Annotated in this window: 51 protein-coding genes, 1 pseudogene and 1 riboswitch (2 of these 53 only partly in view); of the genes and pseudogenes, 40 read left to right on the top strand and 12 right to left on the bottom strand. The window is 72.9% G+C overall.

Features of this window, described 5'->3' with window-relative positions:
* From VM636_RS09115 to gcvT, 4 genes are all read right to left on the bottom strand, one after another.
* Positions 1–591, bottom strand: the 5' end (the start) of a protein-coding gene (locus tag VM636_RS09115; RefSeq protein WP_030421628.1) for an L-serine ammonia-lyase. Its footprint begins 777 nt before the window's first position; only the first 591 of its 1,368 coding nucleotides appear in the window; the start codon lies at positions 589–591; its stop codon lies beyond the left edge, outside the window.
* 86 nt (positions 592–677) lie between these two features.
* Entirely contained in the window at positions 678–1,940 is a 1,263-nt protein-coding gene (gene glyA, locus VM636_RS09110) for a serine hydroxymethyltransferase (RefSeq protein WP_030421629.1), read from the bottom strand.
* Positions 1,941–1,955: 15 nt separating this feature from the next.
* On the bottom strand, positions 1,956–2,333 hold the full coding sequence (gene gcvH / locus VM636_RS09105) for a glycine cleavage system protein GcvH (protein WP_030421630.1): 378 nt from the start codon (positions 2,331–2,333) through the stop codon (positions 1,956–1,958).
* A gap of 122 nt (positions 2,334–2,455) precedes the next feature.
* Positions 2,456–3,574, bottom strand: coding sequence for a glycine cleavage system aminomethyltransferase GcvT (gene gcvT, locus VM636_RS09100; protein ID WP_030421631.1), 1,119 nt, complete (start codon positions 3,572–3,574; stop codon positions 2,456–2,458).
* A gap of 191 nt (positions 3,575–3,765) precedes the next feature.
* Positions 3,766–3,859, bottom strand: a riboswitch (glycine riboswitch).
* A gap of 177 nt (positions 3,860–4,036) precedes the next feature.
* Here gcvT and VM636_RS09095 point away from each other — a divergent pair.
* From VM636_RS09095 to VM636_RS09050, 10 genes are all read left to right on the top strand, one after another.
* Positions 4,037–4,720 (top strand): AAA family ATPase, encoded by a 684-nt coding sequence (locus VM636_RS09095; RefSeq protein ID WP_030421632.1) that lies wholly within the window; start codon positions 4,037–4,039, stop codon positions 4,718–4,720.
* 76 nt (positions 4,721–4,796) lie between these two features.
* Complete coding sequence (locus VM636_RS09090; protein WP_030421633.1) at positions 4,797–5,588, top strand: enhanced serine sensitivity protein SseB C-terminal domain-containing protein; 792 nt, start codon at positions 4,797–4,799, stop codon at positions 5,586–5,588.
* Between the two features lie 122 nt (positions 5,589–5,710).
* Positions 5,711–6,508, top strand: a complete 798-nt coding sequence (locus VM636_RS09085; protein WP_030421634.1) for an enhanced serine sensitivity protein SseB C-terminal domain-containing protein — start codon at positions 5,711–5,713, stop codon at positions 6,506–6,508.
* 327 nt (positions 6,509–6,835) lie between these two features.
* On the top strand, positions 6,836–7,843 hold the full coding sequence (locus VM636_RS09080; RefSeq protein WP_030421635.1) for an ABC transporter permease: 1,008 nt from the start codon (positions 6,836–6,838) through the stop codon (positions 7,841–7,843).
* 70 nt (positions 7,844–7,913) lie between these two features.
* Positions 7,914–9,716 carry an ABC transporter substrate-binding protein gene (locus VM636_RS09075; RefSeq protein WP_030421636.1) on the top strand — a complete coding sequence of 601 codons (1,803 nt, stop codon included), beginning with the start codon at positions 7,914–7,916 and terminating at the stop codon, positions 9,714–9,716.
* 147 nt (positions 9,717–9,863) lie between these two features.
* On the top strand, positions 9,864–10,862 hold the full coding sequence (locus VM636_RS09070) for an ABC transporter permease (protein ID WP_030421637.1): 999 nt from the start codon (positions 9,864–9,866) through the stop codon (positions 10,860–10,862).
* Complete coding sequence (locus VM636_RS09065; RefSeq protein ID WP_030421638.1) at positions 10,859–11,956, top strand: ABC transporter ATP-binding protein; 1,098 nt, start codon at positions 10,859–10,861, stop codon at positions 11,954–11,956. Before VM636_RS09070 ends, VM636_RS09065 begins: the two co-directional genes overlap by 4 nt.
* The gene (locus tag VM636_RS09060) at positions 11,953–13,233 is read left to right on the top strand and encodes a dipeptide ABC transporter ATP-binding protein (protein WP_338484257.1); all 1,281 of its coding nucleotides are present in this window, start codon (positions 11,953–11,955) and stop codon (positions 13,231–13,233) included. Before VM636_RS09065 ends, VM636_RS09060 begins: the two co-directional genes overlap by 4 nt.
* Positions 13,234–13,306: 73 nt before the next feature.
* Positions 13,307–13,972: a trimeric intracellular cation channel family protein gene (locus VM636_RS09055; protein WP_030421640.1), complete on the top strand. Its 666-nt coding sequence runs from the start codon at positions 13,307–13,309 to the stop codon at positions 13,970–13,972.
* A 132-nt stretch (positions 13,973–14,104) separates the two neighbouring features.
* Positions 14,105–14,965, top strand: a complete 861-nt coding sequence (locus VM636_RS09050; RefSeq protein WP_030421641.1) for a thioesterase family protein — start codon at positions 14,105–14,107, stop codon at positions 14,963–14,965.
* Positions 14,966–15,003: 38 nt separating this feature from the next.
* Here the strand turns inward: VM636_RS09050 and VM636_RS09045 are convergent, their stop codons facing one another.
* Entirely contained in the window at positions 15,004–15,684 is a 681-nt protein-coding gene (locus VM636_RS09045) for a TetR family transcriptional regulator (protein ID WP_030421642.1), read from the bottom strand.
* A gap of 112 nt (positions 15,685–15,796) precedes the next feature.
* On the opposite strand from VM636_RS09045, the gene VM636_RS09040 reads away from it, so the two are divergent.
* The 3 genes from VM636_RS09040 (at position 15,797) to VM636_RS09030 (ending at position 17,523) form a co-directional block, all read left to right on the top strand.
* Complete coding sequence (locus tag VM636_RS09040) at positions 15,797–15,958, top strand: hypothetical protein (RefSeq protein ID WP_030421643.1); 162 nt, start codon at positions 15,797–15,799, stop codon at positions 15,956–15,958.
* 61 nt (positions 15,959–16,019) lie between these two features.
* The gene (locus tag VM636_RS09035) at positions 16,020–16,286 is read left to right on the top strand and encodes a hypothetical protein (protein WP_030421644.1); all 267 of its coding nucleotides are present in this window, start codon (positions 16,020–16,022) and stop codon (positions 16,284–16,286) included.
* Between the two features lie 67 nt (positions 16,287–16,353).
* Positions 16,354–17,523: a cysteine desulfurase family protein gene (locus tag VM636_RS09030; protein ID WP_030421645.1), complete on the top strand. Its 1,170-nt coding sequence runs from the start codon at positions 16,354–16,356 to the stop codon at positions 17,521–17,523.
* A gap of 38 nt (positions 17,524–17,561) precedes the next feature.
* Here the strand turns inward: VM636_RS09030 and VM636_RS09025 are convergent, their stop codons facing one another.
* Positions 17,562–18,281, bottom strand: coding sequence for an N-acetylmuramoyl-L-alanine amidase (locus VM636_RS09025; RefSeq protein ID WP_338484256.1), 720 nt, complete (start codon positions 18,279–18,281; stop codon positions 17,562–17,564).
* A gap of 59 nt (positions 18,282–18,340) precedes the next feature.
* Between VM636_RS09025 and mnmA the strand changes: the two genes are divergently transcribed.
* Complete coding sequence (mnmA, locus tag VM636_RS09020; RefSeq protein WP_030421647.1) at positions 18,341–19,471, top strand: tRNA 2-thiouridine(34) synthase MnmA; 1,131 nt, start codon at positions 18,341–18,343, stop codon at positions 19,469–19,471.
* A 54-nt stretch (positions 19,472–19,525) separates the two neighbouring features.
* Here the strand turns inward: mnmA and VM636_RS09015 are convergent, their stop codons facing one another.
* Positions 19,526–20,308, bottom strand: coding sequence for an alpha/beta hydrolase (locus VM636_RS09015; RefSeq protein WP_053913617.1), 783 nt, complete (start codon positions 20,306–20,308; stop codon positions 19,526–19,528).
* A gap of 38 nt (positions 20,309–20,346) precedes the next feature.
* Positions 20,347–20,670 (bottom strand): DUF427 domain-containing protein, encoded by a 324-nt coding sequence (locus tag VM636_RS09010; protein ID WP_030421649.1) that lies wholly within the window; start codon positions 20,668–20,670, stop codon positions 20,347–20,349.
* A 104-nt stretch (positions 20,671–20,774) separates the two neighbouring features.
* On the opposite strand from VM636_RS09010, the gene VM636_RS09005 reads away from it, so the two are divergent.
* From VM636_RS09005 to VM636_RS08940, 14 genes and pseudogenes are all read left to right on the top strand, one after another.
* Positions 20,775–21,314: a TIGR00730 family Rossman fold protein gene (locus VM636_RS09005; RefSeq protein WP_030421650.1), complete on the top strand. Its 540-nt coding sequence runs from the start codon at positions 20,775–20,777 to the stop codon at positions 21,312–21,314.
* Between the two features lie 27 nt (positions 21,315–21,341).
* Entirely contained in the window at positions 21,342–22,031 is a 690-nt protein-coding gene (locus VM636_RS09000; protein ID WP_030421651.1) for an SDR family oxidoreductase, read from the top strand.
* 495 nt (positions 22,032–22,526) lie between these two features.
* Positions 22,527–23,528 (top strand): methionine synthase, encoded by a 1,002-nt coding sequence (locus tag VM636_RS08995; protein WP_338484255.1) that lies wholly within the window; start codon positions 22,527–22,529, stop codon positions 23,526–23,528.
* Positions 23,529–23,543: 15 nt separating this feature from the next.
* Complete coding sequence (gene ligA / locus VM636_RS08990; RefSeq protein ID WP_030421653.1) at positions 23,544–25,739, top strand: NAD-dependent DNA ligase LigA; 2,196 nt, start codon at positions 23,544–23,546, stop codon at positions 25,737–25,739.
* Positions 25,740–25,999: 260 nt separating this feature from the next.
* The gene (locus VM636_RS08985) at positions 26,000–28,261 is read left to right on the top strand and encodes a bifunctional diguanylate cyclase/phosphodiesterase (RefSeq protein ID WP_030421654.1); all 2,262 of its coding nucleotides are present in this window, start codon (positions 26,000–26,002) and stop codon (positions 28,259–28,261) included.
* A 432-nt stretch (positions 28,262–28,693) separates the two neighbouring features.
* Positions 28,694–28,990, top strand: a complete 297-nt coding sequence (gatC, locus tag VM636_RS08980; RefSeq protein WP_030421655.1) for an Asp-tRNA(Asn)/Glu-tRNA(Gln) amidotransferase subunit GatC — start codon at positions 28,694–28,696, stop codon at positions 28,988–28,990.
* A 5-nt stretch (positions 28,991–28,995) separates the two neighbouring features.
* Complete coding sequence (gene gatA, locus VM636_RS08975) at positions 28,996–30,492, top strand: Asp-tRNA(Asn)/Glu-tRNA(Gln) amidotransferase subunit GatA (RefSeq protein WP_338484254.1); 1,497 nt, start codon at positions 28,996–28,998, stop codon at positions 30,490–30,492.
* Positions 30,489–30,728, top strand: coding sequence for a hypothetical protein (locus VM636_RS08970; RefSeq protein ID WP_030421657.1), 240 nt, complete (start codon positions 30,489–30,491; stop codon positions 30,726–30,728). Before gatA ends, VM636_RS08970 begins: the two co-directional genes overlap by 4 nt.
* A 16-nt stretch (positions 30,729–30,744) precedes the next feature.
* Entirely contained in the window at positions 30,745–32,256 is a 1,512-nt protein-coding gene (gene gatB, locus VM636_RS08965; RefSeq protein ID WP_053913621.1) for an Asp-tRNA(Asn)/Glu-tRNA(Gln) amidotransferase subunit GatB, read from the top strand.
* Positions 32,257–32,496: 240 nt separating this feature from the next.
* A complete protein-coding gene (locus VM636_RS08960) occupies positions 32,497–34,743 on the top strand; it encodes an MMPL family transporter (protein ID WP_338484253.1) in 2,247 nt (748 codons plus the stop codon).
* Positions 34,721–35,287, top strand: a complete 567-nt coding sequence (locus VM636_RS08955) for a GNAT family protein (protein ID WP_030421660.1) — start codon at positions 34,721–34,723, stop codon at positions 35,285–35,287. Before VM636_RS08960 ends, VM636_RS08955 begins: the two co-directional genes overlap by 23 nt.
* Before the next feature lie 35 nt (positions 35,288–35,322).
* Positions 35,323–35,970, top strand: coding sequence for a hypothetical protein (locus VM636_RS08950; protein WP_030421661.1), 648 nt, complete (start codon positions 35,323–35,325; stop codon positions 35,968–35,970).
* A 274-nt stretch (positions 35,971–36,244) separates the two neighbouring features.
* Positions 36,245–36,463, top strand: a pseudogene (locus tag VM636_RS08945) (integrase core domain-containing protein); the annotation flags it as partial.
* A gap of 76 nt (positions 36,464–36,539) precedes the next feature.
* The gene (locus VM636_RS08940; protein WP_338484252.1) at positions 36,540–36,950 is read left to right on the top strand and encodes a VOC family protein; all 411 of its coding nucleotides are present in this window, start codon (positions 36,540–36,542) and stop codon (positions 36,948–36,950) included.
* Here VM636_RS08940 and VM636_RS08935 read toward each other — a convergent pair.
* The 3 genes from VM636_RS08935 to VM636_RS08925 form a co-directional block, all read right to left on the bottom strand.
* Entirely contained in the window at positions 36,947–38,068 is a 1,122-nt protein-coding gene (locus VM636_RS08935) for an IS630 family transposase (RefSeq protein ID WP_338484251.1), read from the bottom strand. The genes VM636_RS08940 and VM636_RS08935 overlap by 4 nt on opposite strands.
* Before the next feature lie 83 nt (positions 38,069–38,151).
* Entirely contained in the window at positions 38,152–39,321 is a 1,170-nt protein-coding gene (locus VM636_RS08930; RefSeq protein WP_053913623.1) for a PQQ-dependent sugar dehydrogenase, read from the bottom strand.
* A gap of 97 nt (positions 39,322–39,418) precedes the next feature.
* Positions 39,419–40,417 (bottom strand): aldo/keto reductase, encoded by a 999-nt coding sequence (locus VM636_RS08925; RefSeq protein WP_030421663.1) that lies wholly within the window; start codon positions 40,415–40,417, stop codon positions 39,419–39,421.
* 75 nt (positions 40,418–40,492) lie between these two features.
* Here VM636_RS08925 and VM636_RS08920 point away from each other — a divergent pair, with 75 nt between their 5' ends.
* The 6 genes from VM636_RS08920 to serA all read left to right on the top strand — a co-directional run bounded on the left by VM636_RS08920 (position 40,493) and on the right by serA (position 50,506).
* On the top strand, positions 40,493–41,434 hold the full coding sequence (locus tag VM636_RS08920) for a 2-hydroxyacid dehydrogenase (RefSeq protein WP_030421664.1): 942 nt from the start codon (positions 40,493–40,495) through the stop codon (positions 41,432–41,434).
* Positions 41,435–41,849: 415 nt separating this feature from the next.
* Positions 41,850–44,825 (top strand): EAL domain-containing protein, encoded by a 2,976-nt coding sequence (locus VM636_RS08915; protein ID WP_338486339.1) that lies wholly within the window; start codon positions 41,850–41,852, stop codon positions 44,823–44,825.
* A 244-nt stretch (positions 44,826–45,069) separates the two neighbouring features.
* Positions 45,070–46,917 (top strand): acetolactate synthase large subunit, encoded by a 1,848-nt coding sequence (locus VM636_RS08910; protein ID WP_030421666.1) that lies wholly within the window; start codon positions 45,070–45,072, stop codon positions 46,915–46,917.
* Between the two features lie 21 nt (positions 46,918–46,938).
* Positions 46,939–47,463, top strand: coding sequence for an acetolactate synthase small subunit (gene ilvN / locus VM636_RS08905; protein WP_030421667.1), 525 nt, complete (start codon positions 46,939–46,941; stop codon positions 47,461–47,463).
* Between the two features lie 115 nt (positions 47,464–47,578).
* Positions 47,579–48,577 carry a ketol-acid reductoisomerase gene (gene ilvC / locus VM636_RS08900; protein WP_030421668.1) on the top strand — a complete coding sequence of 333 codons (999 nt, stop codon included), beginning with the start codon at positions 47,579–47,581 and terminating at the stop codon, positions 48,575–48,577.
* Positions 48,578–48,916: 339 nt separating this feature from the next.
* Positions 48,917–50,506 (top strand): phosphoglycerate dehydrogenase, encoded by a 1,590-nt coding sequence (gene serA / locus VM636_RS08895; RefSeq protein ID WP_030421669.1) that lies wholly within the window; start codon positions 48,917–48,919, stop codon positions 50,504–50,506.
* Positions 50,507–50,861: 355 nt separating this feature from the next.
* On the opposite strand, the gene VM636_RS08890 is transcribed toward serA, so the two are convergent.
* Positions 50,862–52,055 (bottom strand): helix-turn-helix domain-containing protein, encoded by a 1,194-nt coding sequence (locus tag VM636_RS08890; RefSeq protein ID WP_037858791.1) that lies wholly within the window; start codon positions 52,053–52,055, stop codon positions 50,862–50,864.
* 183 nt (positions 52,056–52,238) lie between these two features.
* Here VM636_RS08890 and VM636_RS08885 point away from each other — a divergent pair, with 183 nt between their 5' ends.
* From VM636_RS08885 to VM636_RS08860, 6 genes are all read left to right on the top strand, one after another.
* A complete protein-coding gene (locus tag VM636_RS08885) occupies positions 52,239–53,165 on the top strand; it encodes a proline dehydrogenase family protein (protein WP_030421671.1) in 927 nt (308 codons plus the stop codon).
* A gap of 49 nt (positions 53,166–53,214) precedes the next feature.
* A complete protein-coding gene (pruA, locus tag VM636_RS08880; protein WP_030421672.1) occupies positions 53,215–54,846 on the top strand; it encodes an L-glutamate gamma-semialdehyde dehydrogenase in 1,632 nt (543 codons plus the stop codon).
* Positions 54,847–54,925: 79 nt separating this feature from the next.
* The gene (locus VM636_RS08875) at positions 54,926–55,477 is read left to right on the top strand and encodes a GNAT family N-acetyltransferase (protein ID WP_030421673.1); all 552 of its coding nucleotides are present in this window, start codon (positions 54,926–54,928) and stop codon (positions 55,475–55,477) included.
* A gap of 258 nt (positions 55,478–55,735) precedes the next feature.
* The gene (locus tag VM636_RS08870; protein ID WP_078856089.1) at positions 55,736–55,867 is read left to right on the top strand and encodes a hypothetical protein; all 132 of its coding nucleotides are present in this window, start codon (positions 55,736–55,738) and stop codon (positions 55,865–55,867) included.
* Between the two features lie 86 nt (positions 55,868–55,953).
* A complete protein-coding gene (locus VM636_RS08865; protein ID WP_030421674.1) occupies positions 55,954–57,006 on the top strand; it encodes a 3-isopropylmalate dehydrogenase in 1,053 nt (350 codons plus the stop codon).
* 250 nt (positions 57,007–57,256) lie between these two features.
* Positions 57,257–57,671, top strand: partial view of a branched-chain amino acid aminotransferase gene (locus VM636_RS08860; RefSeq protein ID WP_030421675.1) — the 5' portion only. The gene runs 674 nt beyond the window's last position; only the first 415 of its 1,089 coding nucleotides appear in the window; its start codon is at positions 57,257–57,259; its stop codon lies beyond the right edge, outside the window.

The following is a 57,671-nucleotide window of genomic DNA, read 5'->3' as shown; positions in this document are numbered from 1 at the left end:
CATCATCAGCGCGGAGATCGACAGGCCGGTCTCCTCGGTCAGCCGCAGCAGCTCGTCCCCGGTGCGGAAGGGGTGCTTCAGCACCGTGTCGTCCAGCTTGATGCGGTCCGCGCCCACCGCCTCCTCGTCGACGACGAAACCGCCGCCCACCGAGTAGTACGTCTTCGCCAGCAGTTCCGCGCCCGCCGCGTCCCGGGCCACCAGGGTCATGCCGTTGGCGTGGTAGGGGAGCGCCTCGCGGCGGTGCAGGACCATGTCGTCGTCGAAGGAGAAGGCGATCTCGTGCTCGCCGAGCAGCCGGAGCCGCCCCGAGGAGCGGATCTCCCCGACCCGCTCGTCCGCCTTCTCCACGTCCACCGTGCGCGGCGAGTCGCCCTCCAGGCCGAGCAGCACCGCCTTCGGCGTGCCGTGACCGTGGCCGGTCGCACCGAGCGAGCCGTACAACTCGGCGCGGACCGAGGCGGCGCGCGTCAACAGCCCCTCGTGGCCGAGGCGCCGGGCGAACATGCGGGCCGCCCGCATCGGGCCGACCGTGTGGGAGCTCGACGGGCCGATGCCGATCGAGAACAGGTCGAAGACCGAGATGGCCACGGAGACTCCTCAGAACGGGGGGTGGTGCGGAGGGACGGGCACCGTGCCCGTTCGTGGCGGGCACGGTGCCGTGGGGGTACCGCGGGTTACTTGGTCAGACCCGGGTACAGGGGGTGCTTGTCGGCCAGGGCCTTCACCCGGGCCTTGAGCGCCTCTGCGTCGTACGACGGCTTCAGCGCCTCGGCGATCACGTCGGCGACCTCGGCGAAGTCCTCCGCCGTGAAGCCGCGGGTGGCCAGCGCCGGGGTGCCGATGCGCAGACCGGAGGTCACCATCGGCGGGCGCGGGTCGTCCGGCACGGCGTTGCGGTTCACCGTGATGCCGATCTCGTGCAGGCGGTCCTCGGCCTGCTGCCCGTCCAGCTCGGACTCGCGCAGGTCGACCAGGACGAGGTGCACGTCCGTGCCGCCGGACAGCACGGACACGCCCGCCGCCTTGGCGTCGTCCCGCACCAGCCGCTCGGCCAGGGCGCGGGCGCCCTCCAGCGTACGGCGCTGGCGCTCCTTGAAGTCCTCGGAGGCGGCGACCTTGAAGGCGACGGCCTTGGCGGCCACCACGTGCTCCAGCGGACCGCCCTGCTGACCGGGGAAGACCGCCGAGTTGATCTTCTTGGCGAGGTCGGCCGTGGAGAGGATCACACCGCCGCGCGGGCCGCCGAGCGTCTTGTGCGTGGTGGTCGTCACCACGTGCGCGTGCGGCACCGGGTTGGGGTGCAGTCCCGCGGCGACGAGCCCGGCGAAGTGCGCCATGTCGACCATGAGGTAGGCGCCGACCTCGTCGGCGATCCTGCGGAACGCGGCGAAGTCGAGCTGCCGCGGGTAGGCCGACCAGCCCGCCACGATCAGCTTGGGCCGGCTCTCCCGGGCCAGCCGCTCCACCTCGGCCATGTCGACCCGGCCGTCGTCGCCCACGTGGTAGGCGACCACGTCGTAGAGCTTGCCGGAGAAGTTGATCTTCATGCCGTGGGTCAGGTGCCCGCCGTGGGCGAGGTTGAGACCCATGATGGTGTCGCCGGGCTTGAGCAGCGCGAACATCGCGGCGGCGTTGGCCTGGGCGCCCGAGTGCGGCTGCACGTTGGCGTGCTCGGCGCCGAAGAGCGCCTTGACCCGGTCGATGGCGATCTGCTCGACCACGTCGACGTGCTCGCAGCCGCCGTAGTAGCGGCGGCCGGGGTAGCCCTCGGCGTACTTGTTGGTCAGGACCGAGCCCTGGGCCTCCATGACCGCGACCGGGGCGAAGTTCTCCGAGGCGATCATCTCGAGGGTGGACTGCTGGCGGTCCAGCTCGGCGTCGAGCGCGGCGGCCACGTCCGGGTCGAGCGCGTGCAGGGGCGTGTTCAGAAGCGACATGCGGTCGGTCCCTCCTCAGCCGGCGATGAACTGGGCGTACTCGTCGGCGGAGAGCAGGTCGTCCGGCTCGCCGGTGACGCGCACCTTGAAGAGCCAGCCGCCCTCGAAGGGGGCCGAGTTCACCAGCGAGGGGTCGCTGACGACGTCCTCGTTGACCTCGGTGACCTCGCCGGTGACGGGGCAGTAGAGGTCGGAGACGGACTTGGTCGACTCCAGCTCACCGCAGGTCTCGCCCGCCGTGACGGTGGAACCGGTCTCCGGGAGCTGCACGAAGACGACGTCGCCGAGCGCGTTGGCCGCGTGCTCGGTGATGCCGATCACCGACACGCCGTCCTCGGCGGCCGACAGCCACTCGTGCTCCTTGCTGTAACGCAGGTTCTGGGGGTTGCTCATGGCCTGAATTCTCCTGTATGCGGGGGAGTGCTGACGAAGGGGAGCGCCGCCGCACCGCCGGCCGGCGGCGGGGCGGGACGCGGGGACCGCGCCGCTGCTCGCGCGGGCGGCCGGGGCGGCCGCTACTTGGCGCGCGTGTAGAACGGCAGCGCCACGACCTCGTACGGCTCGTGGGAGCCCCGGATGTCGACGCCGACCCCGGGCGTGCCCGGTGCCGCGACCGCGGGGTCCACGTAGGCCATGGCGATCGGCTTGCCCAGGGTCGGGGAGGGGGCCCCGGAGGTGACCTCGCCGACCACCTCGCCGTCGCGGACCACGGCGTACCCGGCGCGCGGGACGCGGCGGCCCTCGGCGACCAGGCCGACCAGGACCCGCGGCGGGGTGCTCTCGGTGCGGGAGGCGGCCTCGGCCAGCGCCTCGCGGCCGACGAAGTCGCCCTCCTTCTCGAACTTCACCACCCGGCCGAAGCCGGCGTCGAAGGGCGTCAGGGCGGCCGACAGCTCGTGGCCGTAGAGCGGCATGCCCGCCTCCAGGCGGAGCGTGTCCCGGCAGGACAGGCCGCACGGGACCAGCCCGGCGCCCTCGCCCGCCGCGAGCAGCGCCCGCCACAGCCCCACCGCGTGCTCCGGCCGCACGAACAGCTCGAAGCCGTCCTCGCCGGTGTACCCGGTGCGCGCGATCAGCGCCGGCGCCCCGGCCACCGTGCCGGTCAGACCGGCGTAGTAGCGCAGCCCGTCCAGGTCGGCGTCGGTGAGCGGGGCGAGGACGGCCACCGCCTCGGGGCCCTGCACGGCGAGCAGCGCGTAGGCGTCCCGGTCGTCGCGGACCTCGGCGTCGAAGCCGGCCGCGCGCTCCACCAGCGCGTCCAGGACGGCCTGGGCGTTGGAGGCGTTGGCGACGACCAGGTACTCCCGCTCGCCGAGCCGGTAGACGATCAGGTCGTCCAGGATGCCGCCGTCGGGCCGGCAGATCATGGTGTAGCGGGCGCGGCCCTCCTTGACCGTGGAGATGTTGCCCACCACGGCGTGGTCGAGGAGGCGCGCGGCGTCGGGGCCGGTGACCGTGATCTCGCCCATGTGGGAGAGGTCGAAGAGGCCCGCGCGGGTGCGCACGGCCACGTGCTCGTCCCGCTCGGAGCCGTAGCGCAGCGGCATGTCCCAGCCGGCGAAGTCGGTCATCGTCGCACCCAGCGCGCGGTGCTCGGCATCGAGCGCGGTGCGGCGTGGTTCGGTACTGCTCATCGGTCGGTCGTCTCCCAGGGCGAGGGTCCCGGGCACGGCACGGGGCCGGACACGGGGGCAGGACGGGGCACATCCTCCCCATCTGTCATCGGAACCTGAGAGGTTCGCCCTGAGCACCGCGCGTCGGCGGTGCGGAGCTTGCACCTTGGGTGGGGCCCCCGGACGCCGGGCGGCCCGCTTTTCAGATGTGCCTCGCCCGCGCGGTAACGGTGCCTGAGAGATTCAAGGGAGGGACTTGCTCCTTCGGCGCCCCGGCGCGGCCGGGGACTCTCCCGCGCGGATTCAAACGGCCGGTATGCAGTTGGCGCCGCCATCATCGCATGCCCGGCCCGCTCGCGGCAGACCGTGATCTGTAACCGCCTTGTGGCACTGGGCGCACGAAATCGCGAGACCGCGGCATTACCTTCTCTTTACACTCGGCGGGGAGGACCTCGCCGACGCCCCCAGGGGAGGACGAACACGGTGGACAGGACCACGGCGTACGCGGCGGCCCGCGGCCTCGCACCGTCCCCGCGGCCCGCGGCCCCGGCCGCCCGTTCCCGCGCCCGGCGCGCGACCCCGCCCGCGCCGGCGCCCGTCGTCCGCGACCTGCGCGGCCGGGCCGGCCGGGGCCCGCGCGACCTGCTCTTCGCCCGCCACGACCTGGTGGTCGTCACCGGACTGCCCGGCGGCGGCAAGTCCACCCTCATGCGCCGCGCCGTGCCCGGCGCCCGCGTCGACTCCCAGGACACCCGCGACCGCTGGGAGCGCCGGATGCCCCGCCGCCTGCCGTACGCCCTCTACCGCCCCCTCGTCCGCCTCTCCCACTACGCCGGACTGCGCCGCGCGCTCGCCGGCGGCGGGGGACTGGTCGTGCACGACTGCGGCACCCAGACCTGGGTGCGCCGCTGGCTCGCCCGCGAGGCCCGGCGCCGCGGCGCCGCCCTGCACCTGGTCCTCCTCGACGTCGGCGCCGACGAGGCCCTGGCCGGCCAGCGCGAACGCGGACGGGGCGTCAGCCGGTACGCCTTCGCGCGCCACCGCGCCGCCACCGCCCGGCTGCTGGCCGCCGTGGCCGCCGGGAGGCCGCCGGCCGGCTGCGGCTCCGCCGTCCTCCTCGACCGCGCCGCCGCCCGCGCGTTACGGCGGATCGCGTTCGTTCGCTGACGGACCGTGTGCCTCCGCCCTCGAACGGGTTAGCCTTTCCAGCCAAGCAGCGGTACCAGGCAGGCGGTAGGCACAGATGGACATCCCGGCGGACCACTCCGCGGACTTCCCGGCGCAGGCGCACCCCCACTCCCACGGCGGTTGGCCCGGCAACGAACTGGAGGAGGTGCTGTCCGCCTCCCTCGGCGTGCCCGGCGCCGGCGGACGCATCGTCGAGGTCCTCGGCCGCAGCTTCGTCTGGGTCCCGCTGCCCAACGGGGGCGGCCCCGGCACCGGCCCCCTGGACCTGCCCGCCGTGGACCTCGACGGCCAGGCGTACGTACCGGTGTTCAGCTCCGAGGAGCAGTTCCGCCGCGTCGTCGGCGCCCACATGGCGTACACCGTCGCGCCCGCCGTGGAGTTCGCCCGCGGACTGCCCCCGCAGATCGGCATCGCCCTCAACCCGGACGGCGTCGTCGGCGCCCCGCTCCCGCCCGCCGCCGTGGCCGAGCTGTGCCGCGCCGCCGGCTCCCCGGGGGCCGGCGAGGCGGGCGGCGGCCGGGTCCGCCTCTTCGAACCCGACTGGCAGGACGACCCGGTGGACTTCCTCGCCGCCGCCTGCGCCGAGTTCGCCGCCGACGGCACCGTCCGCACCGCCCGCCGCTGCCTGGCCGCCATCGAGACCGCCGACCCCGTCATGTTCGTCGGCGTCGAACTGGCCCACTGGGAGGGCGACGCCCGGGTCCGGCCCCTGGACGCCCTCGGCCGCGCCCTGGCCGCCGCCCCGGCCCCCTGGCCGGTCAACCTGGTGCTGCTGGAGGCGGCCCAGGACCCGGTCTGCGACTGGCTGCGCGAGAACGTCCGCCCCTTCTACACCCGGGACGCCTGAGGCCGCCGCGCGGAGCCCGGCCGCCCTTCGGCGACGGGCCCCGCGCACCAGGGCCGCCGCTGTCCGGGCGGCCACATAAGCTGGTTCCATATCCGGGGCGACTTCTCGAAGGGGCGATACAGGTGAGCGCCAGCGGCACCGCGACCGGGCAGGTCGAGCACATGCTGCGCCAGGTGACCCCGGGGCGCTACGACGCCTACGAGGCACTCCTGCGCGCCCTCGCCACCCCCACCACCGGCCAGGTCTGGATGCTGCTGTGGCACGGACAGGCCGGCTCGCCCGACGCCCAGTACGGGAACATGGAGGTCGACGGCTTCGGGTACGCCCCCTGCGTCACCTCCGCCCAGGAGCTCTCCGCCAGCGGCTGGAACCGCTCGTACGAGGTGGTCGACGCCCTGGAGGCCGCCCGCGCCCTCTACCCCGACCACTACGGCCTCTGGCTCAACCCGCACGCCCCCGGCGGCGGGGTCGGCATCCCCTGGCTCGACCTGCGCCGCATCGCCTCCGGCCTGGACCGCCAGCCCGCCGGCCCGCTGCGGCTGTCCGAGCCGGCCATCGAGGTCCCCCAGTTCTACGCCCTGCTCGCGCAGAACGCCCACCGCACCCCCGCGGTCCGCGCCCTGCGCCGCGCCTGGGTGCAGCCGGCCCTCGGCGCGCCCTACCTCGCCATCGGCCTCGACGTCTACGACACCTCCCCGCCGGCCGTCGACGCCGTGCGCGGCATGATGCAGCAGTCGGTCGGCGCGGTGCCCGAGGGGCTGCCGGTCTCGACCGTCGCCATGACGGACGCCCACGACCCGGTCGCCATGTGGCTGCGGGCCAACGCCCGCCCGTTCTACGACCGCGAGGCCCACGCCGCCGCCCCCGCGCAGTCGCCCGCCGGCGGTTACGGCTACCCCCCGGCCGGGGGCCGGTTCTGATCTCGTAGAGTCCCTCGGGTCGGCCACGGAGTCCCCGAAGCCGTGAGGAGGGGAATCTTCGCGCGTAGAGGGGGTGCAACGCGTAGATATGCCCCCGATGTTCGGTTTGGATGCGTCCGGCCCCCGTTACCCACTGTCCGGATAACGGAACACCTCGAACAGCATCACGTTTGCGCATCCATTCACCGTCAAGGCTGGCAACAGATCGGCGAAGCGTTGAAGACTCCCGCAGCAGGGGGTGTTCGCCCCTGTGTACGACGGACTGATCACGCCGCCACAGCGGCAAGTGCGGGCCGGCTACCGCCGGTTGAGAGGGGTCCCTGCCAGATGACGGCACCATTGCACGAGCCGACCGCGGAAGCGGCACCGAGTGCTGCCGAGGAAGCGGCGGTGGCCGGCGCCGAGACCAAGGCGGTGCAGGGTCGCTCCCTGGGCCGGATCGCCTGGGAGCGCCTGAAACGGGACAAGCTGGCCCTCACCGGCGGCATCGTGGTGCTCTTCCTGATCGTGGTCGCGGTGCTTGCGCCCCTGATCACGTCCTGGTACGGGCAGGACCCCGACGTCTACAACGAGAGCATGATCGACCCGCTCTTCGGCACCCCCAAGGGGTCGCTGGGCGGCATCAGCGGCGACCACTGGTTCGGTGTCGAGCCGGTCAACGGCCGCGACATCTTCGCCCGCGTCGTGCACGGCGCCCGGATCTCGCTGCTCGTGGGCTTCCTGTCCGCGCTGGTGGCGGTCGTGCTCGGCACCGTGCTGGGCGTGCTGGCGGGCTTCTTCGGCGGCTGGGTCGACGCCGTCGTCAGCCGCGTCATGGACGGCCTGCTGGCCTTCCCGCAGCTCCTCTTCATCATCGCCCTGGTCTCCGTCATGCCGGACAACATGCTGGGCCTGAGCGGCACGGGCGTCCGCCTGCTGATGATGATCCTGGTCATCGGCTTCTTCGGCTGGCCCTACATCGGCCGCGTGGTGCGCGGCCAGACGCTCTCCATGCGCGAGCGGGAGTACGTCGAGGCGGCCCGGTCGCTGGGCGCCGGGCGGTTCTACATCCTCTTCAAGGAACTCCTGCCCAACCTGGTGGCACCGATCATCGTCTACACGACGATGATGATCCCCACCAACATCCTCACCGAGGCCGCACTCAGCTTCCTCGGTGTGGGCGTCAAGCCGCCCACGTCGTCCTGGGGGCAGATGCTGTCGAGCGCGATCGACTACTACAAGTCGGACCCCATGTACATGGTGATCCCGGGTGTGGCGATCTTCATCACCGTTCTTGCCTTCAATCTCTTCGGTGACGGCGTACGCGACGCGCTGGACCCGAAGGGCTCCCGCTGACCTGCCGTACCGGCATGCGACCCGTGGCACCTGCACGGGGTCTCTCATCTAATCCGGAGGAACCGAGATCGTGACTACCCAACGCACCTCAGGGCGGCGCAAGCAGGCAGCGGCCGCTGCCGCAGTGGTCGCCGCGCTGCTGACCACGGCGGCGTGCGGCGGCGGCGGAGACGACAGCAGCGGCGGTGGCTCGAAGAGCAGCGCGGCGGCGGGCTTCGACGCGGCCAACAACAAGGTCGCCCAGGCCTCCGAGGCCAAGAAGGGCGGCACGCTGAAGTTCGCCAGCTCGCAGGACGCCGACTCGTGGGACACCACGCGCGGTTACTACGGCTTCATGTGGAACTTCTCGCGCTACTACAGCCGCCAGCTCGTCACGAACAAGGTCGAGCCGGGTGCGACGGGCGCCCAGGTCACCCCCGACCTCGCCACGGGTCTCGCCGAGGTCTCCGACGACGGCAAGACCTACACGTACACCCTGCGTGACGGCATCACCTGGGAGGACGGCGAGCCGATCACCTCCAAGGACGTCAAGTACGGCATCGAGCGGGTCTGGGCCCAGGACGTGCTGTCGGGCGGTCCGACGTACCTGAAGGAGGTGCTCGACCCCAAGGGCGAGTACCAGGGTCCGTACAAGGACAAGGACAAGGAAAAGCTCGGTCTCAAGGCCATCGAGACCCCGGACGACAAGACCATCGTCTTCAAGCTGCCGCAGGCCAACTCGGACTTCGAGTCGATGCTGGCGCTGACCTCGGCCTCCCCGGTCCGCCAGGACAAGGACACCAAGTCCAAGTACGGCCTGCGTCCGTTCTCCTCGGGCCCGTACAAGTTCGAGTCCTACAGCCCGGGCAAGGACCTCGTCCTGGTCCGCAACACGGAGTGGAAGCAGGACTCCGACCCGGTCCGCAAGGCGTACCCGGACAAGATCACGATCAAGTTCTTCTCCAACGCCAACGACCTGGACGCCCGCCTGATCGCCGGCGACTACGACCTGGACCTGGCCCAGACCGGCCTGTCCCCGCAGGGCCGCACCACCGCCCTGCAGGAGCACAAGGGCAACCTGGACAACCCGATCTCGGGTTACATCCGCTACGCGTCCTTCCCGCAGAACGTCAAGCCGTTCGACAACATCCACTGCCGCAAGGCCGTGATCTACGGCGCCGACCACGTCTCGCTGCAGACCGCGCGCGGCGGCCCGGTCGCCGGTGGCGACATCGGCACCAACATGCTGCCGCCGGCCGTCCCGGGCTCCGAGGGCCAGAAGTACGACCCGTACGACATCGCCGGTGCCAACAAGAACGGCAACGTCGAGAAGGCCAAGGAAGAGCTGAAGGCCTGCGGCAAGCCGAACGGCTTCAAGACCACCATCGCGGTCCGCAACAACAAGCCGGTCGAGGTCGCCACCGCCGAGTCGATGCAGGCGTCGCTCAAGAAGGTCGGCATCGACGTCGAGATCTCGCAGTACGACGGCTCGCAGTACGCCAGCGTCATCGGCAGCCCCGCCAACGTGGAGAAGAAGGGCTACGGCATCATCATCATGGGCTGGGGCCCGGACTTCCCGTCCGTCCAGGGCTACGGTCTGCCGCTGTGGCACAGCGACTACATCCTCGACAGCGCCAACAACAACTTCGCGCTGATCAAGGACAAGAAGATCGACGGTCTCTTCGCCGACTACGTCACCACCCTGGACGACGAGGGCAAGGCCAAGATCGCCACGGAGATCAACCACAAGGTCATGGAGGGCGGTTACTACCTGCCCTTCGTCTTCGAGAAGTTCCTCAACTGGCGCGGCAGCCGACTGGCGAACGTGTACACGACCGACGCTTACAGCGGTATGTACGACTTCGTCAACCTCGGCCTGAAGTCCACGAAGTAACCGGTCCACCCGCCGTACGGCACGAAAGGCAGGTGAAGGCCGGCGCGGCGTGATGGCGGGCCGCCGGAAGACCAGTCCCCCCACCGCTCACAAGGCGTGGGGGGAACTCCCCTCCGGCGGCCCGCGGTCCGCGGCGGGCCGTAAGCTGTGCTCGCTTACCTCATCAGGCGGCTGTTCGCCGCCGCAGTGATGCTCGTGGTCATCATCCTGGTGGTCTTCGGCATCTTCTTCCTCGTCCCCAAGTGGGCGGGCGTCGACATCGCCACGAGCTTCGTGGGCAAGCAGGCCGACCCCGCGGCCGTCGAGGGCGTGCGGCAGAAGCTGGGTCTGAGCGACCCGGTCTTCGTACAGGCGTGGGAGTTCTTCAAGGGGATCTTCCTCGGCCGTACCTACGCCGCCGGAGGCGACGTCACCGAGTGTGCCGCGCCCTGCTTCGGCTACTCCTTCCGTACCGAGCAGGCCGTCTGGCCGGTGCTGACCGAGCGTTTCCCGGTGACCCTGGGTCTCGCGCTCGGCGCCGCCGTGCTGTGGCTGATCTTCGGCCTCGCCGCGGGCGTGCTCTCCGCGCTCAAGCGGGGCAGCCTGTGGGACCGGGGCGCCATGGTCGTCGCCCTGGCGGGTGTCTCCCTCCCCATCTACTTCACCGGTCTGCTGAGCCTGGCGATCTTCTCCTACGGACTGGGCTGGCTCAACGGCGAGTTCGTCCCGCTGGAGACCAGTCTCACCGGCTGGCTCGGCGGCATGATCCTGCCCTGGATCACCCTGGCCTTCCTGTACGCCGCGATGTACGCCCGGATCACCCGGGCCACGATGATGGAGATCCTCGGCGAGGACTACATCCGCACCGCCCGTGCCAAGGGCCTCCGCGAGCAGGTCGTCATCCGCAAGCACGCCATGCGTTCCACGCTGACGCCGCTGCTGACCATGCTCGGCATGGACCTCGGCGCCCTCATGGGCGGCGCGATCCTGACCGAGACCACGTTCAGCCTCCCCGGCCTCGGCCAGAAGGTGCTGGACGCGATCAAGAACCAGGACCTGCCCTTCATCCTGGGCGTCGTCCTGATCACTTCCCTCGCGGTGCTCATCGCCAACCTCGTGGTGGACGTCCTGTACGCCGTGATCGACCCCCGAGTGAGGCTCGCATGACCGAACTCAGCAAGAGCCAGGCCGCCGTGGCGGAACCCGCCGGCACCTCGCCCGCGCCGAGTGCCTTCCTGGAAGTCCGCGACCTGAAGGTGCACTTCCCGACCGACGACGGCCTGGTCAAGTCCGTCGACGGACTCACCTTCACGCTGGAGAAGGGCAAGACCCTCGGCATCGTCGGCGAGTCCGGCTCCGGCAAGTCGGTGACCTCGCTCGGCATCATGGGCCTGCACACCGCCGGCCAGTACGGCAAGCGCAAGGCCCGGATATCCGGCGAGATCTGGCTGGACGGCACCGAACTGCTCTCCGCCGACCCCGACCACGTGCGCAAGCTGCGTGGCCGGCAGATGGCGATGATCTTCCAGGACCCGCTGTCCGCGCTGCACCCGTACTACACGATCGGCCAGCAGATCGTGGAGGCGTACCGCATCCACCACGACGTGGACAAGAAGACGGCCCGGCGCCGGGCCGTGGAGATGCTCGACCGCGTCGGCATCCCGCAGCCGGACAAGCGGGTGGACAACTACCCGCACGAGTTCTCCGGCGGTATGCGCCAGCGCGCGATGATCGCCATGTCGCTGGTCAACAACCCCGAACTGCTCATCGCGGACGAGCCGACGACCGCCCTGGACGTGACCGTCCAGGCGCAGATCCTCGACCTCATCCGCGATCTGCAGAAGGAGTTCGGCTCCGCGGTCATCGTCATCACCCACGACCTGGGCGTCGTCGCCGAACTGGCCGACGACCTCCTGGTGATGTACGGCGGGCGCTGCGTCGAGCGGGGACCGTCCGAGAAGGTGTTCTACCAGCCCCGCCACCCCTACACCTGGGGACTGCTGGGCTCGATGCCGCGCCTCGACCGCGACCAGCAGGAACGCCTGATCCCGGTCAAGGGCTCCCCGCCCTCCCTGATCAACCTCCCGTCCGGCTGCGCCTTCAACCCGCGCTGCCCGTACGCCGACGTGCCGAAGGACGACATCACCCGCACGGTCCGCCCGGAGCTGTCCGAGGTCGGCAGCAACCACTGGGCCGCCTGCCACATGTCGCAGGAGCAGCGGGAGCGTATCTGGACCGAAGAGATTGCGCCGAAGCTGTGAGTGACAAGGCAGAGGACCAAGCGGTGACCACCCCCGCCACGAGCGGCGCCACCCTCACGAAGGGCGCCGCACCCGGCGAGATCCTGCTGAAGGTGACCGGGCTGCAGAAGCACTTCCCCATCAAGAAGGGGCTGCTGCAACGGCAGGTCGGCGCGGTGCGCGCGGTCGACGGCATCGACTTCGAGGTCAGGGCCGGCGAGACCCTGGGCGTCGTGGGCGAGTCGGGCTGCGGCAAGTCGACCATGGGCCGGCTGATCACCCGGCTGCTGGAGCCGACCGCGGGCTCGATCGAGTTCGAGGGCAAGGACATCACCCACCTCGGGGTCGGCGGGATGCGCCCGCTGCGCCGCGACGTGCAGATGATCTTCCAGGACCCGTACTCCTCGCTGAACCCGCGCCACACCATCGGCACCATCGTCAGCGCCCCCTTCAAGCTCCAGGGCGTCGAGCCCGAGGGCGGCGTCAAGAAGGAGGTGCAGCGGCTGCTGTCGGTGGTCGGGCTCAACCCCGAGCACTACAACCGCTACCCGCACGAGTTCTCCGGCGGCCAGCGCCAGCGCATCGGCATCGCCCGCGCGCTCGCGCTCAACCCGAAGCTGGTCGTGGCCGACGAGCCGGTCTCCGCGCTCGACGTGTCCATCCAGGCCCAGGTGGTCAACCTGCTGGACGACCTCCAGACGGAACTGGGCCTGACGTACGTGATCATCGCGCACGACCTGTCCGTGGTGCGGCACGTCTCGGACCGGATCGCGGTGATGTACCTCGGCAAGATCATGGAGCTGGCCGACCGCGACCAGCTCTACAAGTCGCCGATGCACCCGTACACCAAGGCGCTGCTGTCCGCGGTGCCCGTGCCGGACCCCTCGCGCAAGTCGGCCCGGAGCGAACGCATCCTGCTCCAGGGCGACGTGCCCTCGCCGATCTCGCCGCCGAGCGGCTGCCGCTTCCACACCCGGTGCTGGAAGGCGACGCAGATCTGCACCACCACCGAGCCGCCGCTGAAGGAGCTGCGGCCCGGCCAGCGGGTGGCCTGCCACCACCCGGAGAACTTCGCCGACCAGGCGCCGCAGGACGTGGTGCTGCTCTCCGCCGCCAAGGAGGCGGCCGAGGGCGTGGCCGACGAGGTGCTGGCCGAGTCGGCGGCCACCTCGGCGGCGGTCGCCGCGGAGGTCGAGGCCACCGCGGCCGACGACGCCTCCGACGGGTCCGCCCCCGCCGACGGGGCGAAGGACGGCGCCGCCGACGGGGCGAAGGACGGCGCCCCCGGGGAGAAGTGAGCGACCTCTCACCGTCGAACCCCCGGCCTTAGCACATACGGCCGGGGGTTCGGCGTCGCGGGAGAATGTCCCGGTGTACGAGCAACTCTTCAGCCCCACCGTCCAGCACACGCTCGACCTGATCGGCATCTTCGTCTTCGCCATCTCCGGCGCGCTGCTGGCCGTCCGCAAGAACTTCGACGTCTTCGGCATCGCCGTCCTCGCCGAGGTCACCGCGCTGGGCGGCGGGCTCTTCCGGGACCTGGTGATCGGGGCCGTGCCGCCCGCGGCCTTCACCGACCTCGGGTACTTCCTCACCCCGCTCCTCGCCACCCTGCTGGTCTTCTTCCTGCACCCGCACGTGGAGCGCATCCAGACCGGCGTGAACGTCTTCGACGCGGCCGGCCTCGGACTGTTCTGCGTCGCCGGCACCGCCAAGGCGTACGACTACGGGCTGGGCCTGACCGCGTCCGCCTGCCTGGGCCTCGCCACCGCGGTCGGCGGCGGCGTGCTGCGCGACGTGCTCGCCAACGAGGTGCCCTCGCTGCTGCGCTGGGACCGCGACCTGTACGCGGTCCCGGCCATCGTCGGCGCCGCCATGGTCGCCCTGTGCATCCGCTTCGAGGCGCTGAACCCGCTCACCAGCGCCCTCGCCGTCATCACCGCCTTCGCCCTGCGGCTGCTCGCGCTGCGCTACCACTGGCGGGCGCCCCGCGCCTGGAACCGCAGGTCGACGGCGGTGGAGGGCGACGGCGACTGAACCGCCCGGGGCCGGCTCCGCCGGACCGGTCCCGGGGCCCCGAAGCGGCACCCCCGGTGGCCCCGAAGCGGCCCGCGGGCGCTCTCGATACCAAAGCTACCGCTTAGTATTTTCCTGTTGTACGGTGCAGCCATGCCAGAAGCAGCCTCCGCACCGGATGTGCGGGCCACCATCGGCGCCAGCGAGTTCGACCGCGACACCGCCGTCACCCGACGGGCCCCCGGCGTCTACGACACCGACCTCTCCGCCGGCTGGACCATCGTCAACGCCGTCAACGGCGGCTACCTGCTGGCCGTCCTGGGCCGCGCCCTCGCCGACGCCCTGCCGCACCCCGACCCCTTCACCGTCTCCGCGCACTACCTCACCGCGTCCCGGCCCGGACCCGCCGTGGTGCGCACCGAGACCGTGCGCACCGGCCGCACCCTCTCCACCGGACAGGCGTCCCTCGTCCAGTACGACGACCACGGCGAGGAGGTCGAGCGCATCCGCGTCCTCGCCTCCTACGGCGATCTGGGCGACCTCCCCGACGACGTCCGCACCTCCGCCGAGCCGCCGGAGCTGCCGCCGCTCGCGCGCTGTCTGGGCCCCGACGACGGCCCCGCCCCGGTCGAGGGCGGTTCGGCCATCGCCGACCGGCTGATGCTCAAGCTGGACCCGGCCACGCTGGGCTGGGCGCTCGGGCAGCCCTCCGGCAAGGGCGAGATGCGGGCCTGGTTCGGGCTGGCCGACGGGCGGGACGCCGACCCGCTCTCGCTGCTCCTCGCGGTGGACGCGCTGCCGCCGACCGCCTTCGAGCTGGGGCTCACCGGCTGGGTGCCCACGGTCGAGCTGACCGCGCACGTCCGCGCCCGTCCGGCGCCGGGTCCGCTGCGCGTCTCCATCACCACCCGCAACCTCGCCGGCGGCTTCCTGGAGGAGGACGCGGAGGTCTGGGACAGCGCCGACCGGCTGGTGGCCCAGTCCCGCCAGCTCGCCCGGGTCCGGCTCGGCTGAGCCGGGGGCGCCGGCCGCGGGGACCGGCCGGCGCCCGCTCAGTCCAGCCAGTGGCGGCGGCCGATGCCGATCAGCCGCATCCGGCGGGCCGCCGTCTCGGCGGCCCGCCGGTACCGTTCCGGGGCGTCCGGGGCGTTCGAAGTCGCCGGGGCCTCCGCGCCGTCCTCCGCGCCGTCCTCCGCCTCCCGGGCCTCCAGGAAGAGCGAGGCGATGGCCAGCATCTGGTCGACGTAGAGACCGGCCAGCATCGCCAGGTCCTCCCCGCTCCACCCCGCCGACTCCGCGTCCCGGGCCAGCTCGGCCGCCACCTCCCCGGCGAAGCGGGCCAGTCGCTCCCGGATCGCCTCCCGCACCGGCCGCACCCCACCGTGCCGCTCCCGCGCCACGAACCGCACGTGCGCCGGGTGCGCCGCCACATGGCCGGCCACCAGCGCGACCGCCCGCGTGATCCGTTCCTCCCCGTCCGCCGCCGGCGACAGCGTCGAGCGGATCAGCGGACCCAGACCGCCCAGCGCCTCCTCCACCAGGGCCACGCCGAGATCGGCCGTGGAGGCGAAGTGCCGGTAGAAGGCGGTCGGCGCGACGCCCGCCGCCCGGGTGACCTCCCGCAGGCCCAGACCGCTCAGGCTCTGTTCCTCCAGCAGGCCGAGCGCCGCCGCCAGGAGCGCCTCGCGGGTCCGCTGCTTTTGGGCCTGCCGGGTGACGGGCGTGTGGCTCATGCCATGCAGTCAACAACCGTTCTCCGGAAGGGGAAAGTCGTCCCCGGCGTTAGACTGGGTAGTCAGTGAACAACTGTTACGCGAACCGTTCACCGGAAAGGGGACCCGCGCCGTGCTGTTCCTCGTCGTCGCGCTCCTGCTCCTCGGCGTCGTGCTGGGCACCGTCGCCCACGCGCCGCTCGCCCTCTCCGCCGCCGGCGCTCTGGCCGTCGCCGTCTGGCTGGTCGCCTTCGCGGTCCGCGAGCGGCACGGCCGCGACCGCTCCGCCCACTGACCGCCCACCGACCGCCCGCGGGGCCCGGCACCGGGCCCCGCCCACCGCCAGGGAGAACCCCATGCGGCTCACCGCACCGGCCGGATCGCCCACCGGCGTCCGGGACGCCGACGGCATGGCCGTCGCCTCCTTCGTCCTCGGCCTCCTCGGCCTGCTCGTGCTCAACGTCGTCCTCGGCCCGCTCGCCATCGCGCTGGCCGGCGTCGCCCTGGCGCGGGGCACCGCCCGGCGCGGCCGGGCGCTGCTCGGCCTCGGCCTGGGCATCGCCGACCTGCTGGTGCTCGCCGCCGTCACGGCCGCGGACCACACCCTCTCGTGGAGTCTGTGAGCCGGCGGCCGAGAGTGCGCCCTCGGCCCCGGGCCATGACGGCGTGCCCCGTAGAATCGGGGTCACCATGGCTTACCTCGACCACGCCGCGACCACGCCGATGCTTCCCGAGGCCGTCGAGGCACTCACCGCGCAGGTGGGCGTCACCGGCAACGCCTCCTCCCTCCACGCGTCCGGCCGCCGTGCCCGGCGCACCGTCGAGGAGGCCCGCGAGACCCTCGCCGACGCCCTCGGCGCCCGCCCCAGCGAGGTCGTCCTCACCTCCGGCGGCACCGAGGCCGACAACCTCGCCGTCAAGGGCCTGTACTGGTCCCGCCGCGACGCCGACCCGGCACGCACCCGCGTGCTGGCCAGCCCCGTCGAGCACCACGCCGTGCTGGACGCGGTGGACTGGCTCGGCGAGCACGAGGGCGCCACCGTCGAGTACCTGCCCGTCGACTCCCACGGCCGGGTCCACCCCGAGGCGCTGCGCGAGGCCATCGCCCGTGACCCCGGCGACGTCGCCCTGGCCACCGTCATGTGGGCCAACAACGAGATCGGCACCCTCATGCCGGTGCGCGAACTCGCCGAGGTGGCCGCCGAGTTCGGGGTGCCGCTGCACGCCGACGCGGTCCAGGCGGTGGGCCAGGTCCCGGTCGGCTTCGCCGATTCCGGGCTCGCCGCGATGACCGTCTCCAGCCACAAGATCGGCGGTCCCTACGGCATCGGCGCCCTGCTGCTGGGCCGCGCCCACGCCCCCGTCCCCGTGCTGCACGGCGGCGGCCAGGAGCGCCACGTCCGCTCCGGCACCCTCGACGTCCCCGCCGTCGCCTCCTTCGCGGTCGCCGCCCGCCTCGCCACCGAGCGGCGCGCGTGGTTCGCCCGCGAGATCGGCGCCCTGCGCGACGACCTGGTCGAGGCGGTGCGCACCGCGGTGCCCGACGCGATCCTCGGCGGCGATCCGGCGCCGGACGGCCGGCTGCCCGCCAACGCCCACTTCACCTTCCCCGGCTGCGAGGGCGACTCCCTGCTGCTCCTGCTCGACGCCCAGGGCATCGAGTGTTCCACCGGCTCCGCCTGCACCGCCGGTGTCGCCCAGCCCAGCCACGTCCTGCTGGCCACCGGCACCGATCCGGCGCTGGCCCGCGGCACCCTGCGCTTCTCCCTCGGCCACACCTCCACCGCGGCCGACGTCGAGGCGGTCGGCAAGGCCATCGGCCCGGCCGTGGAACGGGCCCGCGCGGCGGGACTGACGTAGCGGGGACCACCCCACCGGGCGGTCCCGGAACAGCACACCTAGACGCCCGTGCCGCCCGGCGTCGGGCCGGGGGTGGTGGCCGGCGCGTCCGAGGGGGCGCTCGTGGCCGCCCGCCGGACCAGCCCCAGGTACCGGTCCCAGTCCCAGTGCGGGCCGGGATCGGTGTGGTCGGTGCCCGGCACCTCCACGTGGCCGATCACGTGCTCGCGGTCCACGGGTATCGCGTACCGCGCGCAGATCCCCGCGGTCAGCCGCGCCGAGGACGCGTACATCGCGTCGGTGAAGTCCCGCGGCCGGTCCACGAACCCCTCGTGCTCGATGCCGACACTGCGCTCGTTGTAGGCGCGGTTGCCCGCGTGGAAGGCCACGTCCAGCTCGCGGATCATCTGCGTGACCCGGCCGTCCTGGCCCACGATGTAGTGCGTGGCCGCCTGGTGCGCGGGGTCCTGGAAGGCCCGCACCGCGCCCGCGAGACTGCCCTGGGTGACGTGCACGATCACCATGTCGATGCGGTAGTCGTCGGGCCGGTCCGCGCGCCGCCAGTTGGCCTCCGAGGCGGCCACCCACCGGGCGCCCCGGTCGTCCACGGCGCCCTCCTCCCGGGGCTTGGCGACGCCCGGCACGCGCCACCCCAGCCGGGCGAGCCGCTCGCGTGCGAGCACCGCCGTGCCCACCACCGCCGCCGTCCCGCCCACGAGCAGCGCGCGCCGCCCCATCCGCCGGTCCGTGTCCCCGGACGTGCTCTTCTCGGCCCCCATGCGTCGTGAACGGATACGCGCGCGCCCCGGTTCCCGCGCCCCCGTACCCTTGAGGGGCTATGACTGACATCCCGCAGCGCACCCGTCCCCTGCGCGTCCTCGCCGCCATGTCGGGCGGCGTCGACTCCGCCGTCGCCGCCGCCCGCGCCGCCGAGGCCGGACACGACGTGACCGGTGTCCACCTCGCGCTCTCCGCCAACCCGCAGTCCTTCCGCACCGGAGCGCGCGGCTGCTGCACCATCGAGGACTCGCGGGACGCCCGCCGCGCCGCGGACGTCATCGGCATCCCCTTCTACGTGTGGGACCTCGCCGACCGCTTCCGCGAGGACGTCGTCGAGGACTTCGTCGCCGAGTACGAGGCCGGCCGCACCCCCAACCCGTGCCTGCGCTGCAACGAGAAGATCAAGTTCGCCGCGCTGCTGGACAAGGCCCTCGCGCTCGGCTTCGACGCCGTCTGCACCGGCCACTACGCGAAGGTCCTGGTCCGCCCCGACGGCACCCGGGAACTGCACCGCGCCGCCGACCTCGCCAAGGACCAGTCCTACGTCCTCGGGGTGCTCGACGACCGGCAGCTCGCCCACGCCCTGTTCCCGCTCGGCGACACGCTCACCACCAAGGACGAGATCCGCGCCGAGGCCGAGCGGCGGGGCCTCGCCGTCGCCAGGAAGCCCGACTCGCACGACATCTGCTTCATCGCCGACGGCGACACGCAGGGCTTCCTCGCCGACCGCCTGGGCAAGGCCGAGGGCGCCATCGTCGACGAGTCCGGCGCGCGGGTCGGCACCCACGAGGGCGCGTACGGCTTCACCATCGGCCAGCGCAAGGGCCTGCGCCTCGGCACCCCCGCCCCCGACGGCAAGCCGCGCTACGTGCTGGACATCTCCCCGGTCACCAACACCGTGACGGTCGGACCGGCCGCCTCCCTCGACGTCGGCGGACTTCGCGCCGTCAAGCCCCGCTGGTGCGGCACCGCCCCCTCGGGCCCCGGCACCTACACCGCCCAGCTCCGCGCCCACGGCGGCGAGTGCGAGGTCCGCGCCGAACCGGTCGACGGCGCCCTGGAGGTGACCTTCGCCGAGCCCGTCCGCGGCGTCGCCCCGGGCCAGGCGATCGTGCTGTACGACGGCACCCGCGTGGTCGGTTCGGCGACGATCGCCTCCACCAGGCGCGCGACGGCCGGGGTGTCCTGAGCGCGGGGACGCGGCGGGCGCCTCACCCGGGGCCCGCCCCGCCCCGCGCCCGCCTCACCCCGCCGTGAAGAACTCCGCCAGCACCGGCGCCAGCACCTCCGGCTCCACCAGGTGGGTCTGGCCCGCCAGCACGCGGTACGCGCCGTCCGGCACGGCCTCCGCGACCGCCCCCGCGGCCTCGCGCAGCCACGCCGGGCTCGCGTCGCCCGCGACCGACAGCACCGGCACCCGCACCGAGGCCAGCAGCGCGCGCGGGACGCTCCCGTCGCCCATCACCGCGTCGTCGTAGGCGAGGCTCGCGGCGAGGGACTCCATCCCGGACCACAGCGGCGACTGCCGGGCGCCCTCGATCACCGCCTCGCCGAGGCCGGTCAGCCGCAGGAACAGCTCCACCGCGTCCCCGCGCCGGCCCTCCGCCAGCGCCCCGGTCAGCCGCGCCGTGTATTCCGCGCGGCCCCGCAGCGCCTCGTCGGCGAGCGCGTACGGCACCTCGTAGACGGCGGCCCGGCGCACCGGCAGCCCGGCCGCGAGCGCGCGCAGCACCAGCGCGCCGCCCGAGGAGACGCCGTACAGGCACGCCCCCTCGCCCGCCTCGGCGACGACCGCCGCCAGGTCCTCGATCTCGCGCTCCACCGCGTAGGGCGGGGTGTCGCCGCTCGCGCCGCGGCCCCGGCGGTCGTACACCGTGACCGCGAAGCGCTCCGCCAGCGCCGCGGCCAGGGAGGCCACCGTGGCCCCGGTCGACATCGCGCCGCTGACCAGGACGACGGCGGGGCCCCGGCCGGTGCGCTCCAGGGCGAGGGGGGTGCCGTCGCGTGAAAGCGTCATGGTGTCCATGGCTGTGCAGACTGCCCTACCGTGCCCGGTTCATCCCCTCACGACACCTCCGGCTCGTAGAAGCAGAGGTGGTCGCGGATCTCCGCCACGCCGGGCTTCGGGTCCGGGTAGGCCCAGACCAGATCCGGGGCGCCGGGCAGCGACCAGTAGGAGGCGGTGCCCTTGAACGGGCAGTACGTGTGCGTGCCGGACGGCGCCAGCAGGTCGAGCCGGACGTCCCCGGGCGGCAGGTAGTACCGGTCCGGGCACCCCGTCTCCCGCAGCACCAGCGCGTCGTCGCTCTCGGCCAGCAGCAGTTCGCCGTGGCGCACGCGCACGTGCCGGCCGCTGGGACCGACCGTGATGCGGTGTCCCTCGGTCATGATCGTCCTCCTCGGGCCGTGGTGCCGGTCACTCGGGTGCCGGTCACTCCAGGGTGCCCGCGGGCGGTCTTCTTCCGCCAGGGGTGGCCCCGTACCGTTGGGCCATGAACATCTGCGTCTTCCTCTCCGCCGCCGACCTCGACGCGCGCTACACCCGTCCGGCGAAGGAGTTCGCCACCCTGATCGGCAAGGGCGGGCACGCGCTCGTGTGGGGCGGTTCGGACACCGGCCTGATGAAGGTCGTGGCCGACGGGGTCCAGGAGGCCGGCGGCCGGATCATCGGGGTCTCGGTGGGCTTCCTCGCCGCGAAGGCCCGTGCGGGCGCCGACGAGATGGTGATCGCCGCCGACCTCGCCGAGCGCAAGCGGCTGCTCCTGGAGAAGGCCGACGCCGTCGTCATCATGGTGGGCGGTACCGGCACCCTGGACGAGGCGACCGAGATCCTGGAGCTGAAGAAGCACGGCCACACCGACAAGCCGGTCGTCCTGCTCAACACGGAGGGCTTCTACGACGGGCTGCGCACCCAGTTCCGCCGCATGGAGGACGAGGGCTTCCTGCCGCGCCCCCTGACCGATCTGGTGTTCTTCGCCGAGGAGCCGGCCGGCGCGCTCGCCTACCTGGAGGAGAGCCGCGGCGTGGTCTGAGCCGGCCGGGGTGCGAGCATGGCGGGCATGGCTACACATGTGATCACCGGAGCGGGCTCGGGCATCGGCGCGGCCGTCGCCCGCCGCCTGCACGAGCGCGGCGACGAGATCGTGCTGCACGCGCGGGACGCGGGCCGCGCGAGGGAACTGGCGGCCGCCTACCCGGGCGCGCGGACCCTGGTCGGGGACCTCGCCGAGCCGGACCGGCTCTCCTGGGCCCTGTCCCACCAGTCGCCGCCCGACCGGGTCGACTCGCTGCTGCACATCGCCGGGGTCGTCGACCTCGGCCCGGTCGGGGAACTGACCCCGAAGACCTGGCACCACCAGCTCGACGTCAACCTGGTCGCCCCCGCCGAGCTGACCCGGCTCCTGTTGCCCCAGGTGCGCGCCGCCCAGGGACACGTGGTCTTCGTCAACTCCGGCTCGGGACTGCGCGCCCACGCCGGCTGGGCCGCGTACGCCGCCTCCAAGCACGGGCTGAAGGCCCTCGCGGACGCGCTGCGCCACGAGGAGCACGCCCACGGGGTCCGCGTCACCTCCGTCTACCCCGGCCGCACCGCCAGCCCCATGCAGGCCAAGGTGCACCGCCAGCAGGGCGAGGAGTACGACCCGGCGCGCTGGATCGACCCCGAGTCGGTCGCCACGACCATCCTCATGGCGCTCGACCTGCCGAGGGACGCGGAGGTCAACGACCTGACGGTACGCCCGGGACGGTGACGGTGGCCCAGCCGGGGCGTCGGCGGGGCCGTGCGGAGTCGGCCCTGCCCGGGCCCCGGCGGGGGCGGGTGCGGTGACGGCGGACCCGCCCGGACCCGGCGGGGGCGGGGATGGGGGACCGGGGCTCGGTGCGGGCCCCGGGGGCGGCCGGGGCGGGAGGCCGGCCCCCGGTGGCGGCCGGGACGGTGACGGCGGCCTCGTCCGGGCTCCCGCGGGCGCCGGGACCGGGGACGGCGGCCCGGGGCCGAGCCCGGCGGAGGGCGGAGCGAGCGGCGGCGCCCGGTCCGGTCGCGGTGGCGGCCGGGGCCGTGGGCGGGCCCTGTCCGGGCATCGGCGGCGAGCGCCGCGGGAGGTGGCGGCGCGGTCCGGGCCCCGGCGGAGGCCGGTGCGGTGGCGGCGGCCTCCTCCGGCCGGCGGGGGCCGGGACGCGGGCCGGGGACGAGTGGGCCCCGTGCTTCGTGCCCCGGTGCGGCAGCACCCCCGTACGCTTTCCCCGTGAACGACACCCTTCGCCTCGGCCCCGCCACCGGCGTCGGCTCCCTGCCCGGGGACGACGCGCGCGAGGCCGCCAAGACCTCCGCCGGCATCTTCGAGGACTTCCCCTTCCTGCCCGAACTGCCCGCCCGGGGGCCCGGCGCCGACATGATCGGCCGCACCGCCGGGATGCTCGTCGAGCTGTACGCGCGCGTGGAGCCCAGCGGCTGGCGGCTGGGCGACCGGCCCGGCCGCGACACCCGCCGCGCGCGGGCCTGGCTCGGCGAGGACCTCGACGCGCTGGAGGAGTTCACCCAGGGCCACGAGGGCCCGCTCAAGGTCCAGGCCGTCGGCCCCTGGACGCTCGCCGCCGCCCTGGAACTGCGCAGCGGCGAGGCCGTCCTCTCCGACGCGGGCGCCTGCCGCGACCTCGTCGCCTCCCTCGCCGAGGGGCTGCGCCTGCACCTCGCCGAGGTCGCCCGGCGCGTCCCCGGCGCCCGGCTCGTCCTCCAGCTCGACGAACCCTCCCTCACCGCCGTGCTGCGCGGACAGGTCCGTACCGCCAGCGGCTACCGCACCCACCGGGCCGTCGACCGCCAGATCGCCGAGGACGGCCTGCGGGACGTGCTCGCCGCCCACGCCGGCGGGCCCGTCGTGGTCCACTCCTGCGCACCGGACGTGCCCTTCGCCCTGCTGCGCCGGGCCGGAGTGGCGGGCGTCTCCTTCGACCTCTCGCTGCTCACCGAGCGTGACGACGAGCGGATCGGGGAAGCCGTGGAGGGCGGCACCCGGCTCTTCGCCGGTGTCGTGCCCGCCACCGACGGCCCGTTGTCCGACCCTGCCGGTAGCGTCATGGGGGTCAGGACGCTGTGGCGCAGGCTGGGGCTGTCTCCGGGGCTTCTCGCGGAGGCGGTCACCGTCACCCCGGCGTGCGGACTCGCGGGCGCCTCCCCCGAGTACGCGCGCCGGGCTCTCGCCCACTGCGTCCGGGCGGCGAGATCACTCGCGGACGACCCAGAGTAACGGGAGGACGACACGGTGGCCGGCGACAAGCAGGCGGAGACGACGAGCGTGCCCGCTCAGGCACGGGAGAAGCACGGACACCTCTCCGAGCAGATCGAGGAACACCGCTTCCGGTACTACGTGAAGGACGCCCCCGTCGTCAGCGACGCGGACTTCGACCGGTTGCTGCGCTCCCTGGAGGAGCTGGAGGAGGAGTACCCGGAGCTGCGCACCCCGGACTCCCCGACCCAGAAGGTGGCCGGCTCCTACGAGACGGAGTTCACCGCCGTCGAGCACCGCTCGCGCATGCTCTCCCTGGACAACACGTTCAACGACGACGAGCTGGCCGCCTGGTTCGACCGCGTCCACCGGGAACTGGGCGACCAGGAGTACCACTTCCTGTGCGAGCTGAAGGTCGACGGACTCGCCGTCAACCTCACCTACGAGCACGGCCGCCTCACCCGCGCCGCCACCCGCGGCGACGGCCGCACCGGCGAGGACATCACCCCCAACGTCCGCACCATCGCCGACGTCCCCGACCGCCTGCGCGGCGACGAGATCCCCGACCTGGTCGAGATCCGCGGCGAGGTGTTCTTCCCCATGGAGCGCTTCCAGGAGCTGAACGCCCGTCTGGTCGCCGCCGGGGACAAGCCGTTCGCCAACCCGCGCAACGCGGCGGCCGGTTCGCTGCGCCAGAAGGACCCGCGGGTCACCGCCTCCCGGCCGCTGCACATGGTGGTCCACGGCATCGGCGCCCTGGAGGGCCCCACCGGCATGTCCCGGCTCTCCGAGGCGTACGACCTGCTGCAGACCTGGGGCCTGCCCACCTCCCCGCACAACCGGGTCGTCGACGGCCTGGCCCAGGCCCGGGAGTTCATCGCCCACTACGGCGAGAACCGTCACTCCGTGGAGCACGAGATCGACGGCGTCGTCGTCAAGCTCGACGAGATCCGCCTGCAGGGCCGACTCGGCTCCACCGCCCGCGCACCCCGCTGGGCCATCGCGTACAAGTACGCGCCGGAGGAGGTCAACAGCAAGCTCCTCGACATCAAGGTCGGTGTCGGCCGCACCGGCCGCGTCACCCCCTACGCACAGGTCGAGCCGGTCACCGTGGCCGGCAGCGAGGTCGAGTTCGCCACCCTGCACAACCAGGAGGTCGTCAAGGCCAAGGGCGTCCTCATCGGGGACACGGTGGTGCTGCGCAAGGCCGGTGACGTGATCCCGGAGATCCTCGGTCCGGTCGCCGATCTCCGCGACGGCAGCGAGCGCGAGTTCGTGATGCCCGCGCGGTGCCCCGAGTGCGGGACGCCGCTGCGGCCCATGAAGGAGGGCGACGTCGATCTGCGCTGCCCCAACGCCCGCGCCTGCCCCGCACAGTTGCGCGAGCGCGTCTCCTACCTGGCCGGCCGCGAGTGCCTGGACATCGAGCACTTCGGCGAGGTCGTCGCCGCCGCCCTCACCCGGCCGCTGGAGCCCGCCGACCCGCCGCTGACCGACGAGGGCGACCTCTTCGACCTCACCGTGGAGAAGCTGCTGCCGATCCGGGCGTACGTCCTCGACCCCAACAGCGGACTGCCCAAGCGGGACCCGAAGACCGGCGAGGAGAAGGTCGTCACGGTCTTCGCCAACAAGGAGGGCGAGCCGAAGAAGAACACCCTCGCCCTGCTGCGGAACATCGAGGAGGCCAAGACCCGCCCCCTCGCCCGCTTCCTCAACGGGCTCTCCATCCGGCACGTCGGCCCGGTCGCCGCGCAGGCCCTCGCCCGCGAGTTCCGCTCCGTCGACCGCATCGAACAGGCCGGCGAGGAGGAGCTGTCGGCGACCGAGGGCGTCGGCCCCATCATCGCCGCCTCCCTCAAGGAGTGGTTCGCCGAGGAGTGGCACCGCGAGATCGTCCGCAAGTGGAAGGCGGCCGGCGTCCCGCTGGAGGAGGAGTCGGCCGGCGAGGACGAGGGGCCGCGTCCGCTCGCCGGGCTCACCGTGGTCGTCACCGGCACCCTGGAGAACCACACCCGGGACGGCGCCAAGGAGGCCCTCCAGACCCGCGGAGCGAAGGTGACCGGCTCGGTGTCCAAGAAGACGTCGTTCGTGGTCGTCGGCGACAACCCGGGGTCGAAGTACGACAAGGCGATGCAACTGAAGGTGCCGGTCCTGGACGAGGACGGTTTCACCGTCCTGCTCGAACAGGGTCCGGAAGCCGCCGCCGACGCCGCGCTTTCGGCCGAGGAATAGCGGTTGAACACCCGCCGAACGGCGCATATCAGATGCATAAGGGTGGCCGGGGCGCATTCGGGCAACCGTCGACGACTGCTGCCCCTGGACGCCCTCGGCGGCCTACTGTTGAGGTGTGCGCCTGCCGTGCCCCGCTGCGGTCGGGGCATCCCCCTGCTCCCGAGGAGCCGGGGGAAGGGTTCTCCAACGCGGAGCCGTTTGAGGGTTGTCGGGCGTCGGACCGCGTGGCGTGGGCACCGCCGGCTGTGAGAGGGACGGGAATGGAACCGACCGAGAGCGCCACCGCGGGCTCACGGCTGCGCCTGAGTCGCCTGATGCGCGCGTGGCACCCGAGCCGGCGGGCCCCGGGGCCCGCCCGAGGCGGGGCAGCCTCGGCCGGGGGAGCCGGACGGCGCCCCGCGGCCGGCGTCCGCGGCGGCGCCCCGCCGGTATCCGGCCATCCACCTCACCCGTCCCACCTGCCCGGCACCGAACGGCCCGTACCCCGGGCCGTGTTGCCCGTCGCCGTCCTCGTGGCGGCCGGGTGCGTGCTCGGCGCCGGTTTCCACCGGGCCTTCGCCGGCGGCCACGCCCTCTTCCCGTCCGGCACCACCGGCTGGGCCCTCGCCGTGCTCACCGGCATCGTCGTCGGCCACCTCGTCATGCTCGGCCGCTCCCGCTGGTGGGGCGGCACCGGCTCCGGCGTCACCCTCACCCTCTCCGTCCTGCTCCTCTACGGCTGGGCCCCGGCCGGCATGGTCAGCCTCACCGTCGTCGTCCTGGTCGGCGTCGCCCGCCGGGGCCACTGGCGCCAGGGCCTCCTGCACGGCGCGGTGGACATCCTCGGCATCGCCGCCGGCGCCCTGCTGCTCGGCGCCTGCGGCTCCGTGCCCTCCGTCGAACACCCCTGGGACCCGGACACCTGGACGCTGTACGCGGCGCCCAAAGTGGTGCTGACCGCCCTCGCCTACCTCGGCGTCACCCGCGCGCTGCTGTGGTTCCTGCACGCCCCGCGCGCCGGACTGCCCTCCGTCGCCCGCACCGCCCTGGTCCGGCACGGGCTGGTGGCCGTCGCCCTGCTCGGCATCGCGCCGCTGGTCTGCGTGGTGGCCGTCGCCAAGCCGCTGCTGCTGCCGCTGTTCGCCGTCCCGCTGATCGCCCTCGACGCCGCCCTGTGGATCGCCCGCGCCCGCGCCGAGGAGCAACTGCGCGACCCGCTCACCGGGCTGCCCAACCGGCAGTGGCTGCTGGAGCGGACCTGGACCGCGCTGGACGACGCCGAACGCGCCGAAGCCCGCGCCGTCCTGATGCTGATCGACCTCGACCGCTTCCGGTCGGTCAACGACACCCTCGGCCACCGGGCCGGTGACCGGCTGCTGTTGCAGACGGCCGACCGGCTGCGGCAGGCGCTGCCGCGCGGGGCGGAGGCCGCGCGGCTCGGCGGCGACGAGTTCGCCGTGCTCCTGCCCGTCGCCGACTCCACCACGTCGGCCGCCCGGATCGCCCGCGGCCTGGTCGGCGCGCTCGGCTCGCCGCTCGACCTGGACGGGCTCACCCTCGTCCTGGAGGCCAGCGCCGGCGTCGCCGTCTTCCCCGACCACGCGCTCGACGCCGAAGGGCTGCTGCGCCGCGCGGACGTGGCGATGTACCAGGCCAAGCGCGACCGCACCGGCGTCGAGGTCTACGAGTCCAAGCGGGACTCCAACACCCCCGACCGCCTCGGCCTCCTGGCCGATCTGCGCCGCGCCCTGGACGCCCGCGAGGTCCAGCTCCACTACCAGCCCAAGGTCCGCTTCGACGGTCAGGTCGCAGGGCTGGAGGCACTGGTCCGCTGGGTCCACCCGGAGCGCGGCAAGGTGCCGCCGGACGAGTTCATAGCGATCGCCGAGTCCTCCGGGCTGATGCCGCACCTGACGGAGTACGTGCTGGAGACCGCGCTCGCCCAGGTCGCCCGCTGGCGTTCCCAGGGACTCTTCGTGCCGGTCGCCGTCAACGTCTCCCCGCGCGACGTGCACACCCCCGGCTTCGCCGGCTCGGTCGCCGCGCGGCTCGCCCGGCACGGCGTCCCGGCGGGCGCCCTCCAACTGGAGATCACCGAGCACGTCCTCCTGGAGGACCCGCAGCGCGCCGCCGACAGCCTCAACGCGCTGACCGGGCACGGCGTGAAGATGTCCCTGGACGACTTCGGCACCGGCTACTCCTCGCTGGTCCACCTGCGCCGGCTGCCCGTCAGCGAACTGAAGATCGACCGCTCCTTCGTGGCCCGGCTCGCCGTGGACGCGGAGGACGCCGAGATCGTGCGCTGCACGGTCGACCTCGCCCACTCCCTGGGCCTGCTGGTCGTCGCCGAGGGGGTCGAGGACGACGAGACCTGGGAACGCCTGCGCGACCTGGGCTGCGACGCCGTCCAGGGCTGGCTGGTGGCCGCCGCGATGCCGCCGGAGGAGACCACCGCCTGGCTGCGGGCCCGCGGTTCGCGCGGCTGGCAGCGCCCCGCCGCCGCGCTCCCGGCCGCCGCCGACGACCAGGGCCGCGTGGGCTGACCCCCCGGCAGGGAAGGTGCCGGGCGACCCCGTACGGGAGGGGCCGTCCCGGTGGGGCAGCGCGCCGCGCCCTCGTACGGTCCCGCGCCCGCACCCCCGTGCGCCGGCCCGTCGCACCCACCCGTCCCGGCCCCGTGCCCACCCGCGCCGGCTCCCGCCCCGGCCCCGTGCCCATCCGGCAGGCTCCCGTCCTGGCCCCGTGCCCGGCCCGCGCACGGACCCGCGCCGCGCCGCGGCCGACGCCTCCCGGACCGGGCGCGCGAGGGCGTTCCGCGCCGCCCCCGCGCCGCCTTCCGCACCCCTTCCCGTGTCCCCCCGGGCGGGCCGCGCCGCGCCCCGCCGGGCGGCTCGGGGAAACCGTTTCACGGGCATGCCCTCCGGCCCCATAGGATTGGCCCCAAACCACACACACTCACCCCAGAGGAACGCTGCATGCCTGGCATCACGCGCGAGGAGGTCGCCCACCTCGCCCGGCTGGCGCGTCTGGAGCTGAAGCCCGAAGAGCTCGATCACTTCGCGGGACAGCTCGACGACATCATCGGCGCGGTCGCCCGCGTCGGCGAGGTCGCCGACCAAGACGTACCGCCGACCTCGCACCCGCTCCCGCTGACCAACGTCATGCGGGCGGACGAGGTCCGTCCGTCGCTCACGCCCGAGCAGGCGCTCTCCGGCGCCCCGGCCCAGGAGCAGCAGCGTTTCAAGGTGCCGCAGATCCTGGGGGAGGAGTAGTCGCCATGAGCGAACCCATCATCAAGCTCACCGCGGCCGAGACCGCCGAGAAGATCGCCTCCGGCGAGCTGACGGCCGTCGAGGTCACCGAGGCCCACCTGGCCCGTATCGAGGCCGTCGACGAGAAGGTCCACGCCTTCCTGCACGTCGACCGCGAGGGCGCCCTCGCGCAGGCCCGCGCCGTCGACGAGAAGCGCGCCCGCGGCGAGAGACTCGGCCCGCTGGCCGGCGTCCCGCTCGCGCTCAAGGACATCTTCACCACCGAGGGCGTGCCCACGACCGTCGGCTCGAAGATGCTGGAGGGCTGGATCCCGCCGTACGACGCGACGGTCACCAAGCGCCTCAAGGACGCCGGCGTCGTTATCCTCGGCAAGACCAACATGGACGAGTTCGCCATGGGCTCCTCCACCGAGAACAGCGCCTACGGCCCCACCGGCAACCCCTGGGACCTCACGAAGATCCCCGGCGGCTCCGGCGGCGGCTCCTCGGCCGCTCTCGCCGCCTTCCAGGCGCCGCTGGCCATCGGCACCGACACCGGCGGCTCCATCCGCCAGCCCGCCGCCGTCACCGGCACCGTCGGCGTCAAGCCCACCTACGGCGCGGTCTCCCGCTACGGCATGGTGGCCTTCTCGTCCTCCCTGGACCAGGGCGGCCCCTGCGCCCGCACCGTGCTGGACGCGGCCCTGCTGCACGAGGTGATCGCCGGGCACGACCCGATGGACTCCACCTCCATCGACGCCCCGGTCCCCGACGTCGTCGCGGCCGCCCGCAACGGCAGCGTCACGGGCATGCGGGTCGGCGTCGTCCGGCAGTTCCGCGGCGAGGGCTACCAGACCGGCGTCATCCAGCGCTTCGACGAGTCCGTCGCCCTGCTGAAGGAACTGGGCGCCGAGATCGTCGAACTGGACTGCCCCTCGTTCGACCTGGCGCTGTCGGCGTACTACCTGATCGCCCCGTCCGAGTGCTCCTCCAACCTCGCCCGCTTCGACGGCCTGCGGTACGGCCTGCGCAGCGGCGACGACGGCACGCACTCCGCCGAGGAGGTCACCTCCCTGACCCGCGCGGCCGGCTTCGGCCCCGAGGTCAAGCGCCGGATCATGCTCGGCACCTACGCGCTGTCCAGCGGCTACTACGACGCGTACTACGGCAGCGCCCAGAAGGTCCGCACCCTCATCACGCGGGACTTCGAGCGGGCCTTCGAGCAGGTCGACGTGATCGTCTCCCCGACGACCCCGACCACCGCCTTCGGCATCGGCGAGCGCGCCGACGACCCGATGGCGATGTACCTGGCCGACCTGTGCACCATCCCCACCAACCTGGCGGGCAACGCGGCCATGTCGCTGCCCTGCGGCCTCGCGCCGGAGGACGGCCTGCCGGTGGGACTGCAGATCATCGCCCCCGCCCTGAAGGACGACCGGCTCTACCAGGTCGGTGCCGCCGTCGAGGCCGCCTTCGTGGAAAAGTGGGGGCACCCGCTGCTCGAGGAGGCTCCGTCGCTGTGAGTGCACTGTCCAAGGCCAAGGGTTTCCAGAAGTCCAAGTCCGGGACGTACCTGTCCATGGCCACCACCGCGTTCGGCGCCGTCGGCGTCGTGAAGCAGATCAGGAAGGCCCGCGCCGAGAGCGACACGCTCCGCCTGATCGACGCGAGCGTGTCCGCCGTCGCGATCGTCACCGGCCTCGCCCTCCTCTACCGCGAGCTGAAGCGGCTGGGCGACGACGACGTCCTGCTGGGCTGAGAGGGAAGTTTTCACCGTGACCACCACGACCGACCTGGTGTCGTACGAGGACGCGCTGGCGTCGTACGACCCCGTCATGGGCCTCGAGGTCCATGTCGAACTCGGCACCCGCACCAAGATGTTCTGCGGCTGCTCGACCGCGCTGGGCGCCGGTCCGAACACCCAGACCTGCCCCGTCTGCCTCGGCATGCCCGGCGCGCTCCCGGTCGTCAACGCGACCGGCGTCGAGTCGGCGATCACGATCGGTCTCGCGCTCAACTGCGAGATCGCCGCATGGTGCCGCTTCGCCCGGAAGAACTACTTCTATCCGGACATGCCGAAGAACTTCCAGACCTCCCAGTACGACGAGCCGATCGCCTTCGACGGCTACCTCGACGTGCAGCTGGAGGACGGCGAGACCTTCCGGGTGCAGATCGAGCGCGCCCACATGGAGGAGGACACCGGCAAGTCGACGCACGTCGGCGGTGCCACCGGCCGCATCCACGGCGCCTCGCACTCCCTGCTCGACTACAACCGGGCCGGCATCCCGCTCATCGAGATCGTCACCAAGCCGATCACCGGTGCCGGGGAGCGCGCCCCCGAGGTGGCGCGCGCCTACGTCCGCGAGCTGCGCGAACTCATCCGGGCGCTCGGCGTGTCCGAGGCCCGGATGGAGATGGGCCAGATGCGCTGCGACGTCAACCTGTCGCTGATGCCGAAGGGCACCGAGACCTTCGGCACCCGCTCGGAGACGAAGAACGTCAACTCGCTGCGGTCCGTGGAGCGCGCGGCCCGCTTCGAGATCCAGCGGCACGCGGCCGTGCTGAACGGCGGCGGCACCATCGTCCAGGAGACCCGCCACTTCCACGAGGACACCGGGTCCACCACCTCGGGCCGCGTGAAGGAGGAGGCCGAGGACTACCGCTACTTCCCGGAGCCCGACCTCGTCCCCGTGGCGCCGTCCCGCGAGTGGGTCGAGGAGCTGCGCGCCGCGCTGCCCGAACTCCCGCTGGTCCGCCGCAGCCGGCTCCGCGAGGAGTGGGGAGTCTCCGGCACCGAGATGCAGGCGATCCTCAACGCCGGCGCGCTGGACCCGATCGTCGCCACGATCGACGCCGGCGCCGACGCGGCCTCCGCCCGCAAGTGGTGGATGGGCGAGCTGGCCCGCAGCGCCAACGAGTCCGGCACCGCGCTGGACGGGCTGGCGATCACGCCGGAGCAGGTGGCCCGGGTCGCCGAGCTGGTCACGAAGGGCGACCTCAACGACAAGCTGGCCCGCCAGGTCATCGAGGGCGTCCTCGCCGGCGAGGGCACCCCGGACGAGGTCGTGGACAAGCGCGGCCTCAAGGTCGTCTCCGACGAGGGCGCGCTGACCGCCGCCGTCGACGAGGCGATCGCCGGCAACCCGGCCATCGCGGACAAGATCCGCGGCGGCAAGGTGGCGGCGGCCGGCGCGCTGGTCGGCGCCGTCATGAAGGCCACCCGCGGCCAGGCCGACGCGGCCCGCGTCAAGGAACTCGTCCTGGAGAGGCTCGGCGTCGAGGGCTGACCCCGCCGCCACCCGGCACCCGCACACCCCGAGGGGGACGCGCCGTCCACGGCACGTCCCCCTCAGGCATGTCCACGTCGCGTTGGCCGCGCGTCGCTGTGAATAAGCCCACGAAGTGCGCAATCGATCTTTTTCGGCTGCGAGAGTGGCAGGGCATCGCTCGTGCGTTCTTTGCGGGCCGTTCACCCGGACGACAGTTCCCGATCAAAGATCCACACAGACACCCCTGGGAGCACGTCCGTGGCAGCCCTTGCGCGCTGGTGTGTCCGACGCCGCCTCGTCACCGTCCTGCTGTGGCTCCTCGCCTTCGGCGGGGTCGCCGCCGGCGCCGGTCTCACGGGCTCCGCGTACTCCAACGACTACGGCATCCCCGGCACCGACGCCGACCGCGCCTACCGGCTGATGGAACGCGGGTTCCCCGGCCTCAACGGCGACAGCGACACCCTGGTCTGGCACACGGACTCCGGCACCGTCCGGGCCGCCGACGTCGAGCAGACCATGACCCGCACCCTGGACCGCGTCGCGGAACTTCCCGGCGTGACCTCGGTGACCAACCCGTACGACGACCCCGACGCCGGGACGATCAGCGAGGACGCCCACACCGCGTACGCCTCGGTCACCTTCGGCCAGTCCTCCGCCGACATGGACCCGGCGACCGCGCGGGCCGTCGTCGACACCGCCAAGGCCGCCGAGGGCGACGGACTGGAGGTCGAACTGGGCGGCAGCGCCGTCGCGCTCACCCAGAGCGGCGGAGGGCACCTCGCCGAGGCCGTCGGCGTGGCCGTCGCCGCCGTCGTGCTCTTCCTCGCCTTCGGCTCGCTCGCCGCCTCCGTGCTGCCCATCGCCACCGCGCTGGTCTCCGTCGGCACCGCCTACGCGGGCATCACCCTGCTCGGCCACGTCATGACCGTCGCCGACTTCGCGCCCATGCTGGGCACCCTCATCGGGCTCGGCGTCGGCATCGACTACGCGCTGTTCATCGTCACCAGACACCGGCGCGGACTCAAACGCGGCCTGGACGTCACCGAGGCCGCGGCGCAGGCTGTCGCCACCACGGGACGCGCGGTCGTCTTCGCCGGGGCCACCGTGTGCATCGCCCTGCTCGGCATGCTCATCCTCCGCCTCAACTTCCTCAACGGGGTCGCCGTCGCCGCCGCGCTGACCGTCGTCCTCACCGTCGCCGCCTCGGTCACGCTGCTGCCGGCCCTGCTCTCCTTCATCGGCCCCCGCGCCCTGAACCGGCGCGAGCGGCGCCGCCTCGCCGAGAACGGGCCCCAGCCGGAGCTGCCCACCGGCTTCGCCGCCCGCTGGTCGGCCTTCGTCGAGCGCCGCCCCCGGCTGCTCGGCGCCCTCGCCCTGGTCGTCGTCACCGTCCTCGCCCTGCCCACCCTGGGCCTGCGCCTCGGCACCTCCGACCAGGGCAACGACCCCCAGCGCACCACCACCCGGCAGGCATACGACCTGCTCGCCGACGGCTTCGGGCCCGGCGTCAACGGCCCCCTCACCCTGGTCACCGAGGTCCACGGCGCCGAGGACCGCCTCGCCCTGGACAACCTCGGCGCCTCCCTGCGCGCCACCGACGGCGTCGCCGCCGTGACGCCGGTCACCTACAACGCCTCCGGCGACACCGCCCACCTCGCCGTCGTGCCCACCTCCGCGCCGCAGTCCGAGGCCACCAGCCACCTCGTCGACCGGCTCCGCGGCGACGTGCTGCCGCGCGCCGAGACCGGCACCTCCCTGGACGTCCACGTCGGCGGCGTCACCGCCGGCTACGACGACTTCGCCGACGTCATCGTCGGCAAGCTGCCCCTGTTCGTCGGTGTCGTCGTCGGCCTGGGCTGCGTACTGCTCCTGCTCGCCTTCCGGTCGATCGGCATCCCCCTCAAGGCCGCCGCGATGAACGTGGCCGCCGTCGCCGCCGCCTTCGGGGTCGTCGTGGCGATCTTCCAGTGGGGCTGGGGGAGCGAACTGCTCGGACTCGGCAGCGCGGGCCCCATAGAGCCCTTCCTGCCCGTGATCATGGTGTCGGTCCTCTTCGGGCTCTCCATGGACTACCAGGTGTTCCTGGTCAGCCGCATGTACGAGGAGTGGCTGGAGACCGGGGACAACCGCCGCGCCGTCCGCGTCGGCCTCGCCGAGACGAGCCGCGTCATCAACTCGGCCGCGGTCATCATGATCTCGGTGTTCCTCGCCTTCGTGCTCAGCGGCGACCGGGTGATCGCCATGTTCGGCATCGCCCTGGCCGCCGCCGTCGCCCTGGACGCCTTCGTGCTCCGCACGCTCCTCGTGCCGGCCCTGATGCACATGCTCGGCGGTGCCAACTGGTGGCTGCCCCGGCGGCTGGACGCCTGGCTGCCCCGGATCAGCATCGAGCCGCCCGAGGCCCGCGCCGCCCATGAGAGGCTGGCCGCCGCGACGGACGCCGTGGTGGCGGACGTCCTGGCGGAGAAGGACGGACAGCGGGATGTACGCGATACGACTGGGTGACGACGGCGCCGAACTGCGCCCCCTGGAGACCTGGCACGCCGAGGAGTTCCTCGCCCACCTGGAACGGGGCCGGGACTTCATCACCCGGTACATCCCCTTCGGCAGCCAGGTCACCGACGTGGCCTCCGCGAAGGCGCTGATCCGGTCCTACGCCGACCGGCACGCCGCCGACACCGGTTTCCTGCACGGACTGTGGCTCGACGGCACCCTCGTCGGCGGCCTGCTCTACCGGACCTTCGACGCCGCCACCGGCGTCTGCGAGATCGGCTGCTGGCTGGAGCCGGCCGGCACCGGACGCGGCCTCGTCGCGCGCGGCGCCCGCGCCCTGATCGACTGGGCCTTCGACGAGCGCGGCATGCACCGCGTGGAGTGGCACGCGTCCTGCGCCAACACGGCGAGCGTCGAGGCCGCCCGCCGGCTCGGCCTGACCAGGGAGGGCGTGCTGCGCGAGAGCTTCCCCTACCGCGGGGTGCGCCACGACATGGAGGTGTGGGCCGTGCTGGCCCCCGAGTGGCGGGCCGCCCGCGCCCACAGGGGGCGTTAAGGGACCTCTCAGACGGCGTCCGTACCGTGCGGGGCATGGGTACGAAGACAGCGGACGAGAACGCCACGAGGACCGCCGACGACACGCCCGGCACCGCCGGGACGGACACGACGACCGACACGCCCCGCGCCGAGGAGACGCCGGGCACCGGCGCCACGACCGGCGGGGGAGAGGCGGCACCAGCGCCGGGCGCGGACGACACGCCCGGAGCGGAGGAGAACGCGCACACCGACGACACGCCGCGAGACGCGTCCCCGGACGAGGACGCCCCCGGGCCGAGGGAGGCCCCCTCGGGCGTCGGCCAGGGCGCGGGGGCCGTCGTGTCCGCCGCGCTCGGACTCGTCTCCCTCACCGGGAGCTGGGCCGGCACGGTGGCCTCCGCCCGCCAGTCGCTGATCGGCCAACTGGAGACGTCCTCGTCCTCCTCGGTCGCCACGATGATCGAGAAGGGGTACGGCGACGCCTGGCAGGCCACGGCGCTGTGGGGCGGGCTGTTCGCCCTGCTCGCGCTGGTCGTCGGCGTGGTCGTCCTCGCCCGGCCCGCCTTCGGCACCCCGGGCGCGCCGCAGGCCCCCTGGATCAAGTCGGTCGCCTGGGCGGGCGTCGCCCTCGGCGTCCTCGGCCTGCTCCTCGCCGTCCTGAAGTACACCGACCTCCTCCTCGCCCTCCCCTCGGGCGCCTGACCCCCCCCCCACGCCCCGGGCCCGGGACCGCCTCCGACGGCGCTCCCGGGCCCTCGTCCGCACGGGGGCCGTTCCCCTGCCCTCGGTTGCACCACCGGGGCCGTTCCCGCGCCGCGGGAGCCCCCGTGCGGCTCGCCCACGACCCCCTGGGTCCGCGCCGAACCGCGCCGCTCCGGGACCCGGCACACCCCGGATGTCCGGGAGGAGACGGTCACCGCCTCCGAACGCCCGGAGCGGCCCTACGACCTCGCCCGGGTCCGGTACCGGCCGGCCGAGGCCCTGCCGGCCGCAGACCAACGGCAAGGTCGAACGCTTCCACCGCACCCTGCTCGACGAGTGGGCCTACCACCGGCCCCACACCTCGGATGCGCCGAACGTCAGGCAGCGTTTCCCGACCGGCCGGACTGGTACGACTACCCCCGACCCCACACCGGCAATCGACGGCCGGACACCCGCCGGCCGCGTCACCACCCTGTCCGGACAGCACCTCTAGTGCTGTGACCGGAAACGATCACCGGGTTGGTGCGAGTGCCACGTGCTGCTCGATCTGTTCCGTAGACTCGGCCGCCATGGAAGCATCATTGTCCTTCGTCCATCACCTGGGCGTGTTTGCTTCAGACTTCGAGGCGAGTGAGCGGTTTTACACCGCTGCGCTGGAGCCGCTTGGAATCAGTGCCGGCTATCGGACCGACGGCGTGGCCGAGTACTGGCATCCGAAGCGGGACACGCCCTCGCTGTCCCTGGAACGTGCAGAGAAGGTGACTGCCGCCACCAGGGGGATGCACATCGCCTTCACGGCGGGCAGCCGGGACGCGGTGGATGCCTTTCATGCGGCCGCAGTAGCGGCCGGGGGCACATCCCGGCACGCTCCTCGCTTATGGAGCGAGTACCGCGCCTATTGTTCGTTCGTCAGCGATCCGGACGGCAACAACATCGAAGCCGTTCACAAGGAGATCCCGCAGCGGCCCGGTTCTGTTTAAGCAGCTTCGGTAATCGGCCGTCCGCCCCAGCGGATGCCCTTCTCGCTGCGGACGCGCGCACGCTCCTTCCGCTGGGCGGCCAGTACGTCGGGATGGCGGGCATTCTTGTTGCGCCAGCGCAGGTAGGCGTGGAGAGCCCGGGTCTGTGCGGTGTGGTTGGGGTGGTGGGAGTTGGCGATGGTGAACTGGCGCAGCGGGCCGAAGTGGGCCTCGATCGGGTTGGCCCAGGACGCGTAGGTGGGAGTGAAGCACAGCTCGACGCGGTTCTTCGTCGCCCAGCGCCGGATCTTTTCGCCCTTGTGGGCGGACAGGTTGTCCAGGATGACGTAGATCGGGGCGCCGTCCGGGCGGGCCGCGCGGATCGACCTCAGCGCGGCCAGGGTGTTGCCAGCACCCTTCCTGCGCCGGTTGACGCCCCACAGGGTGTCGTCGCCGACCGAGTAGCAGCCGTGGAAGTAGCGCACTCCGTGGGTGCGGTGGTAGGTGGCGGGATGCCGCTCGGGCCGGCCTTGCTCGGCCCAGCCCGAGCCTGCGGTGGGTCGGATGCCGAGCGGGCCGAACTCGTCGAACGCGAAGACGCGGTCCGGGAAGCGGTCCAGGACGTGCTCGATGCGGTCCAGCTTGGCGTCGCGGTCCGGGTCGGGGGACTCCTTCCAGGTCTTGGTGCGCTGGAAGGTGATGCCGCGGCGGGCGAGCAGGCACCGTAAGGCCTCGCGGCCGATGCGGATCACGCGGCCGTGGACGCGGCGCAGGTAGGCGGCGAGTTTGCGGATGGACCAGCGGGTGAAGGGCTGGCCGAGCTTGGTCGGGCGGGTGGTGGCCGTCTGGATGACGAAGTCCTCGTCGTCATCGCTGAGCAGGCGGGGACGGCCTCCCGCCCACTGAGGGTCCAGGCAGGCCAGGCCGATCTCGTTGAACCGGTGGATCATGTCGCGGACGGTGTCCTCGTCGGCTTGGACCAGCCTCGCGATCACCGGGACCCGGTTTCCGCCGGCCGAGGCCAGCAGCATCATCGCGCGCCGGTAGCGCACCGAGCTGGTGCTGCCGCGGCGCACGATCTGCTGCAGCTTCTGCCCCTCCTGGTCGGTCAACCTGCGCACACGGACAGGCTCTGCCACCACACCCCCAACAGTCGGATCCGATGTCCCCGGGCATCCAACCGCTGGAGCCGCCGACCCGGCAAACCTTCCCGGTCAGAGCACTAGCCGACCCGCAGCTCCAGGACCCGGTCGTCGCCCTTCTTCGGCTTGCCCCGCCCGTCCGTGTTGCTGGTGACCAGCCACAGCTTGTCGCCGCCGGCCGAAACGACGGTGCGCAGCCGCCCGTACTCGCCCTCCAGGAACGCCTGCGGCGGCGCCGACTCCTCGGTGCCCTTCAGCGGGATGCGCCACAGCCGCTGCCCGCGCAGCCCCGCCATCCAGACGGAGCCCTCGGCGTACGCGATGCCGCTCGGCGACGCCTGGTCGGTGGGCCACTGGGCGAGCGGGTCCCGGAAACCGGGCTTGCCTGCCCGGCCCTCCACCGTCGGCCAGCCGTAGTCGGCGCCCGGCCGGATCGCGTTCAGCTCGTCCCAGGCGTCCTGGCCGAACTCGGACGCGAACAGCCGCTGCTTGTCGTCCCAGGCCAGGCCCTGGACGTTGCGGTGGCCCAGCGAGTAGACGGGGGAGTCGGGGAACGGGTTGCCCGGCGCCGGCTCGCCCTCCGGTGTCAGGCGCAGGATCTTGCCGCCGAGGGACTCCTTGTCCTGGGACAGGCCCTTGTCGCCGCCCTCGCCGGTGCCCGCGTACAGCATCTTGTCCGGGCCGAAGGCGATCCGGCCGCCGTTGTGGACGACGCCCTTGGGGATGCCCTTGAAGACCGTGTCGGGGGAGCCCAGTTGGCGGCCGGCGGGCTTCTTCGGGTCGTACAGCATGCGCACGATCCGGTTGTCGGAGGCGGAGGTGAAGTACGCGTAGACCATCCGGTCCGAGGCGTAGTCGGGGGAGAGCGCGATGCCGAGGAGGCCGCCCTCGCCGGCCGGCGAGACGCCGGGGACCTTGCCCAGCTCGGTCTTGGCACCGGTCCGTTCGTCGATCCGGGTGACGGTCGCCTCGTCGCGGGAGGAGACCAGCAGGCCCTCGCCGCCCGGCAGCGGGGCGAGGCCCCACGGGCTGTCCAGGCCGGTGGCGACGGTGCGGAGCACCTTCACGGAGCCCTTCGCCGGCGGGGTCGCCTCGGCGGTCCGCTCCGGGGCGGGGGCCGAGGCCGACGGAGCGCTCGTGGAGGCGCTCGCCTCGCTCTCCGGGGGCCACGCGCCGTCCGAGGAGCAGCCGGCCGTCAGCAGGAGGGCGGCGGCCAACACGGCCGTCGCGGCTCGACGTTCCACGATCATGGTCCCTTCCACGGGGCGGGTCCTCCTGTCATACACCGCCCGGCCCCGCCGCGCCCGCGCCTCGCGGCGTTCCGGGCATCCGGGGAGCCGCGCCGGGTCACTCCCACGACCCCTGCGCCGGGGGCAGCGCCCGCACCTCCGCCAGGTCCCGGGCGGTCAGCCGCAGCCCCGCCGCGCCCGCGTTCTGCGCCACCCACCGCTCCCGCTTCGCGCCGGGCACCGGCACCACCCACCGGCCCTGGGCCAGCACCCAGGCGAGCGCCACCTGCGCCGGGGTGACCCCCGCGCCGTGCCGGGCCGCGATCCGGCGCAGCCCGGCCACGATCGGCTGGTTGGCGGCCATCATCTCGGCGGTGAAGCGGGGGTGCCGGGCCCGCAGGTCCCGGGGTTCGAAGCCCTGTCCGGGCGTCAGCGTGCCGGTCAGGAAACCGCTGCCCAGCGGCATCGCGGCGAGGAAGCCGATCCCGCGCGCCTCGCACCACGGCAGCAGGGCGTCCAGCGCCTGCGGCGACCACACCGACAGCTCGGCCTCCACCGCGCTCACCGGGAACACCTGCTGGAGCCGCCCGAGTTGCCCGATCGTCGCGTCGTACGGGCCGGCCCGCGCCCGCCGGGCCGCCCGCGCGCCGAGCGCGCAGAACCCGAGAGCGCGCACCTTCCCGGCCCGGACCAGATCCGCCATGGCGCCCCAGGTCTCCTCGACCGGGACCTCCGGGTCCGGGCGGTGGAGCTGGTACAGGTCGATGACGTCCGTCTGGAGCCGGCGCAGCGAGGCGTCGCAGGCCCGCCGGACGTAGGCGGGGCGGCCGTTGGCCACGACGTGCTGGTCGCCGACGAGAAGCCCGACCTTGGTCGACACGAAGGCGTCCGCGCGCCGCTCCCTCAACACCCGCCCGAGCAGCAGTTCGTTGGTGAACGGGCCGTACATGTCCGCCGTGTCCAGCAGGGAGGAGCCCAGGTCCAGGGCCCGGTGCACGGTCCGGAGCGATTGGTCGCCGCGTTGCCGCGACGCGCTGTAGGCCCAGTTCATCGGCATGCACCCCAGCCCGACGGCACCCACCGAGAGTGCCGACGAGCCGATCGCCCTGCGCTCCACCTGCTCGTGACCTCCCTCGTCCGGCCACCCAACCTAACCTCTGCCGCCACGCGGACCTGACATAGCCTCCTGGCCATGACTGCTGACGTGTGGCTGCCCCTTGACCCGGACGAGATCGAAGGACTCCCCGAGGGTCCCGTCTACCGCTTCTGGGACGGAGCCGAGGAGTTCCCCGCGGACCCCGCCGACTGCGTCTACTACGTCGTCCCCTACATGAAGCCCCCCGGCGTCGGGCTGCGCCCGCTGCCCCGGATGACCTCCGTCCAGGTCGTCCAGACCCTGTCCGCCGGCGTCGACCACGTCCGGCCCGGCCTCGCCCGCCTCCCCGCGGGCGTCCGGCTGTGCAACGCGCGCGGGGTGCACGAGGCCAGCACCGCCGAACTCGCCCTCGGCCTGATCCTCGCCTCGCTGCGCGGCATCCCCGACTTCGTGCGGGCGCAGGAGAAGGGCGAGTGGCTCGGCGGTTTCCGCCCGGCCCTCGCCGACCGCACCGTGCTGATCGTCGGCTACGGATCGATCGGCTCGGCCATCGAGGACCGGCTCACGCCGTTCGAGGTCGCGCGGGTGGTGCGCGTCGCGCGCTCCCCGCGCACTACCGAGCGCGGTCCCGTGCGCCCCTTCACCGAACTGCCCTCCCTGCTGCCCGAGGCGGACGTCGTCGTCCTCTCCACCCCGCTCGACGAGGGCACCCGCCGACTGGCCGACGCCGGCTTCCTGGCCCGGATGAAGGACGGCGCCCTGCTCGTCAACGTCGCCCGCGGCGCGGTCGTCGACACGGAAGCCCTGCTCACGGAGGTGTCCACCGGGCGCCTCACCGCCGCGCTCGACGTCACGGACCCCGAGCCGCTGCCCGCGGACCACCCCCTCTGGCGCGCTCCGGGGGTACTCGTCAGCCCCCACGCCGGAGGACCGACATCCGCTTTCCTGCCGCGCGCGAAGCGGCTGCTGACGGACCAGTTGAGCCGTTTCGTGAACCGGGAGCCGCTGCGCAACGTGATCCTGACGACGGGCTCCTGATCCGTTTCGGGTACCCTCCGCGTTCCCCCGGGCGCGGTGGGTACCCGCGTTCCCACCGGCAGTCACGGAGCGTAGAGAACGTATATCGCTGAGTGACGAGACTGGTGTATCGTCCGACAGGGGACGCGCCGCGCACCGCCGGCGCCGGGGATGGACATTGCAGACTGTGAGGGGGGCGACGGGCGATGCACGGCCTATGGACGAACGACCCGACGCGGCGGACCGGCCGCGGGCGACCCTGGCGCACGGCCGCGCGCAGACGGGGCTGCCACGGACCTCACCGCCACCACCGGCCCGGCCCGGACCGGCGGCTGGACAGCGGCCACCGCAGGCAGGTCCACCCCGCGCACCGGGGACTCAGGGCCGCGGGAGCGCGGACCGGGAGGTCGCGGTGAGCCCCCCGTCTCCGGTACCGATGCTGGACGCGGCCCACGCGACCCAGGCTCCGCACGGGCCCCCGCGCGCCCGGCCGCCGGCCGCCCGTGGCGGACCGGCCCTGCTGCGTCAGTTCCTCCTGGCCCTGGTCTGCGCGGGCTACGCCGTGGGCGCCGGGTTCGGCTGGGGCTCCGGCCATCTCGCCAAGATCATGGGCGACTTCGGGCTGAGCGCCGCGGCGGGCACCGCCGCCGTCTCCTGCCTCCTCTACGCCCGCAGCCCCGGGGTCCGCTTCCGGCCCGCCTGGCTGCTCTTCGCCCTCTCCTCGGCGATGGCGTCCCTGGGCAACCTGGTCTGGGGCTGGTACGAGGTCGTGCTGCAACGGCCGGTGCCCACCCCCAGCTTCGCCGACCTGTTCTTCCTGTGCTTCGCGCCGCCCGCCATCGTCGGCCTGCTGGTCCTCGCCAAACGGCCGGTGACCAAGGCCGGCTGGATCTGCCTCGGCCTGGACGCCTGGCTCATCGGCGGCTCGCTGCTCACCCTGGCCTGGAGCCTGGCCCTCGCCCAGGCCGCCAAGGCCGACGGCTCCAGCGTCGCCCACACCGCGCTCTCGGTGGCGTACCCGCTGCTCGACATCGCACTGGTCAGCATGGTCCTCGCGCTGCACTTCCGGCGCTCGACGGTGTGCCGCTCCGCGGTCAACACCGCGATCGGCGCGCTCGCCCTGACCGTCATGTGCGACGCCCTGTTCACCTCACCGCTGCTCCACAACGGCTACCGCTCGGGGCAGTTGCTCGACGCCGGCTGGTTCGCCGGCTCGCTGCTCCTCGCCTACGCGCCCTGGGCGGCCTCCCGGCACGGCGGCCCGCCCGAGGAGCCCGCGCCGCCCGCCCCGCGCCCCGCGGGGCTCCCGGCCGGCGCCCCCGGCGAACGCCTGCGCTACCCGGCCGCCCGGCCCCTCGCCGGGTCGCTGGCCGCGCTCACGCCGTACCTCGCCGCGGCCGTCTGCACCCTGGGCATCCTCTACAACGTCCTCAACGGCCGCAGCGTCGACCGCGTGGTGCTGCTGACCGGCGGCACGGTGGTGCTCGCGCTCGTCGTCCGCCAGGGCATCATGCTGCTCGACAACATCACCCTCACCCACGAACTGGCCCAGAAGGAGAACCACTTCCGCTCCCTGGTCCAGGGCTCCAGCGACGTCATCATGATCGCCGCCCCCAGCGGCATCCTGCGCTACGTCTCCCCGGCCGCCGCCGGGGTCTACGGACGCCCCGCCGAGGAACTGGTCGGCAGCGAACTGGCGGGCCTCATCCACCCCGAGGACCTCGGCTGCGTCGTCCACGAGGTGCGCCGCTTCCTCGCCGCCCACCCGGCCGAGGAACCCACCACCCGCATCGAATGCCGCTTCCGCTCCGGCGACGGCGGCTGGCTCAACGTCGAGTCCACCGTCAACCGCCACCACGGCGGCCTCATCTTCAACAGCCGGGACGTCACCGAGCGGGTGCGCCTGCAGGCCCAGCTCCAGCACAACGCCGAACACGACCCGCTCACCGACCTGCCCAACCGCGCCCTGTTCACCCGGCGCGTCCAGCAGGCACTCTCCGGCCGCCGCGCCTCCGACCGGGGCGCCGCCCTGCGCGGCACCGCCGTGCTCTTCATCGACCTGGACGGCTTCAAGGCGGTCAACGACACCATCGGCCACCAGGCCGGGGACGAACTGCTCGTCCAGGCCGCCCGCAGACTCCACGAGGCCGTCCGCAAGGGGGACACCGCCTCCCGGCTGGGCGGCGACGAGTTCGCGGCCCTGATCATCGGGGACGGCACCCGGGACCGGGCCGCCCGCGAGAGACACCTCCTGGAGCTGGCCGACCGCCTCAGGGCGACCCTCTCGCAGCCCTACCCCATCGACGGCAATGAGGTCCGCGTCAACGCCTCCATCGGCGTCGCCTTCGCCGAACCGGGCCTCGGCGCGGGGGAGTTGCTGCGCAACGCCGACCTGGCGATGTACCGGGCCAAGGCGTGCGGCAAAGGCCGCGTCGAGCTGTACCGGCCACAGATGCAGCAGGACGTGGTCCGCAAGGCCGAACTCGCCACCCGGCTGCGCGCCGCGCTGCACGACGGACAGTTCGCGCTGCTCCACCAGCCGGTGGTCTCCCTCGCCGACGGCCGGATCACCTCCGTCTGCGCCCAGGCGCGCTGGCGTTCCTCGCAAGGGGTGCTCTTCACCCCCGCCGAGTTCCTGCGGGTGGCCGAGGACGGCGACAAGACCGCCGAACTGGACCGCTGGGTGCTCTGCGAGGCCGTCGAGCAGGCCGCCGACCGCGCGGCGGCCGGACTGTCCTCGACGGTGTCCGTCCGCATGGGCGCCCGCCGGCTCCTGGACCGCTCCCTGCCACTCGCCTCCGTGGAGGCGCTCCTGACCCGGCACGGGCTGCCGCCCGGTGCCCTCATCGTCGAACTGGCCGACACCGACCCCCGGACCGGCCTGGACGAGCTGGAGCGCCGGCTCAACGCGCTGCGCCGCGTCGGCGTCCGCGTCGCCCTGGACGCCTTCGGCAACGGCCACGCGGCCATCACGGCCCTCAGGCGGCTCCCCGTCGACGTGCTCCGGCTCGACCGGAGTCTGGTCGAGGGCGTCGTCGAGTCCGCCCGCCTCCACAAGATCACCAGCGGGCTGCTGCGGATCGCCACCGACCTCGGGATGAAGTCCGTGGCCGAGGGGGTCGACCTGCCCGAGCAGATCGTCGCCCTGCGCGCCATGGGCTGCACCCACGGCCAGGGCATGGCCTTCTCCGGTCCGCTCGACGAGTACCGGCTGCGCCGGGCGCTGACCACCGGCCACTATCCGGTGCCGCACGGACCGGCCGAACCGGTCTTCGCGGGCGGCGCGGGCGTGTACACCAAGAGTCTCGGCCAGGGCGTCGGCAACGCCGCGACCAGCGGCGTCACCTCCGCGCTCCTGGGCGGCGGCACCGCCCTGCGTTCACATGGTGAGACTCCCGTCCCACCCACTTGACAGTGAGTGTGTGCCGGGGGGAGGGTCAGTGCCATGCGCACCCGAATTCTCGTACTTGGACAGCGCGTCGGCTGACGCTGGTGATGTCCGGACACAACACCCGGCCCCCAGCGACCCCCACCCGGCGCGCTCCCCTCGCTTGCCTTTTGGCACGAGGGGTTTTTTGTTGCACCGGCGCCTGCCGGGCAACAGCCACAGATCGCCCGAACTCGCACAAACCCTCAGCATCGAGAAGAGAATGCCGATGACCGAGCAGGCCACCGGGGCCCAACACCCGCAGCCGCGGCCCCGATCCGGAGGACAGCACTCCGCCCCCGAGCACGTCACGGGTGCGCAGTCCCTCATCCGCTCTCTCGAGGAGGTCGGCGCCGACACGGTATTCGGCATTCCCGGCGGTGCGATCCTTCCCGCCTACGACCCGCTGATGGACTCCACCAGGGTGCGCCACGTCCTGGTCCGTCACGAGCAGGGCGCCGGCCACGCGGCCACCGGCTACGCGCAGGCCACCGGCAAGGTGGGCGTCTGCCTGGCCACCTCCGGCCCCGGCGCCACCAACCTGGTCACCCCGATCGCCGACGCCCACATGGACTCGGTGCCGATGGTGGCGATCACCGGCCAGGTCGCGTCCTCCTCGATCGGCACGGACGCCTTCCAGGAGGCCGACATCGTCGGCATCACCATGCCGGTCACCAAGCACAACTTCCTCGTCACCCAGCCCGAGGACATCCCGCGGGTGATCGCGCAGGCGTTCCACATCGCCTCCACCGGCCGCCCCGGGCCCGTCCTCGTCGACATCGCCAAGGACGCCCTCCAGAAGAAGACCACCTTCTCCTGGCCCCCGGTGATGGACCTGCCCGGCTACCGCCCGGTCACCAAGCCGCACGCCAAGCAGATCCGCGAGGCGGCCAAGCTCATCACCGCCGCGAAGCGCCCCGTGCTCTACGTCGGCGGCGGCGTCCTCAAGGCCGGGGCCACCGCCGAGCTGAAGGTCCTCGCCGAACTCACCGGAGCGCCCGTCACCACCACCCTGATGGCGCTCGGCGCGTTCCCCGACAGCCACCCGCTGCACGTGGGAATGCCGGGCATGCACGGTGCGGTCACCGCCGTCACCGCGCTGCAGAAGGCCGACCTGATCGTCGCCCTCGGAGCCCGTTTCGACGACCGCGTCACCGGCAGGCTGGACAGCTTCGCCCCGTACGCCAAGATCGTCCACGCCGACATCGACCCGGCCGAGATCGGCAAGAACCGGGCCGCCGACGTGCCGATCGTCGGCGACGCCCGCGAGGTCATCGCCGACCTGGTCCAGGCGGTGCAGAAGGAGCACGCCGACGGCCGGCGCGGCGACTACACCGCCTGGTGGCGGGACCTGAGCCGCTGGCGCGACACCTACCCGCTCGGCTACGACCAGCCCGAGGACGGCTCGCTCTCCCCGCAGCAGGTCATCGAGCGCATCGGCCGGCTCGCCCCCGAGGGCACGATCTTCGCGGCGGGCGTCGGCCAGCACCAGATGTGGGCCGCCCACTTCATCGAGTACGAGCGGCCCGCCACCTGGCTCAACTCCGGCGGCGCCGGGACCATGGGCTACGCCGTGCCGGCCGCGATGGGCGCCAAGGCCGGGGCACCCGGCAGCACCGTCTGGGCGATCGACGGCGACGGCTGCTTCCAGATGACCAACCAGGAACTCACCACCTGCGCCCTGAACAACATCCCGATCAAGGTCGCCATCATCAACAACGGCGCCCTCGGGATGGTCCGCCAGTGGCAGACCCTCTTCTACAACCAGCGGTACTCCAACACCGTGCTGCACTCCGGCCCCGACGACGTCAACCCGCAGGCCCGCGGCACGCGCGTCCCCGACTTCGTCAAGCTGTCGGAGGCCATGGGCTGCCACGCGATCCGCTGCGAGGACCCGGCCGACCTCGACAAGGTCATCGAGGAGGCGAACGCGATCAACGACCGCCCGGTCGTCGTCGACTTCGTCGTCCACGAGGACGCCATGGTCTGGCCGATGGTCGCCGCCGGCACCTCCAACGACGAGATCATGGCCGCCCGGGACGTGCGCCCCGACTTCGGCGACAACGAAGACGACTGAGCGAGAGAGAGCCAAGAGATCATGTCCAAGCACACGCTCTCGGTCCTGGTGGAGAACACGCCCGGCATCCTCGCCCGGATCGCCGCCCTGTTCTCCCGCCGCGGTTTCAACATCGACTCCCTCGCCGTCGGCGTCACCGAGCACCCCGACATCTCCCGCATCACCATCGTGGTGAGCGTCGAGGAGTTCCCGCTGGAGCAGGTGACCAAGCAGCTCAACAAGCTGGTCAACGTGCTCAAGATCGTCGAGCTGGAGCCGTCCCACGCGGTGCAGCGCGAACTCGTCCTGGTGAAGGTGCGCTCCGACAACGAGACGCGCTCCCAGATCGTCGAGATCGTCCAGCTCTTCCGCGCGAAGACGGTCGACGTCTCCCCGGAGGCCGTGACCATCGAGGCCACCGGCAGCAGCGACAAGCTGTCCGCCATGCTCAAGATGCTGGAACCGTACGGCATCAAGGAACTGGTCCAGTCCGGCACCATCGCGATCGGCCGCGGCGCCCGTTCGATCACCGACCGCTCACTGCGCGCACTCGACCGGTCGGCATGACACGGAAACGGGCGGCCGGTCCGACACCGGCCGCCCGTATTCCGAGACTGTGAAGCTTCCCCTCCCCCCACCGGCATACGGTGGGACGCAACACCGCACACAAGGAGATAACCCAGTGGCCGAGCTGTTCTACGACGCCGACGCCGACCTGTCCATCATCCAGGGCCGCAAGGTCGCGGTCATCGGGTACGGCAGCCAGGGCCACGCCCACGCCCTGTCCCTGCGCGACTCCGGCGTCGACGTGCGCGTCGGTCTGCACGAGGGCTCCCAGTCCAAGGCCAAGGCCGAGGAGCAGGGCCTGCGCGTGGTCAGCCCCGCCGAGGCCGCGGCCGAGGCCGACGTCATCATGATCCTCGTCCCGGACCCCATCCAGGCCCAGGTCTACGAGGAGCACATCGCCGGCAACCTGAAGGACGGCGACGCCCTCTTCTTCGGCCACGGCCTGAACATCCGCTACGGCTTCATCAAGCCGCCGGCCGGCGTCGACGTGTGCATGGTCGCCCCCAAGGGGCCGGGCCACCTGGTCCGCCGCCAGTACGAGGAAGGCCGCGGCGTGCCCTGCATCGCCGCCGTCGAGCAGGACGCCACGGGCAACGCCTTCGCGCTGGCCCTGTCGTACGCCAAGGGCATCGGCGGCACCCGCGCCGGCGTCATCAAGACGACCTTCACCGAGGAGACCGAGACCGACCTCTTCGGCGAGCAGGCCGTGCTGTGCGGCGGTACCGCCGCCCTGGTCAAGGCGGGCTTCGAGACCCTGGTCGAGGCGGGCTACCAGCCCGAGATCGCCTACTTCGAGTGCCTGCACGAGCTGAAGCTGATCGTGGACCTCATGTACGAGGGCGGCCTGGAGAAGATGCGCTGGTCCATCTCCGAGACCGCCGAGTGGGGCGACTACGTCACCGGCCCGCGGATCATCACCGACGCCACCAAGGCCGAGATGAAGAAGGTCCTCGCCGAGATCCAGGACGGCACCTTCGCCAAGAACTGGATGGACGAGTACCACGGCGGCCTGAAGAAGTACAACGAGTACAAGAAGCAGGACTCCGAGCACCTGCTGGAGACCACCGGCAAGGAGCTGCGCAAGCTCATGAGCTGGGTCGACGAGGACGCGTAAGTCCACACGGCCGAAGGGGCCGGAGCACCCGTGCTCCGGCCCCTTCGGCTCCCCAGGGGTAGCGTCGGAGGCACGGCGTTGTCCATCCCGTCCGGCCCCGGACGGGTGATCCTTCCGAAGCGGCGTAAGACGACGCCCTCGGCGCTACTACACTGCTGCACTACATACGCGTCAGGCCCACAGCGTCGTGCGTCTTCCACGCGGCTAAGCGACTCCGAGGAATGGCCGGCACCCCCCGCCGCCCCGTGCGGGAGCGCCCCCGCGGTTCCCCGGCGCCGCTCCCCTCCACCGCCAGCGGCCGTCGGGACGGCCGTCCGCACTGGACATGTGAGGACTCACGTGAGCTCGAAACCCGTCGTACTCATCGCCGAAGAACTGTCGCCCGCGACCGTGGACGCGCTCGGCCCCGACTTCGAGATCCGCCACTGCAACGGCGCGGACCGCGCCGAACTGCTGCCCGCGATCGCCGACGTGGACGCGATCCTGGTGCGCTCCGCCACCAAGGTCGACGCCGAGGCCATCGCCGCGGCGGGCCGGCTGCGGGTCGTCGCCCGCGCCGGGGTCGGCCTCGACAACGTCGACGTCGCCGCCGCCACCAAGGCCGGCGTGATGGTCGTCAACGCCCCCACATCGAACATCGTGACCGCCGCCGAGCTGGCCTGCGGTCTGGTCGTCGCCACCGCCCGCAACATCCCGCAGGCCAACGCCGCGCTGAAGAACGGCGAGTGGAAGCGGAGCAAGTACACCGGTGTCGAGCTGGCCGAGAAGACCCTCGGCGTCGTCGGCCTCGGCCGCATCGGCGCCCTGGTCGCCCAGCGCATGTCCGCCTTCGGCATGAAGATCGTCGCCTACGACCCCTACGTGCAGCCCGCGCGGGCCGCGCAGATGGGCGTCAAGGTGCTGTCGCTGGACGAGCTGCTGGAGGTCTCCGACTTCATCACCGTCCACCTGCCGAAGACGCCCGAGACCGTCGGCCTGATCGGCGAGGAGGCGCTGCGCAAGGTCAAGCCCAGCGTGCGCATCGTCAACGCCGCGCGCGGCGGCATCGTCGACGAGGAGGCGCTGTACTCGGCGCTCAAGGAGGGCCGCGTCGCCGGCGCCGGCCTCGACGTGTACGCCAAGGAGCCGTGCACCGACTCGCCGCTCTTCGAGTTCGACCAGGTCGTGTGCACCCCGCACCTGGGCGCCTCCACCGACGAGGCGCAGGAGAAGGCCGGCATCGCCGTCGCCCGCTCGGTCCGCCTCGCCCTCGCCGGCGAACTGGTCCCGGACGCGGTCAACGTCCAGGGCGGCGTCATCGCCGAGGACGTCAAGCCCGGCCTGCCGCTCGCCGAGCGCCTGGGCCGCATCTTCACCGCCCTGGCCGGCGAGGTAGCCGTCCGCCTCGACGTCGAGGTCTACGGCGAGATCACCCAGCACGACGTGAAGGTGCTGGAGCTCTCCGCGCTCAAGGGCGTCTTCGAGGACGTCGTCGACGAGACGGTCTCCTACGTCAACGCGCCGCTCTTCGCGCAGGAGCGCGGGGTCGAGGTGCGGCTGACGACCAGCTCGGAGTCGCCCGAGCACCGCAACGTCGTCACCGTGCGCGGCACCCTCGGCGACGGCGAGGAGGTGTCGGTCTCGGGCACCCTGGCCGGTCCCAAGCACCTCCAGAAGATCGTCGCCGTCGGCGAGTACGACGTCGACCTGGCGCTCGCCGACCACATGATCGTGCTGCGCTACGAGGACCGCCCCGGCGTCGTCGGCACCGTCGGCCGCGTCATCGGCGAGGCCGGCCTCAACATCGCCGGGATGCAGGTGGCCCGCGCGACGGTCGGCGGCGAGGCCCTCGCCGTGCTGACGGTCGACGACACCGTGCCCTCCGGCGTGCTCGCGGAGGTCGCCTCGGAGATCGGCGCCACCTCGGCCCGCTCGGTCAACCTGGCCTGACCCGCACCGTTCCGGGGCCGCCGCGCGCGGCCCCGGAAGGCGCCCCTCCGGGCACGTCACCCCACGTCTTCTCGCGTCTTCCCACCGATTCCCACGTCTTCTCGCGCGCCGGACGCGCCGACCTCGTCGGCCCGTCCGGCGCTTCGCGTGCGCCACCCAGCGCCCGCCCCGCCGCCGCCCCCGGCACTGCCTCGCCCGCGCCCCCGCCGCCATGCCCGGCACGGCCCCGCCACCCCCGGCACGCCCCGCGCCCGCCGGCCGACGGCCGCGAGACCGGTGGGGGAGGGGCGGGAGACCGGTGGGGAAGGGCCGCGGGGCCAAGGGGGAGGGGCGCCCCTCGTCCGGAGAGCCGTCCCTACAGCCGCCGCGCCTTGAGCGCCATGTGCAGCAGCAGACGGTCCTCGCCGTCGTCCAGGTCCAGGCCGGTGAGCTGCTCGACGCGGGAGAGGCGGTAGTACAGCGTCTGCCGGTGGATGCCCAGCTCCGCCGCCGTGCGGCCCGCCTGCCCGGCCCGGTCCAGGTAGACCTCGGCGGTCCGGGCCAGTTCCCGGTGGACGGGCTGGAGCAGCGCCCGCACCGCCGGGTCCCGCGCCGCGCCGGGCGACAGCGCCGTCAGCAGCCGGAACGGGCCGATCGAGGCCCATTCGGCGACCGGGCCGAGCCGCGGTTCCGCCCCCGCCGCGCGGGCCGCCGCCGACGCCTCGCCCCAGGCCGCCGCCAGCTCCGCCAGCCCGGTCCGCGGCGCCGCCACCCCCGCCACCGCCTCGCCCGCGCCCCCCGCGCCCGCCGTGTTCCGCGCCCGCTCCAGCAGCCGCCCCGCCGCGGACACCGCCGGGGCCGGCAGCCGAGCCGACCGCAGCCGCACCAGCAGGGCCAGCGACCGCCGCCCCGCGGGCCACGGCAGCGTGCACAGCGCGGCAGCGCCCGGCACCGTCCGCACCGACGGCGCGTCGTCCGGGCCGGCCGAGGGCCACGGCGCCACGCACACCACCGCGTGCGGGCCGTCCGCGCGGGCGCCGAGGGCGCTGCGCAGTTCGGCCACGGCCATGTCCCGCTGCCAGTCCCGCTCGGCGCTCAGCACCGCCCGCAGCTCCCGGCTGAGGTCGGCGCCGAGTTGGGCCTCGTCCGCGAGCAGCGCGCCGATCCGGCCGGTGACCTGCATGGCCGCGGTGAGCTGCGCCTCGGTCGGTCCCGGGTCGGTGTCCAGCAGCCAGACGTAGCCGAGGACCACCCCGTGGTGGCGCACCGGCAGACAGGTCCGGCCCCGGTAGACGCCCGCCTCCGGGGTCGGCGGGATGCGGACCGGACCGGTGGCGCGGGTGATGCCGAACCCCTCGAACCAGGCGCGGACCGCGTCGGTCGAGCGCCGGGTCAGGATCGAGCGGGTGCGCACCGGGTCCAGCGCCGACGGGTCGAGGTCGCCCTCGCTGTCGTAGGCGCCGAAGGCGATCAGCTCGAAGTCGCGGCTCTCCAGCGTCGCCGGTGCCCCCAGCAGCTCCGAGATCTCGTCGACCAGTTCCTGGTAGTCACCCTTGGAATCCGACGTCACCCGGGCATTCTCCCCTATTCACCCCCGTCCTTCATACATCTGTCTGAGATCCGCGGCACGGATGCGTGACAGGTGTCGATGGCCGACGATCGAGACGGTCCCTAGATTTCACGGTGGTTCTCCGTGCCGTTCCCCGCAGCATCGGGCCGCGGCCATGTGCAGTAAGTCAGTTGGAGGTGCCCCGTGCTGGGTCCCGTGATTCTCGCCGCGTCGCGCAGCGACCGCATGCGCCGCCTGGTCTCGGCCGCGCCCGTGACCAAGCCGGTCGTCGACCGGTTCATCCCCGGCGAGACCGTCGGCCAGGTGCTCCCGATCGTCGAGGAGCTGGCCGGCCGCGGCCTGGAGCTGACGATGGACGTCGTCGGCGAGGACATCACCACCCCGGCGCAGGCCGAGGCGGCCCGCGACGCCTACCTGGAGCTGATCGACTGGCTGAAGCCGCTCGGCCTCGGCGCCCGCGCCGAGATGTCCGTGAAGCTGTCGATGTTCGGCCAGGCGCTCGACGGGGGGCACGAGCTGGCCCTGGCGAACGTGCGCCCGGTCGTCGAGGCCGCCGCCGAGATCGGCACCACGGTCACCCTGGACGCCGAGGACCACACCACCCTCGACTCGATGTTCGCCATCCACGAGGAGCTGCGCAGGGACGTCCCGCAGACGGGCTGCGTCATCCAGGCGTACCTCTTCCGCACCGAGGCCGACGCGCGCCGGCTCGCCGCGAGCGGCAGTCGCGTACGGTTGGTGAAGGGGGCCTACAAGGAGCCCGCCGAGGTCGCCTATCAGCAGAAGCACGAGATCGACAAGGCGTACGTACGCATCCTGCGCACCCTGATGGAGGGCGAGGGATACCCGATGATCGGGTCCCACGATCCCCGCCTGATCTCCATCGGCCAGGAGATGGCCCGGCTCGCCGGGCGCAAGCTCGACGAGTACGAGTTCCAGATGCTGTACGGCATCCGTGGCGACGAGCAGCGGCGGCTGGCCGACGAGGGCCACCGCGTGCGCGTCTACACCGCCTACGGCACCGACTGGTACGGCTACTTCATGCGCCGGCTGGCCGAGAAGCCCGCGAACCTGCGCTTCTTCGTCCGGTCGATGGTCACCAAGGGCTGAGCCCGCACCACCGCTCGACACCCGCTCAAGTCAAGGAGTCCCGGAACTTATGGACGCTGTGACCCAGGTCCCCACCCCCGTCAACGAGCCGGTGCACGGCTACGCCCCCGGCTCGCCCGAGCGCGCCCGGCTGGAGGCCAAGCTCAAGGAGCTGGCCGACAACCCCGTCGAGCTGCCCTGCACCATCGGCGGCGAGAAGCGGATGGGCGGCGGCGACCGCTTCGACGTGGTGCAGCCGCACAACCACAAGGCACGCCTGGGCACCTACGCCAACGCCACCCGGCAGGACGCCCAGGACGCGGTCGACGCCGCCCTGGCCGCCGCCCCCGCCTGGCGCGCGATGTCCTTCGACGACCGCGCGGCGATCATCCTGCGCGCCGCCGAGCTGCTGGCCGGCCCCTGGCGCGAGACCATCGCCGCCTCCACCATGCTCGGCCAGTCCAAGACCGCCCAGCAGGCCGAGATCGACAGCCCCTGCGAGCTGGTCGACTTCTGGCGCTTCAACGTCCACTACGCCCGCGGCATCCTGGCCGAGCAGCCCCCGGCCAACTCGCCGGGCGTGTGGAACCGCCTGGACCACCGTCCGCTGGAGGGCTTCGTCTACGCGATCACGCCCTTCAACTTCACGGCGATCGCCGCCAACCTGCCCACCGCCCCCGCCCTGATGGGCAACGTGGTGGTCTGGAAGCCCTCCCCGACGCAGACCCACGCCGCCGTGCTGCTGATGGAGCTGCTGGAGGAGGCCGGGCTGCCCAAGGGCGTCATCAACCTGGTCACCGGCGACGGCATCGAGGTCTCCGAGGTCGCCCTCCACCACCGCGACCTGGCCGGCATCCACTTCACCGGCTCGACCAAGACCTTCCAGTACCTGTGGAAGACGGTCGGCAACAACATCGAGAAGTACCGTGCCTACCCGCGCCTGGTCGGCGAGACCGGTGGCAAGGACTTCCTGGTCGCCCACCCGAGCGCCGACCGCGCCGTGCTGAAGACCGCCCTGACCCGCGGTGCCTTCGAGTACCAGGGCCAGAAGTGCAGCGCCACCTCGCGCGCCTACATCCCGGCGTCGATCTGGAACGACGGCTTCAAGGAGGAGTTCGCCGCCGAGGTCGACTACCTCACCATGGGCGACGTCACCGACCTGGCCAACTTCATGGGCGCCGTCATCGACGAGCGCGCCTTCGCCAAGAACAAGGCCGCCATCGACCGCGCCAAGCAGGACCCGACCTGCACGATCGTCGCCGGCGGCAGCTACGACGACACGGTCGGCTACTTCGTCCGCCCGACCGTCGTCGAGTGCACCGACCCGGAGAACGAGGTCTTCACCACCGAGTACTTCGGCCCGATCCTCGCCGTGCACGTCTACGAGGACGAGCGCTACGACGAGATGCTGACCCAGATGGAGTCGGCCTCCGACTACGCGCTCACCGGCTCGGTCGTCTCCGCGGACCGCGCGGCGACCGCGTACACGATGGAGAAGCTGCGCTTCGCGGCCGGCAACTTCTACATCAACGACAAGTCGACCGGTGCCGTGGTCGGCCAGCAGCCCTTCGGCGGCGGCCGTGCCTCCGGCACCAACGACAAGGCCGGCGCCCCGCAGAACCTGATGCGCTGGACGCTGACCCGCGCCATCAAGGAGACGCTGGTCGCGCCGACCGACTACACCTACCCGCACATGGGCTGAGCACGGTCGCTGCCGACGGGCCGGGTCCTCTCTTCGAGGGCCCGGCCCGTCGGCGTCCGGGCGGCGGCATACTTGCCCGATGACCGGCCTGCCGCCCGCGCCGCGCCCCGTGCGCACCGCGCACACCGCCGACCTCGGCCCCGCCGACCTGCGCGCCGTGCGCGCGTTGCTGGACACGGCCTTCGACGGCGACTTCGACGACGCGGACTGGGACCACACCCTGGGCGGCGTGCACGCCCTGGTCCACGACGCGGGCGGGCTCGCCGCGCACGGTGCCGTGGTGATGCGCCGGGTGCGCCACGACGGGCGGTGGCTGCGCGTCGGCTACGTGGAGGGCGTGGGAGTCCGCCCCGACGCGCGGCGCGCCGGCCTGGGCGGGCGGGTGATGGGCGCGCTCGAAGGGGTGGTCGCCCGCGCCTACGCCTTCGGCGCGCTGTCGGCGAGCGCGGACGGGGCCCGGCTCTACGCGGCCCGCGGCTGGCGGGTGTGGGAGGGGCCGCTCCGCGCCCTCGGGCCGGGCGGCCCGGTCCGGCTCGCCGAGGAGGAGGGGTCGCTCCACGTCTGGCCCGTACCGGACGGGCGCGCGAGCGGGGAACTGCTCTTCGACTGGCGGGACGGCGATGTGCTCTGAGGTATCGCCGCAGGTCAGAGCGGTGTGAGAGGGGTCACCGTCTCAGATAGTAGGAAGTCCGAGTAATGGTGCAGACAGACGCCCCGCGCTCCCTTAGCTTGGAATGAGCCGAACGTCTCGCCCGACCGGGCGAGGGCGGTCGTGAGCCCGGCCCCGTGCAGGCAATCCCTGCGGCCTCGCGCTCCCCGCCCCTTTCCGGTGTCTCGTCAACCGCTTCCCGCGCTCTGGCGCCCCCGTGCGCCGAAGGAGTCGATTCCCATGGCCGAGACCACCGTCCGCCGCCGCGTCCGCCACGCCTCCCGTACCGCCGACTCGGACCGTAAGAACGCCGCCGCCGCCCTCCAGCGCGCCCTCGACCGCCGTGACAACGGCGGCGCGACCGGCCACTGAGGCCCCGCGCCGCCGTCCCCCTGAGGCGGTGTCCGCATCGCGGACGCCGCATGTCATCTCGTGGGACGAGCGGTAGGGTACCCGCCATGTCGGCAAGCTCTCGCATCCTCAATCTCGCAGTGATCCCCGGTGACGGCATCGGCCAGGAGGTCGTGACCGAGGGGCTCAAGGTCCTCTCCGCCGCCCTCCCGCGGGACGTGAAGCTGGAGACCACGGAGTACGACTTCGGCGCCCGGCGCTACCACGCCACCGGTGAGACCCTTACCGACGCCGACCTCGACGCCCTCAAGGCCCACGACGCCATCCTGCTCGGCGCCATCGGCGACCCCTCGGTCCCCTCCGGCGTGCTGGAGCGCGGCTTCCTGCTCAAGCTGCGCTTCGCCTTCGACCACCACGTCAACCTGCGCCCGAGCAAGCTCCTGCCCGGCGTGGCCACCCCGCTCGCCGGCCAGCCCGAGATCGACTTCGTCGTCGTCCGCGAGGGCACCGAGGGCCCGTACACGGGCAACGGCGGCACCATCCGCCAGGGCACCGAGCACGAGGTCGCCACCGAGGTCTCCGTGAACACGGCCTTCGGCGTCGAGCGCGTGGTCCGCGACGCCTTCGCCCGCGCCCAGGCACGTCCCCGCAAGAAGCTGACGCTGGTCCACAAGAACAACGTGCTGACCTTCGCCGGCCACCTGTGGACGAACACCTTCGAGAAGGTGGCCGCCGAGTACCCGGAGGTCACCACCGACTACCTGCACGTCGACGCCGCGACCATCTTCCTGGTCACCCAGCCCGAGCGCTTCGACGTCATCGTCACCGACAACCTCTTCGGCGACATCATCACCGACCTCGCCGCGGCCGTCTCCGGCGGCATCGGCGTCGCCGCGAGCGGGAACATCAACCCCGCCCGCACCTTCCCGTCCATGTTCGAGCCGGTCCACGGCTCGGCGCCGGACATCGCCGGCCAGGGCAAGGCCGACCCCACGGCCACGGTCCTGTCCGTCGCCCTCCTGCTGCGCCACCTCGGCCACGACGCCGAGGCGACCCGCATCGAGGAGGCCGTCGCCGCCGACCTCGGCGAGCGCGTCGGCCGCCCCGCCCGCAGCACGTCCGAGATCGGCGACGCGCTCGCCGTACGGGTAGCCGGCTGACCCGCGCCGCTCGACACCCCTCTCGAAGCCGCCGGGTCCGCCACAGGCACCCGGCGGCTTTCGCCTGTCCCCGCCGGGTGCGACCATGACCCCCGGGCCGCATTCACCCCGTTTCATCCGACGGCACCCCGCGCGATAATCGAACGCGGAGTCGCCGCACGAGGGAATGCTCGGACGTCCTACCACCGGCCGCCGCCGGTACGGGCGTGGACCGCGGCCCGTCACGACAACCGGTGAAGGACAACAACCCATGACGACGCCCACGATCGAGCTCAAGCCCTCCGCCAGCCCGCTCTCCGCCGCCGAGCGGGAGGCGATCCTGGCCGACCCCGGGTTCGGCCGCCACTTCACCGATCACATGGTGACGGTCAAGTGGACCGAGGGCCGGGGCTGGCACGACGGCCGGCTCGTCCCCTACGCGCCGCTCTCCCTCGACCCGGCCACCATGGTCCTGCACTACGCGCAGGAGATCTTCGAGGGACTGAAGGCGTACCGCCGCCCCGACGGCTCGGTCGCCACCTTCCGCCCCGAGAAGAACGCCCGGCGCTTCCAGGCGTCCGCCCGCCGGCTCGGCATGCCCGAACTCCCGGTGGAGACCTTCGTCGAGGCGTGCGACGCGCTGGTCCGCCAGGACCAGGGCTGGGTCCCGGCGCACGGCGGCGAGG

Source organism: Streptomyces sp. SCSIO 75703, from assembly GCF_036607905.1.
Lineage (GTDB): Bacteria > Actinomycetota > Actinomycetes > Streptomycetales > Streptomycetaceae > Streptomyces.
This window is presented reverse-complemented; position numbering and strand designations above follow the sequence as displayed.

Coding starts and splice junctions, on each gene's coding strand:
- VM636_RS09000 (WP_030421651.1), top strand. CDS start 21,342: ATGGCTACACATGTGATCACCGGAGCGGGCTCGGGCATCGGCGCGGCC.
- VM636_RS08875 (WP_030421673.1), top strand. CDS start 54,926: ATGACCGGCCTGCCGCCCGCGCCGCGCCCCGTGCGCACCGCGCACACC.
- VM636_RS09050 (WP_030421641.1), top strand. CDS start 14,105: ATGCCAGAAGCAGCCTCCGCACCGGATGTGCGGGCCACCATCGGCGCC.
- ilvN (WP_030421667.1), top strand. CDS start 46,939: ATGTCCAAGCACACGCTCTCGGTCCTGGTGGAGAACACGCCCGGCATC.
- VM636_RS08955 (WP_030421660.1), top strand. CDS start 34,721: ATGTACGCGATACGACTGGGTGACGACGGCGCCGAACTGCGCCCCCTG.
- gatC (WP_030421655.1), top strand. CDS start 28,694: ATGCCTGGCATCACGCGCGAGGAGGTCGCCCACCTCGCCCGGCTGGCG.
- gatA (WP_338484254.1), top strand. CDS start 28,996: ATGAGCGAACCCATCATCAAGCTCACCGCGGCCGAGACCGCCGAGAAG.
- VM636_RS09035 (WP_030421644.1), top strand. CDS start 16,020: ATGCGGCTCACCGCACCGGCCGGATCGCCCACCGGCGTCCGGGACGCC.
- VM636_RS08950 (WP_030421661.1), top strand. CDS start 35,323: ATGGGTACGAAGACAGCGGACGAGAACGCCACGAGGACCGCCGACGAC.
- VM636_RS08920 (WP_030421664.1), top strand. CDS start 40,493: ATGACTGCTGACGTGTGGCTGCCCCTTGACCCGGACGAGATCGAAGGA.
- VM636_RS08870 (WP_078856089.1), top strand. CDS start 55,736: ATGGCCGAGACCACCGTCCGCCGCCGCGTCCGCCACGCCTCCCGTACC.
- VM636_RS09030 (WP_030421645.1), top strand. CDS start 16,354: ATGGCTTACCTCGACCACGCCGCGACCACGCCGATGCTTCCCGAGGCC.
- VM636_RS08910 (WP_030421666.1), top strand. CDS start 45,070: ATGACCGAGCAGGCCACCGGGGCCCAACACCCGCAGCCGCGGCCCCGA.
- mnmA (WP_030421647.1), top strand. CDS start 18,341: ATGACTGACATCCCGCAGCGCACCCGTCCCCTGCGCGTCCTCGCCGCC.
- gcvT (WP_030421631.1), bottom strand. CDS start 3,574: ATGAGCAGTACCGAACCACGCCGCACCGCGCTCGATGCCGAGCACCGC.
- VM636_RS08985 (WP_030421654.1), top strand. CDS start 26,000: ATGGAACCGACCGAGAGCGCCACCGCGGGCTCACGGCTGCGCCTGAGT.
- VM636_RS09090 (WP_030421633.1), top strand. CDS start 4,797: ATGGACATCCCGGCGGACCACTCCGCGGACTTCCCGGCGCAGGCGCAC.
- VM636_RS09005 (WP_030421650.1), top strand. CDS start 20,775: ATGAACATCTGCGTCTTCCTCTCCGCCGCCGACCTCGACGCGCGCTAC.
- VM636_RS09080 (WP_030421635.1), top strand. CDS start 6,836: ATGACGGCACCATTGCACGAGCCGACCGCGGAAGCGGCACCGAGTGCT.
- VM636_RS08865 (WP_030421674.1), top strand. CDS start 55,954: ATGTCGGCAAGCTCTCGCATCCTCAATCTCGCAGTGATCCCCGGTGAC.
- VM636_RS09065 (WP_030421638.1), top strand. CDS start 10,859: ATGACCGAACTCAGCAAGAGCCAGGCCGCCGTGGCGGAACCCGCCGGC.
- VM636_RS08940 (WP_338484252.1), top strand. CDS start 36,540: ATGGAAGCATCATTGTCCTTCGTCCATCACCTGGGCGTGTTTGCTTCA.
- VM636_RS09010 (WP_030421649.1), bottom strand. CDS start 20,670: ATGACCGAGGGACACCGCATCACGGTCGGTCCCAGCGGCCGGCACGTG.
- VM636_RS08930 (WP_053913623.1), bottom strand. CDS start 39,321: ATGATCGTGGAACGTCGAGCCGCGACGGCCGTGTTGGCCGCCGCCCTC.
- VM636_RS09045 (WP_030421642.1), bottom strand. CDS start 15,684: ATGAGCCACACGCCCGTCACCCGGCAGGCCCAAAAGCAGCGGACCCGC.
- VM636_RS08915 (WP_338486339.1), top strand. CDS start 41,850: ATGCTGGACGCGGCCCACGCGACCCAGGCTCCGCACGGGCCCCCGCGC.
- gcvH (WP_030421630.1), bottom strand. CDS start 2,333: ATGAGCAACCCCCAGAACCTGCGTTACAGCAAGGAGCACGAGTGGCTG.
- glyA (WP_030421629.1), bottom strand. CDS start 1,940: ATGTCGCTTCTGAACACGCCCCTGCACGCGCTCGACCCGGACGTGGCC.
- VM636_RS09015 (WP_053913617.1), bottom strand. CDS start 20,308: ATGGACACCATGACGCTTTCACGCGACGGCACCCCCCTCGCCCTGGAG.
- VM636_RS09025 (WP_338484256.1), bottom strand. CDS start 18,281: ATGGGGGCCGAGAAGAGCACGTCCGGGGACACGGACCGGCGGATGGGG.
- pruA (WP_030421672.1), top strand. CDS start 53,215: ATGGACGCTGTGACCCAGGTCCCCACCCCCGTCAACGAGCCGGTGCAC.